The organism is Candidatus Sericytochromatia bacterium (assembly GCA_035285325.1).
In the GTDB taxonomy this organism is placed as follows: Bacteria; Cyanobacteriota; Sericytochromatia; order S15B-MN24; family JAQBPE01; genus JAYKJB01.
Genome location: JAYKJB010000075.1, coordinates 1 through 57671 on the forward strand (window position 1 = coordinate 1; position 57671 = coordinate 57671).

Genomic DNA, 57671 nt, shown 5'->3' on the forward strand with positions numbered 1-57671 from the left:
GCCTCCTGGCAGGGATGCCCGTCCAGCTGGCGCAGCTGGGCCGCCCCGGCCGCCGTCAGGCGCAGGGAGGGGTAGAAGCCAGCCGCACGGCCAATCCAGCCCAAACCCAGCACGTCCGCCACGCAGGAGGCCACCTCTTCCGGCGCCACCGCTGACAGCACGCCCAGATAAGGACTCTGCAACAGGCCTTTCTCCTCCATCCGGCCGATCGTTTCGCCGCGCAGCAGATATTCCAGCATGATCGGGGACATCAAACCGGGGTGTTGCTGCACGGCCCGCAGCACCGTCGTGAAATGCGGATGGCTCATCGGGTCTCCTCCTTCTGATTAGACATTTGAAATACATATTATTTTTATTGACAAAAACCACCGGACTTGCGTGCGCCATCTCAGGTGTCCAGAAATAACGCATTATGTTAAACCAGAGAAGGGGGCTCAATGCATCTCCCTGGGCGATTTTTTCGACTTCCCTGAGCCATCAACGGTTCATAATTCTTCATTCAAATTGCGCGCGACCTCGCTGCCGCCCCCCCGCTGATGTGGCAGGGTAAACATGGAGAGCGGGCACACCGTTGACGGAATTGGGCCAGGTGAAACGAAAACGACGCGCCAAAGTGGAAGTCCTGCGCGATCTCGACGCGTTGCTGGTGCGAGCAGAGTCGCTGCGCGACGCCGCCGCGGGGGATGAACTCAGCCTGGCCCGAGTGGCCATCGCACGCCTGGCCTGGCGACAGGAGGTGCTGGCCCTGCTGCCGGAGATGAGCAAGGGCATGCAGGTGGCTGTCGACTTTCAACGGGCCGCTCAGAGCGTCGGCGCGACGGCGGTGTCGGATCTGGCGGCCGAATGGGGCCACCATCGCGCGGCGATCGGGGCGCCGCTCGAGGTGCTTCGCAGCGCAATAGACGCCTGGCGCCGCTCCGGCACCCGCCCCCTGGAATGACGAGGAGCCCGTGATGAACGTATATCCCTTTGCGGCGGCCCTGCTGCTGTCCGCCGTCTTGCTGTCAGCCTCCGCGGCATCCGCCGACGGCAGCGACCCCCTCGAGCCGGAAGCCGGGGCGGCCCTTGAACAGCCATTGGCCAAGCCATCCCCGGGCCAGCCCATGGCCAAGCCCCAGCGGGCCCTGGCGACCCCCTCCCGCGCGTCCCGCTCGGCCCGCAAGCGGGCAGCGCGTGAGCGGCGGCTGCCGCGCAAACCACACCCACAGCAGACTCCGGTGGCGGCCAAACGCCCCTCGCCGGTTCCCAAAGCGGAGCTGGTATTGCCGGAAGCCGCGCCCCATTACGACGCCAAGGGCAAGTACATCCCCACCGTGTACATCTACCAGGAGACCAACGGGGAATTCCGCATCCTGAATCCGAAGGCGCAGGAACAGGCGCAGGCCTCCGGCGCGGTCAGCCCGCGTGACGCCTTACAGGACGCCTTGAAGGCCCTCGGCGTGGCGACAGACAAGGCCCCGCGGCCCCGCGGCGGTGACAGCGACCGCGGAGGCCGCTCAGCGGGCAATGCCGGCCCCGCGGAGGCCGGCAGCAGCGGCGCAGGGGCGGCCGGCGCCCCGTCGGGCGGGGCCAGCGGCGGCGGCCCCAGCGGGGACTCGTCCGGCGGCGCTCCGGCCGGTGCAGGCAGTGATGGCGGCAATGGCATCTTCTGAGTGCGTCCGGGCCGTGCGGCGCGGCCGGCGTAGCGCCTGGCTGCGCCCCGCATCCCGTCTTCTGATTGGCGTCGGGGCCGTCTTGGCCCTGCTTGCCCCTGCGGCTCAGGCCAGCCCGCTCGAGGGCACTTGCGTGGCCGTTCACGATGGGGACACCGTGACGCTGCAATGGTCCGGTGGGCGCGAAAAGATCCGCCTGCTGGGCATCGACGCCCCGGAACTCAAGCAGGTTCCCTGGGGCCCACGTTCGCGAGACCACGCCGCAAGCCTCATGCTGAACCAGCCCCTGCGCGTTGAAACCGACGTCCAGCCCCGCGATCGCTACGGGCGTCTGCTGGGCTATGTCTATGTGGGAAGCCGCTTCATCAACCGCGAATTGATCGGCAACGGGCACGCGGTGCTGCTGACCTATCCGCCCAACGTACGACACGTGGCGGAATTCACCGCCGCTCAGACCGATGCGCGCGCCAGGGGACTGGGCATCTGGAACCCCCAGGAGCCCCTCGATGTCTCCCCTTACGATTTCCGGCACGCCAAACCGCGCGGCCGCTTGACGCGTGGGGAAGACCTGCGCCTGAACCCTCCCACGGCGAGTCCGGCCGGCTCAGGGCAGCCGGGTGATCAGGTCCGCTTCAACCCGCGCAGCAAGAAGTTTCATCGCGAGGACTGCGGACACGCCTGCGCGCGCTGCGAAGCCATGCCCCGCGCGGAAGCGGAGGCCCGCGGAGGCAGCCCTTGCAAGGAGAGCCGCTGACGGCTGAGCCCGTCTGAACGGCGCGCTCAGGCGGGCGGCTGGGCCTCGAGCTGGGCCACCGCGGCACGCACGTTCTCAAGCAAACAGGCGATCGCCTCCCCCTCACTGTCCGCCCCCGCGTGGACGTGGCGAGCCGCCAGCAACATGGCCAGAAAGGGCGGCAGATCGGCGGGAGCATCGGCCCGCCTGGCCACGACCTGAAAGGTCTCCAGCTCCGGGTGCCAGCCCAGCAGGAAGCCGGCGTCCAGGGTGATCAGGGTCGCCTCGCCGCGCTGGGCCGCCTGCCGCAAAAAAGCCTCGGCTTCCGCCCGAACCTCCTCGGGTGCGGCGTCCGGCGCACGTCCGGCGCTCCAGTGGGTGAATCCGTTCCAGGTGCCCATCGGCCCTCCTCTGGCGTGACCCTCGGCCGCAACGGCGACTCTCCTGAGGCGCCACAGGCTTGCGCTACAATGTTCGCCTGTCACGCTGAGGAACTCAAGATGTCCGCTTCCGACCAAGCCCGTTCAACCCAGGCCAGCTGGGGGGCCATCGCCCTGGCCAACCTCCAGGGCTGGTTCCCCGAAAACCGACGCGAATTCATCAGCATCGCGGTGCTCTATGCCAGCATATACGCGCTTTCCGGCGCCCTTGAGACGACGCCCTACAACGCGCACGTCTATCTGGCGCAGGCCTTCTTGGAAGGCCACTTTCACGTGGACAACCTGCCGGAATTCATGGAGGAAACCCACCTCAACGGCCACAAGTACATTGCCTATGGCATCACCCCCGCGTTGGTGATGATGCCCTTCGTGGCGATCTGGGGCCTGGCGTTCCACCAGAGCCTGTACTTTGCCCTGCTCGGCGGCGTGGCGGTGGCCGTCTGGCATTCGGTGCTGGGCAAGCTGGAACTCCAGCCCGCCTGGCGTCACATGCTGACGACCGTGATGGGGCTGGGATCTCTGTTCTGGTTCTATGCGGGCGACGGCGGCCGCACCTGGTGGATCATGCACGTGGCCACGGTGTTGTTCCTGCTGATCGCGATCCGGGACTGCGTGGGCAAGCAACGGGCCTGGGTGGCTGGTCTGGCCTTCGGTCTGGCGGTGCTGTCACGCCAGAGTGTCTTCCTCGGGCTGCCGTTTTTCGTGGGCATGCTCTGGCGCGACGACCGCTCCCAGGGCGGCCTCGGCGTGGCGGGCAAGGCCTGGCGCTTCGCCCTGCCGCTGGCGGCCCTGCTGGCCTTCAACTGTTTCTACAACTACGCGCGCTTCGGCGCCCCGCTGGACAACGGCTACGCCCGCGTCATCAGCGAGACCGACACGCTGGCACACGGCTTTTTCAGCACCCATTACCTGCAGGAAAACCTGAGACTCTACCTGTTCGGTGTGCCACAGCGCCTGGAGCGCTTTCCCTGGTTCGACACGACCATGGGTGGGTTCAGCATCTTCATCTCGACGCCCGCCCTGCTGCTGGCCTTTTTTGCCGACTGGCGGGCCCGCATCAACCAGCTGGCGCTGCTGGCCGTGCTCGGGATCGGCACCTTTTACATGTTTTACTACTGGAGCGGCTTCACCCAGTTCGGCTGCCGCTATTCGCTCGACTTCCTGCCGTTCGCCCTGTTGCTGGTGGCCTCGGCCGTGCGCGATCGCTGGCTGGAGGCCCTGCGCACCTGCCTGCTGGCCGGCATCACGGTTCAGGTCTGGGGGCTGTTCTGGTGGATGCACAAGGGCTGGTGAGCCCCCGTCCGTTCTGGCGGGCGCCGCGCCGGGCTGAGCGCGACGGTCAGCGGAACCTCACCCTCAGGCGGTGCCACCACGCCCTCCAGCCAGGGACAGGGGCCGGCTCGGCCTGTTGAGCCGCCTGGGCAATTGCCCCGGACCAGGAGGACTCCGCCCGCAGCAGCTCGCCCAGGCTCGCCAGCGGCAGATCCTCCTGCAGGGCCAGGGCCAGTTCCTGGATCAGTTCAGCGGCGGGCTCTCCCACCACCGTGGCCCCCAGCAAGTGCCCCTCAGGCGAGGCGAGCAGGCGCACCAGTCCGGGCGAGCCGCCCAGCGCGCCGGGTGGCGGCATCAAGGGCGCCTGGTGAACCCGATAGGGCGTCTGAGTCGCCACCAGTTCGGCCTCCTTGCGCCCCACGGAGGCCAGCGGGGGATCCGTGAACACCACCAGCGGCAACAGGGAGGAATGAAAGCGGGCCGCGCCCGGCTGGATCGCATGGGCCACGGCGCGCTGCGCCTGCACCAGCAGGGCCTGGGTGGCAGACACGTGGCCGATCTGTTCCCCCAGGGCATACACGCCGGGCAGACTGGTGCGAAAGGTTTCATCGACCGTGATGAAACCGCGGGCATCACGCACCAGGCCACCGGACTCGGGCTGACGCGCCAGCGCGCCGGGCACGCGACCACAGGCGATCAGCAGCGTGTCGTAGGGCAAGGCCGCGCGCTCCCCGTCCAGCCCACTGATGGCGAGCACCCGCTCCCCCTCGGCGTGGCGAACGGCGACCGGCTTGGAGGCGAAGCGAATATCGACCCCGGCGTCGCGCAAGGCTTGCTCCAGCAAGGCCGCGGCATCAGGCTCCTCCTGGGGAAGGAGACCGGAAAAGGGCTCCACCAGGACCACGCGCGTCCCCAGACGGGCAAACGTCTGGGCCAGTTCACTGGCCACCGGACTGCCCCCCACCACCACCAGCCGCCTGGGCAGACGTTCCAGGCGCTGGGGCAAGTTGTCCGGCGTGAGATAGCCATCCGGCTGCAGCCCTTCGATGGCCGGCACCAGCGGGGCGGTGGCCCCGGCCAGCAGCAGGGCGGGGGCGCGCAGCAGGCGCTCTCCCAGCCGTAACGTGGTCGGTTCCTGCCAGACCAGCGAAGCGCCGAGCAGACGCTCGCCAGGGGCCTCCAGCTCGGCCACGGGGGGCGGCCAGACCCCCAGCCGGGCCAGCAGCGCCTGAAGCGAGGCCCAGGCGATCACGGAAGGCAGGGCCAGGCCCTCCAGCCCCTCCAGCCGGCGAGCCCGCTGGAGCAAGGTGGCCACCTGCGCCATGGCCCGACCGAAGCGTTCCCCCTGGGCACGATCCGGCAAGGCCGCCTCGGCCTCGTGATCGACCCAGGCCACCCGCACGCCACGCCGCGAGGCCTCCCGCACCGCCTCGCGAGCGCCAGGGCCGCTGCCCAGCACGATCAGTCCAAATTCGTCGGCGTCCAACCCGATGACCCTATCACTCCCTGCGCCTGTCCGGCCGCAGACTTTCCCTATTTTACGCACAGTTCACCACGGCGCCGTGACGACCACGGCCCGCGCTCGGACGCCTTTACCTGATGACGCCGGCGGGCTAGCATGGAACCCGACGCGCCCCTGCTGAGGTGATGGTTTGGATCGACGCCTGAATCTGGTCCCCTGGCGCCCCCCCGCCACGCCCCGGATCGTGCTCGCCAGCGGGCTCGCCACCTACGTGGTGGCCGCCTGTGCCGCCGCGCCGGCCCTGCCTGGCCCGCCGGAGGGGCCACCCACCGCCAGCGGGCCCCCGATCGGCCTCCCCGGGGTCCTGCCGACACCGCCCACGCCCCCACCGGGGGGTCGACTGGTGGGTGATTTCTCCGCCGCTGGTTGGCGCAGCTGGGAGAACGTGACGTACTTTCCCTGGAGCCCCAAGAACGACTACCGGCGACTCGACACGCCGGACGGCCCCCTGATTCACGTGGTCAGTCAGGATGCCGCCTCGATGCTGGTCCGTCGCGTCGAGATCGACCTGACCAAAGAACCGATCGCCACCTGGCGCTGGCGCATCGCGGCCCCGATCGCCGGGGGCGACGAACGCAAGCGCGAGACCGACGACTGCGCGGCCCGGGTGTACTTCGTCTGGGGCCTGAAGGACCGCAAGGACATCTTTTCTGCCAAAGGGCTGGCCTACGTCTGGGGCCAGACCCGCCGAGTCGGTGACATCGGGGGCTCCCCCTTCACCGACCAGATCGCGGTCATGGCGTTGCGCAGCGGATCCGCCGGCGCGGGCGCCTGGCAGACCGAGCGACGCGACCTGGAGGCGGATTACCGCGCCTACTTCAAAGCACCGCCTCCCGGCCCGATCACGGCGATCGCCCTGCTGACCGACACCGACCACACGGCCAGCCAGGCCTCGGCCTGGTACGCCCCGATCCGGGTGCTGGCCCGCCCCTGAGCGCGGCGCTCCGCTGGGCACGGATGGGCCGCGTGACCAAGGGCCAGACGCCCCCCAGCAGGCGCCGCCCTCAGCCCTGCCACTCTCCGGAGCGCAGGTCGAGCCGTTCCTCGTCATCGGCAAAGCCCAGCGTCGCCTGCAGGGGGAATTGCGCCCCGCCCGCTTCCTGCCAGCAACCGGCGAACCAGTCGATCAGATGCTTGCCCGCCAGCTCGTGGGCGTCCTCGAGGGCTTCTTTGAGGGCCAGGAAGCGCGGTTGCGCCAGCACCTCCGCCGGGACCACCTCGGCCAGCTCCGGCAACAGCGGCTCGCTGCCCGAAAAGGGAGCGTCCTCGTCGGGCCGTTCGGCAGAGACCAGCCAGCCGTCGGCGCCCAGGGTATACAGACGCAACCCCAGTTCCCCGGCCACGCCATAGGGATGACAGAGCTCGACATCGAGACGCTCGACCGCCTCGTGGTAGCGGCGCCCGAGCACCTGGTCGCGCAGACAAGCCAGCATGGCCGGCCGCACGGCCGCCAGATGTTGCTCCACGACCCGCTGCCATTCGGCCTTCAGGTTGAGGGGCCCCGTCAGCGCGCGCACGGGCGCCACCACGTTGGACACCACCTCAGCCCCGGCCTCCCAGGCCTCCGGCGGGCTGGCGTAGCGCTCCACCCGCGCGTGCAGCCAGGGAATCACCAGCTCGTGTTCCGGCTTGATCAGACAGGCCCGCAAGACCAGCAGTTCCTCCTGATCCCAGACCAGCTGCGGCGCGTGGGGCGCCACCAGCGCGCGCGGCAAGCGGGCCGTGGCCAGGTAGACCGGCTCGTGGGCGTCGCGCATGAGCAGCTGGAAGATCTGCTCGGTTTCCGTGCTGATCGCGCTGGCGGTCCAGCCGGCGCCGGTCGGAAAAAAGGCCACGATGTCGAGGTCGGGCGGCATCACCAGCTGCAGGTGGGGACTCGCCTCGATCAGGCCGGCCCAGGCCAGCGCGGCGCGCCGGCAGGCCTTCAGCACGGGGCCGAGGCCGTGGTTGGGCGCGAGCGGAAAGCAACGCAGGGTGGTCCAGAGCGCGGCGGCGGCCGCTCCGGCCCGGGAGCATTCCAGGCTGATCTCGCCCAGGTGCCGCGCGGCCGCGGTGAAATAGGCGTAGGGGGCCTCGTGGGCGTAAAAGCGCGCCACCTGAGGGTCGCGAAAGATCACGCAGCCGCAGCCATAAGGCTGCAAGCCGTGCTTGTGCGGATCGATCACCACGCTGTCGGCCTGGGCGATCGCCGCCCACGGCGCGGGGTCGAGGATCGGCGGCTCGGTCTCGGACAGCAACTTGAAAAACCCGCCGTAAGCCGCATCCACGTGAACGCGAACGCCATTTTCACGCGCCCAGGCCACCACCGCGTCGATCGGGTCGATCGCGCCCAGGGCGGTGGTGCCCGCCGTGACCACCACCGTGCCCAGGGGCTCGCGGGCATGGGCCTGGGCCAGCGCCGCCAGATCCAGCCGCCCCCAGCGGTCAACCGGAATCTCGACCATGCGGAGGCCCAACAGGGCCCCCAGGCGCGCGTGGGTGTAATGGGCCTGCGCCCCGTAGGCCACGGCGCGTTCCGGATGCATCCGGCGAGCGACCCAGAGGGCCTCCAGATTGGCCATCGTGCCGCCGCCCGTCAGGTGGCCCAGGTGGCTTTCAAAGCCCAGCATGGTCGCGAGGGCCGCCACCACTTCTTCTTCCAGCGCCGCGGTGGCCGGCCCGCCGTCCAGGGCGTGGTTGTTGGGGTTGATCTGCATGGCCATGGCATAGGCCAGCATGGCCACCGGGTGCGGCGGCTTGAGCATCTGTCCGGCATAGGCCGGATGATGAAAGGGATAATTGTCGGTCAGACGATCGGCCAGGGCGGCCAGCGCCTCGTCGATCGCCTCGTCCGACAGGGCCAGGCTCGCCGCCGTCGGAAACGGCGCCCAGCGCTCCTGCCAGCGGGCCACCGCCGCCAGGCCACGTTCGAGATGGGGCAAATGGTCACGCATATCGGGCTCCTTGGCCGCTCTCGGCCACCCTCCGTTTCTACCCGGCCAACCGTGGGGCTCACCGGTCCGGGCCTCGGCTCACGGACCTCGCCTGAAACGAAACGGGCGAGTGTGACCCCGCCGTTCAGAAATAGGTGCCCATATCGAAGTACAGCGTGGGGGTCGGGGACACCCCACCCAGCCCGGGCAACACCCCCTGAGCGACCCCGAAACGCGCCACCCCACTGGAATCGTTGAAGGCATTCAGCCCGGGCCAGGCCATGCGCCAGACGGTCGCGATCGGGTTGGTGTTGAGCGGGTTGTTGCTGATCTTGAAATTCAGGCGAAATTCGGCCCCAAGGCCGAGCCGCAGGGCCTCGGAGGTGGGCCAGCGCGACGCCCCCTGGCTGGGCGCCGCACCGGGCAAGGTAGCCCAGTCGGCATTCCAGGCCAGACCGGCATCGCTGAAGACCGCCGCGCCCAGACGTTCGGCAAACAGCGGCAAGGTTCCTGCGCCGTGCTGCAGTTCAAGCAGCGGAAAGCGATATTCGGCCGAGGCCAGGGCCGCGACATTGCCGTTGACGGAGGCCAGCGGATAGCCACGCAGCCCGATCAGCACATCGTCGGGATCCGCCGCCACGCGGATGTCCGGTGAACCGTTCGGATTGACGGGACGGGTTCCGCCCAGAAAGAAGTCGCCCTGCGGCTTGCCCAGATTGAGGCCCCCCAGCCCCCGAAAGGCAAGCACGTGGTGGGTCAGCGGCAGCGGGACAAAACGACGATAGTCGAGGAAGCCCTTGTAGTAGTCGACCTCCGAACCGAGCCAGGGATGAGCCACCTCGAGACCCGCCGAACCCAGCGAGCCATACTCGGGCGAGACCGAGTAGCCGAAGCGCCCGTTGTCGTTGAAGCGGTAGACGTAGCTGAGGCTGTGGGCACGGCCGGCCGGAGGCAGGACGCGGGCTTGCTTCAGCGGCGCCGCCAGCGCCTCGGGAGTGAGGTCCTGAATCAGCCGCACGTTCAGGTTGAGGGCATGCACGTCCCCGGTCTGGTAACTGGCATTGGTGAGGGGGGACGGCAGGTTGTTCCAGCCCAGGCCCAGGCTGAGGTTGGCAAAGCGCTGGAACGGCGTCAGGACCGAGCCATCCCGCAGCGGGACCGAGTAGCGCATCGGATACCAGTTGGCGAAGGCATTCACGTTGGTGTCGTACTGGGTGTTCTGGTAAAGAAAGGTGCCCAGGGTGCGGTCGAACAGCGAGAACCCCTGGAAGGTGTTGGTATCCGGGTCCAGATAGCCATCACCCTGCAGGCTCCAACCCGCATGCGCGAAGAACAGGTTGGTGATCAGCACGTCGTAGCCCAACGTGAAGGCCCCGATCGAGGCCGGCGTGGCCTGGTAAAGCGGCAGCCAGAACTTGGGCAGCAGGGACGGCCAGGGGCTGTACGGCGAGCTCGGATAGGTCTCCCGCTGGCGGTGGACGTAGGGAACCACGCTCGGATCGGCCGTCGGGTGCGGCACCGGGCGCCAGCTGTCCGGCGTGAAGGGCAGGGTGTGAATGTCGAAGCCCAGGCCGCGACAGTAGGCCATGGCGATTTCCTGTCCATCAGGACGGATGGCGGGCTCGCAGACGCCGGTCAGGACGTTGGTGACCTGCCACAGGTTGCGCGCTTGCCAGTCGTAGGCAAACAGGTTGAAGACCCCGCCCTCACGGTCCGACGCGAACACGATGTAGCGGCCATCGGGCGTCCAGACCGGTCCAATGTCGACGGCGTCATCCTTCCAGAGCGGCGCGGCTTGCCCCGTGGCGGTGTCGAGCAGGAACAGGTCGCGGGAGCTGCCGCGCCAGGCGGAAAAGACCGCGTGGCGATCGTCCGGGCTCCAGCGCGGTGCGGTGATCTGGGTGTGGTCCTGCAACTGGGTGAGCCGCCGCAGCAGCTTGCCCTCTCGGTCGAGCAAGACCAGATCGTTCTGTCCCTTGCCGTTCTGCACAGCCAGAATGCGGGTTCCGTCGCGGCTCAGCCCCGGCTGTCCGAGGCGGGCGAACTGCGTCAGGTTCTTGCGCTCGCCCGTCACGAAGTCATGGAGGAAGACGTCCTCGAAACTGCTGTAGTTGTTGCGGCCGTGGCTGTCGGAGAAGAGCATGGCCCGACCGTCCGGCGTCAGGTCGTAACATCCGACGTGGCTCTTGCGCGCCAGCGGCACGAGTTGCGGCTGCCCATCCCGAATGCCCACCCGCTCCTTGAGCATGGCCGGGCCGTGGCGCAGGCCTTCCACGAAAATCAGGTGCCCGTTCGGCAGATAGGCCGGATGGCGGTGGTGCATGCCGGAGGTCGTGACGGCCGTGGTGAGCGTGACCGGACGCCGGCGGATCGCGGCGATCTGGGCCCTGGCGCGGCGCTTGATCCAGTGGATCGTCTCATCCCAGATCTGCTGCGCGTCTCGCCCCCCGAGCACCCTGGCCACGGCCGCGTCGATGCCGAGCCAGGGCGCCTCCCCGTAGGCGCGCGCGATCGCCGCGGGCTTGTCCGCGCCATAGCGCTGCACGATGTACTTGTAGAAGAAGGTGCCATAGACGTAAGGGGCATCCCCTCCCGGAAAGTCGGTCATGTGGTAGGTAGCGGCCTGGTCGATGGTCAGCAGGCGCCCTTCCAGCACGTCCCCCCGCAGGTACATGTCGAAGTAGCCGTCGTTGCCGCGTCCGCCGCGGCCCTGGTTGGTGAACATCGACTCGGTCGTGACGGCCAGCCCTTCGATCAGGAAGGTGGGCTGGAACAGGTTGGGAAACAGAAAGCGCCCGAAGATCCGGTTGAGCGCGGCCGTGGGGCCGCTGACCGTCTCGAAATGGAGCGCGTGGGTGTACTCGTGGGTGATCACGAGCTTGAGCCAGTCGTCGTAGCGGCCCCACATGAAATCCGCATCGGGGGCGGTCAGGTACACGTACATGGCACTGGTCACGTAGGGCAGGGCCAGGCCATTGACCGTGTCCTCGTGATCGAACAGGGTCAGTTCCGTCTTTTGCAGGGGCTGGGTGCCGAAGTAGGCCGAGACACGGTCATGGGCCTCCTCCGCGAACTGGGCGGCCTTCTGGGCGATCGCCTCGTAGCCCTCCGGGTAGTGGACGTGGAAGTGCGGCGTGTCCAGGGTGTGCATGCGGATGTTGGGGTCGAGCGTGGCCGCCTGCCCCGGCGCGGCCAGCCAGGCGGCCCAGCCCAGGACCAGGCCGGCGAACCCGTTCAGCAGGCGCTGGGGCGCCCCGGCTCCGAATCTTTGCGTGCGTCTCGATGACCATCCCACATCCCCATGTTGCCCACCCGGCGGGGCCGCTTACCAGCTCGCCTGGAGGAACCTCGCACTGTCGTTTGGTTTACATTCCTTCACAAAAGACCTACCATGACCTCAGGACCATGCGACAAGACAGAGAAGGCAAAACAAGCCACCTCTTGCGCTGCGGGGCTGTTGCGATCGCCTACCTGGCGCTGGCGGCAGTCGGCAACAGTCTGGCGCTGCCGAGCAACCCGATTGCCGGCATCTGGCTACCGGCCGGCCTGTCCCTGGCGGCGGTGCTGCGTTTCGGCGTGGGCATCTGGCCGGCCATCATGGTCGCGGCCACCCTCGACGCCCTCCACTACATGGGCGGGGGCACGCCCGACGCGATGGGCTGGCCGACTCGCCTGGGGGCAAGCCTGGTGGTGGGCACGGGCGCCACCTTGCAGGCCCTGCTGGGTGCCTGGATGGTCCGCCGACGGGGCTTTCGCCCCCAGCTCGCTCGTGTCGAGGACGTCTTTTCGCTGCTGGTGCTGGGCGGGTTGGTGGCCTGCACCGTGAACGCCTCACTGGGAACGGCCATGCTCACCTGGGCAGGCTCGGAGGCGGCCGCCGACTGGCAACAAAACTGGCTGAACTGGTGGCTTTCGGACACCGTGGGCGTCATGACGATCGCGCCCCTATGCTTCCTTTTCTCGTTGCCTCAACACCGCTTGGAGGACACGAGCCTGGCCGAACGAGCGCTGTGGGGGGTGGGCATGGTCGCCGTGGCCACGATCAATGTCGAGCCGGGCGCCCCCTTGCCGTTTCTGTTCGTGCCCCTGCTGGTGTGGGCGCCGCTGCGCCTGGGCCCGCGCGTGACCGTGACGGCGCTGGCCACGCTGGCCGTCTTCGCCGTCTTTGCCACCCACTTTGGCATGGGCCCCTTCGTCAAGCCCACGCGCATGGAATCGCTGTTGTTGCTGCACCGCTTCCTGGCCTCGATCTGCCTGCCGACCCTGGTGCTGATGGCGGCCCTGTCCTCGCGCCAGCGCATCGAGGATGAGCTGCGCGCCGCCTCGTCGCTGCTTGGCAGCGTGGTCGACAACATTCCCGACCTGGTCTTTCTCAAGGAGGCACCCTCGCTGCGCTACGCCCTGGTCAATCGGGCACTCACCCAGATCGCCCAGCGCCCGCGGGAGCTCTGGCTCGGCCGAAGCGATGCGGACCTGTTCCAGGCGCCGGAGGTGGAAGCTTGGCAGGCCACGGACCGCCAGACGCTGGAAAATCGCCAGCTGGTCGAGCTGCCCCAAGAGACCTGGCAGACCCCGACCGGGGCGCGTCATTTCCGCACCAAGAAGGTGCCCGTGCTGGACGCGAACGGACACGTGACCCACCTGCTCGGCATCTCCTCCGACATCACCGAGTTGAAGGCGGCGGAGGCCCACATCCAGGCCCTGAATGCCCAGCTGGCCGCGCAGGTGGAGCATCTGCGCACCGCCAACATGCGCCTGCGGGAACTCGATACCCTGAAAAGCAATTTCGTCAGTTCGGTCTCACACGAGCTGCGCACTCCACTGACCTCGATCAAGGGCTATGCCGAATTCCTCGAAGACGGTCTGGCGGGGGCCTTGACGCCGGAACAGCAGGCCTTTTTGAGTCAGATCCAGAGCAGCACCACGCGCCTGGAGCGGCTGGTCGACGACCTGCTCGATTTCGCGCGCATGGACGCCGGCACCTTCAGCCTGCGGCTGGACACCGTCGACCTGCGCCACACGCTGGCACGCGCGGCCGAGAGCCTGCAGCCGCTGATCGGCGAGGCCCGCCTGAGCCTGGAAACGCAGGCACCTGATACTCCGCTGCTGGTCCGCATGGACGCCCAGCGCATCGAGCAGGTGCTGATCAACCTGCTCAACAACGCCGTCAAGTTCACCCCGCCCGGCGGGAAGATCCGGATCGAACTCCGGCAAGAGAATACCCAGGCCCGCTGCGAGGTCTCCGACACCGGCCCCGGAGTGGCCGAGGCCGATCTGCCGCGCCTGTTCCGTCGCTTCAGTCAGATCGATGGACGCGGCATCGGCACCGGGCTGGGCCTCAGCATCAGCCAGGCCCTGGTGGTGGCGCACGGGGGCGAGATGGGGGTGCGCAGCGAGCTGGGTCAGGGCTCGACCTTCTGGTTCAACCTGCCCCTGGCCGGCCCGTCCCTCCCGCCAGAACCCAGCCCGCACGGGGGCGACGCCTGAGCGAGCCCGTCCCGGCCTGCCCCCCACGCACGCCGCGGGGGCGCCCCACACGCTCACCCGGGGGAGCAGCACGCCCGCGCTTCCGGCGCCGGCGGTTGCCCCGCCGCTCAGAAATACGAACCGAGCTCGGCGTAGGCCGTCGGCCAGAGCAGCCCACTGCCCGGATTGACCAGGCCCTGGCCGACGCCCAGCCGCAGTTCGGTGGGCGCCTGCTGCACGTGGGTCTGCGCGCGCAACTCGAAGCCGGTGTCCAGCAAGCTGCGGCGCCAATCGAATGGCCCGCCCCAGGCCTGCCCGGCCTCCAGGAAGGCCGCCCCGTGCAGGTTGCGCAAGAATAACGGGAACACGCCGACGCCCCGCTGCACCGCCAGCAACGGGAAACGCCATTCGACCGACAGCGAGGCGGCGTTGGGCCCGCGCTGGGTGGCGAAGCCATAGCCGCGCAGCGGCACGCCCCGGGTGCCCACGCCGCTGGCCGTGCGCAGATCCACGTTCGACAGCAAGGTGGCCGAATCCGCGCCGCCCAGGAAGAAGTCGCCCGCCTCGCGGCTGCCGCCATTGCTGCCGACGGACAGGCGGGTGGCCAGGACGTGATGGGTCCAGGGCAGCGGCGTGTAGCGTCGCCAGTCGAGCCAGATGCGATCGAAGGCGTAGGCCGAGCCCAGGGCAGGCACGGCCTTCTCGTAACCGAGCGTGGCCAGGTTGCCGCCCTCCGGACTCACGGAATAGGCAAACTTGTAGTTGTCGGCGAAGCGATAGGTGAGCGAGAGCGTGTTGGTCTGCCCCGTGCGCGGCCGGATCTCGGCCGGCAAACCCAGCGCGGCCACCTCGCTGATATCGCTCAGATGCTGCGCATTGAAGGCGAAGGTCAGCGTATCACCGGTGGCCCACTGGTTCTGAAGGAAGATGCTGGGCAGGCCCGGGAAGGTGGCCGACACCCCTTGATACTGCCCCCGCTGGACCACCTGATGGGCCTTGCCCTCATGGACCGGGGCGGAGATCAAGGTGCTGTCGGTCGCAAACACCGAGAGGCTCGGGAAGAAGACCTCGTTGCTGTAACTCAGGGAATAGAACGGCCGCCCCGACAGCAGCCCCAGGCCCACCGCGCCGAAGGCGAAGTGCTGCATCAGCACGTCCTGGCCGAAGGTCTGAAAGCCCCAAACGGGGCCCCGCTCGTCGAGAAAGCCGAAGGGCGCCCAGGTCTTGGGGCGAAAGCTGGGCCAGGCGTCATAGGGCACCAGCGGGAACGCCGCCGCCTCGACCTGCGGGGCAGGCTGCCGGGGAGGGGGCTCGGCCGGGCGCGGGCGTGGCAACGCCTGTAAGCGGGCGGGCTCGAACGGCAGGGTGACGATGTCCCAGCCCGGCAGGCTGTAACTGGCCGCCGCGATCGTCTTGCCATCCGGGCTCACGACCGGCTCGATCAGGCCTCCGAGCACGTTGCTGAGGCGCAACAGGCGCCCCGTGCGCATGTCGTGGGCATACAGGTTGAACACCCCGTCGCGGTCCGAGGAAAAGACCAGGTAGCGCCCATCCGGGCTCCAGGCGGGGTCCTGATCGACCGCGCGATCGCGCCACAGTGGCCGCATCCGCCCGCTGGACGGGTCGACCAGGTACAGATCGCGCCCGCCGTCCCGCCAGGCGGAGACCGCGATCAGATCCCGGCGCGGATGCCAGGCCGGCGAAGAAAACTGGGAGCGGTCGTTCAGGCGCACCAGGTCCTGGCGGCGCGTGCCGTCGCTGCGCAGCTTCACCAGGGCGGTCTGGCCGCCGCCGTTCTGCACCGCCACCAGCCAACGCCCATCCGGGCTGACGGTCGGCATGTCGAGCCGCGCCCGGGTCGAGAGACGCTCCAGCTTCTTCTGCTTCACATCGAAGCGGAACAGATCCTCATAGCCGGTGAAACGGTTGTCGTCCCAGTTGCGGGCGTGATACAGCCAGTGACCATCAGGCGAGGGCTCCCAGCTGCCGAACGGGCTCTTGCTCATCAGGCGTCGGGGCTTGGCCGCCGCCTCCCGCCGCATGACCTGGGCGAAGCCGTGCCCGCTCCATTCGGCCCAGGTCAGCGCACCATCGGGCAGGAAGCGTGGATGGCGGTGGTGCATGCCGCCCTCCGTCACCGCCGTGAGGGGCGTGAGCGGGCCGCGCGCGAGGATCGCCTGGCGCTCGGCCAGGGCCTCGGCCGTCAGGGATTGCTGAAGTTCGGCCCAGAGCGCCTGGCTGTCCTTGCCCGTGAGCGTCTTCAGCTCGTCGTCGAGCCCCCAGGTGCCCACGAAGGGGTTGGCGGCGTGGGCATGGGCGAGCCGCGCCGGGGCATCGGCCCCGTAGCGTTCGGCCAGGTGGCGGTAAAAGGCGGCGCCATACACGTAGGGCAACTCGCCCCCCGGGTGGTCGATCGTGAAATAGCCGCAGGCCTGGTCGATGCCCACCAGCTTGCCCGCCAGGGCGGCCTGGCGCAGGTACATGCGGTAGGCGCTGTCGCGCCCTCGCCCGCCGCTCGACCAGCGCGTCTCGGTGTGTACGGCCAGTCCTTCGATCAGGAAGATCGGCTGGATCATGTTGGGGAAGTAGCTGCGGCCGAAGACCCGGTTGACCAGAGCCGCCAGGCCTTCGGTCTTTTCCATGTGCAGCACATGGGTGTACTCGTGCAGCAACAGGTCGCGCAGCCAGCTGTCGTAGCGACTCATGAGCTGGTCGCTGGGCGGGCTGCTCAGGTAGATGAAGATCTGGTTGTTGGGCAGCGGAAAGCCGAAGCCGTTGGTGGTGTCTTCCGAATCGAGCAGCGTCAACTCGGTGCGCTGGGCCGGCTCCGAACGCAGGTAAGGCGCCAGCAGCTGGTGGGCCTCCTCGGCGTAGCCCGCGGCCAGGCGGGCGATCGCCATGTGCTCGGCCGGAAAGTTCACGCGGAAATGCGGCGTGACGATGGTCTGCCACTGGATGGACGGATCGAAGATGGTGGCCGCGCGCGCCTGGGAAGGGACCAGAAGCAGACTCACAGCCAGGGCAGAGAGGCAGGAAGCAAGGCGTGGCACGCCCCCACTTTAGCGCATGGGACGGGTCCTGCCCACCGAGCCATGCGCGCCGCCGCGGTAACCGCGCCGAGAGAAAACGGCCCCTGCTCCGGGGAGCAGGGGCCGCCTGATTCACCTCAGCGCGCGCTTCAGCGCCAGCCGACGTGGCCCGTCACGGCAATCGTGCCGACGGTCAGGCCCGTGGCGGGAGCGACCGTCACGTTGGCCAGGTTGAAGTCCACGTGGGCCGTGGAACTGGGCGACAGACGAGCACCCAGCATGATCGGCGCCGCGATCGCCCCGCCGGTCATGGCATACGACGGCATGATGGTTCCCAGCACGCTCCAGGCGGGCGAGACGGGATACTGCACGCCCACGTCGGCCCCGACCGTGGCATTGTTCATCGGGTTCAACAGTGCCGGGGCGCGGAAGTTGGGCGATACCGAGACCATCGCCGAGCCCATGTCCCAGGTGAGAGGCACGGCCACGCCCAGGCCACCCACCGCCATGGCCGCACCAATGCCGTTCAACGCGGTGTTGACCGCCACGGAAGCCGCCATGCTGCCCATCCGAGACAGCGGGTACTTGTAGGCGCCGGCCAGGTTGATGCCGGTCCCGAGACCGCCCGCGAGCGCGAAGGCGCCGCCCAGGCCGAGGCCGAGCTCACCACCGCCCATGGCCGTGGCGTAATTGATGGAATTGCCGGGGCCCGAGGCTGACACGTAGCTGACGCCCTTCGAGAGCACCGCGGCGGTGTTCTGGCCGAGGTACGAGGTGGGCGCATCTTGAGTGAAAGCCAGGGCAGGCGACGCGCTCAACACGGCGGCCGCGACAGCGAGAGCAGAAATCCGTCCGAACATGGTGCTACCATCCTTTCTGTAGGTCACGCAACGAATCGGTGCACGCACCCCCTCACCTGAAACGGCTCAGGTGAGGGCTTCGGCTATGGGGGGGGAATTCGCCATTGAATCCTCCTCTTTCTGTGAGTGGAGCCTAGCGCCTCGGTGGCAGCGGGCCCCGGGGGGCAGTCGGTTTTCGTTCCTGGACCGTCTCGAAGCGAATGGAAATTTCCTCGCCCTTGAAACGGCCAATTTCGGTGCGCAACATGTACCGGCCCGGCGCCGGAATCTCGACGTTTTCGAAACTCGAACGGAACCCGATCCCCCCGGCTTTGTCGAGGTTGGCTGGCTTGTGCGTCAGCGTGACCAGTTCCTTCTTGCTGCCCTCGGCGATGAGGGTATGGCGGCACACGTAGGCGCCAGCCGGCAAGTCGTAGGCGCTCGAAAGCACCGCGAAGTTGAACTTGATCGGAAACGGGCTGTTGACCAGGCAGCGATGGATGGGATGAATGCAGAGCTGTTTGTTGGACTGCACATCCACATCAATGTCTTCAAAGATGATGGATTGGATGGTGGGCATGCGCTCCCCCTCCGTGGGCCCCGCCCCCGTCGGGGGACCCGTCCCCTATATACCCGTGATTTGGGCTGCTGCTGCTGTGTCCAAAAACACGTTCACATCCGGGTGAACCTGCAGCAAGGAGGCCGGACAGGCCGGATCGACCGAGCCGCCGGCCATGCGGGCCACGGCCTCTTGTTTGTGAGCGCCGGTGGCGATCAGCACGATCCGCGGCGCGGACAGCAAGGTGGCCACGCCCATGGTGATGCCCTGCGGGGCGACGTCCGAAGCCGGCGGCGCGAGATCAGCCACGTGGGTCCGGGCCGAGAGGGCCTGGGCCGGTTCATTGAAGGCGATATGGCCGTTCGCTCCCAGACCCAGCACCGTCATATCGAGCCCGCCCGCCGCGGCGATCGCCGCCTCATAAGCCACCGCTTCCGACCCCAGATCAGGGGCACAGCCGTTCAGCACGTGCGCCCGCGCGGACGGTAGGCGACAGGGGCCAAACAGGTGCGTGGCGAAGAAGTGGGCAAAGGAGCGCGGATCAGCGGCCGGGATGCCGACGTATTCATCCAGCGCGAACACCGTGGCCTCGGCCAGACACTCGGGAGCACGGGCCAGATGGGCATAGGTCTTGATCGGCGTGTTGCCGCTGGGCAACGCGAGGACCGCCCGCGGCCGCAAGCGTAAAAAGTCAGCCAGGTGGCGTGCCAGGGCTTCACTGACGGCATCCTCGTCCGGCAAGACGTGGAAAGAGATCGGCATCGGGTCTACTCCTGAAACTCAGCGAAGCGAGAGGCCCACTTGGGTGAAGGCTTCTCGCACCGGATCATAATCGGCCGAGCTGGCGGGCGCGAACGACTCGATCAGGTACATCTGCGAGAGAATTTTGCGGCCCTCGGGCGTCTTGCTCAGGTCCAGGAAGGCCGAGCGAATCTTGGCCACCGTGGCGGCCGGCAGCTGGCGGCTGACGGCCACCGCCCCGTTGGGAATCGGCTTGGAATAAGCGACCACCCGGATGGCGCCGGGATCGTCCCTGAGAATGTGCTTCCAGGGGACTTCCTCGCCGCGATCATCGTTGGCGAAGGTCGCCGCGGCATCCACCTTGCCGTTGGAGACCGCCAGGATGGCCGCATCATGCCCCCCGGCGAAAATCACGCGACCGAGATCCCTGGCGGGATCAAGGCCCGCCTGCAGCATCATCAGTTTGGGGTAGACACCGCCGGTGGTGGAGCCTGGATCCACGAACGCAAAGGTGCGGCCTTTGAGATCGGCCACCCGCTTGATGTCGCTGTCCCGCCGCGTGATGATGGCGGAATAATAATGCAGGCGGCCGCGGTAGCTGGATTTCAGGATCACGCGCGCGCCCGCGACCTTCTCGGCCATGATCAGCGCAGCCGGCGAGAAGAAGGCCACATCCAGCTTGCCGCCCTTCATGGCCTCGACCACGCCGGGATAGTCCCCGGCCACGAACGGTTTGACGGGCCGCCCGAGCACTTGCCCCAGAAAGCGGGCCACCGGACCTGCCTTGCGCAGCACTTCTTTCTGATTTTCGAAAGGAGCGAAGCCGACCCGCAATTCGCGCGCCAGCGCGGGCGAGGGCGCAGCCAGCAGGCCAGACAGACTCAGGGCGACCAGCCACCATCGTGAACGAAACACACCGGACCTCCAGCCCCCGCGCACCCGCATGCGTCAAGGAGGCGCCGGTCATTATAGCAATCCGCTAACCATCCGCGGCAATCACGATGATCCGATCGGCGGGGCCGTAAACCGTGTCGTGCGCCTTGGGAGGGTTCAGCTCGATGCCCTCGAGGTGCAGGCGCCGCCGGAGCGACTGGGGGGCCGGCGGCAGCGGCGCGAGGTGGTGGCAGGGATCGAGCAGGCGATGCCCGATGGCCGTCTCATGGCGCGCCGCGGCGGCCGCCACGACCGTGTAGAAGTTGACGGGGCGCCCGATCGGGACATAGTCGGCGACCGGCTTCAGGTAGATTTCCATGCCGGCCGTATCGAGCAGGTCCGTGAAGACCGCGTTCAGGTGCTTGTTCTCGGAGACCTGGGCCAGCATCAGGCTGATCAGGGTGTGGCTCACGATGAAGTCATCCGCCCGCGTGACGCGAGCAAGATCGCGATTGCGCACATGCAGCATCTCGGAGACGATGTTGACCTTCGCCCCGGTGCGGTCCACCAGCGTGCGCAGGTAGAGCAGGGTTTCGAGCGTGCGGGCGTCGGCGTGATTCTGACCGAGCAGCTCCGTGTACCCCAGCACGATGATGTGCTGATAGTTCCAGATATCGAGGGCTTCGAGCGTGGTGAAATCGGTGGTGTCGCCCCGCCAGTAACTCAGGCGCTGATGGCGGAGCAGCGGCCGCAGATCGGCGATCTCGGGCGGATCCGGCAGGTCCGCGACCACGGTAATTTCCGAACCTTCCGCCACGTAGTAATCCATCTCGCGAATGATCGCGAGGGCACGGCGATTCCAACCCAACAGCAGGGTGCGCCGGGTGCTCTCCACCCGCGCCGGGGGGGCCTTCACGATGGCGCTCGCATCGACCACGGGTTGGCCTGAGGGCGCCAGACTGGCCTGGTCGCGGGCAATCGCAAAGATCTCGTCCCCGGGGCCCAGCCGACTGTCGGGTGGCGGATTCAGGCTGATGCGGCCATCCTGATGGCGCCAGCCGATCACGGCACAATGGGCATACGCTTGCTGGACTTCCTCGTAGGTCCGGCCGAGCCCGCCAGGAACCGCGGCCATGTAGATCTCGTCGCCGGCGAAGTCGAAGAGTTCCGTGTACACCAGGGAAAGACCGGACTGAAAGCAAGTTTGCACCGTCAGGCGCGTGACCACCTCACTGGAAAGAATCACCTCCAGTTCCTGGCCCCCCACCAGTTTGGCCACGTCGCGCTTCTTGGGGTCCTGCAACTCGGCCACGATGTGATAGGGACGCTCCGGCCGGTCCGGGGCGTGGACCAGGGCCAGAATGGTTTTGAGCACCTGGGTGTCGGCATCGGCCGCCTCCGAAGACAGGATGATGATGGCGCGCGCGGCCTCCGGCGCGACGATGGCCAGGTCGTCGGGGTCGATCGGAGACCCCGTTCGACAGATCACGCGCATGTCCCCGAGTTTGGGAACCTTGGCCTTGATGTCGCATTCCATGGCGACCTTGTCCCGTTCGGCCAGAATCACGATGCGGGGACGCTGGCGCCCCCGGTTGGCGATCGCCAGCTCGGAAATGATCGTGAACACCGCCGGCGACCAGCCCAGAATCAGGGTGTGGTCTTGCTCGACCACCAGGCTACGCCCCCGCCGTAACTCCTCGACCAGGGCCGACAGACCGGTGGTGAGCAGGCCGACCAGGGCCGACACCAGTAACAGGCCCGCGACCGTCACCAGCAGGGTCACGGCGCGATAGGGCCAGAGCGGTGGGTCGTTGCCCATGGTGCCCCCGTCGAAGAGGTGGGCCAGTGCCATCCAGAGGGCATCCAGCCAGGCCACGCCGCCCGGCCGCCCGTCCGGGCGCATCCCGAGACTCACCATGACCGCAACGGCCAACCCCACGATGGCGGCCATCAACAGCCCCAGCACCCCGACCTGGGCCCCCAAGCCCAGGCCGAGCAGGCGGTCGAGGGCATAGCGAAGGCGGGCCCGCACAGGGATGGAACGTGAACGAGGGGGCACGGGGTTCAATCTCGCAGCAGGTGAGCGACGGCCCATTATAGCGGATGCCTGGCCAACGTCAGCCCGCCAGGGGCCCGGCGGGAGAGCCGCGCCGGGTGCGCCGGAGCCGGGTCGCGCGGCAAGCCAGTTCTGATAAAATAGGGACCCTGGAGGGTCCCCGGTGTTGCGCTGGTTCTTGCTCGTTTCGCTCCTGGTCTGCGGCCTGTCGGCCGTGGGCTGGACCGCCTATCAGCGCGGCCTGTCGCCCGTCTCGACCTCCACGCGCAAGCAACTGTTCGAGGTCGCCCCCGGGGCCGGCGTCGCGGGTCTGGCCGAGGAACTGGCTGACCGCCGCCTGATCCGCAGCGCGCTGGCCTTTCGCCTGTACCTGCGCGAACAGGGGCGCGACCGCGACATCAAGGCGGGGCTGTACGCCCTGGCCCCTGCCATGGGGACGCGTGGCGTGGTCGAGGTGCTGGTCGAGGGCCAGGATGTGGGGGTCCGGCTGACCTTCCCGGAAGGCTGGACCATCCGCAAGATGGCCGCCAAACTGGAGCAACGCCTGCCGGGTACGGGCCGTCGCTTTGCCGACCTCGCCGCGGCGGCTGAGGCCCAGCGCGCCGAGTTCCCCTGGCTGCCGGCCTTGCCGCCGGGCGCGTCCCTGGAAGGCTTCCTGTTTCCCGACACCTACGTGATCACGCCCGGCCCCGACGCGGCCGAGTCGCTGCTGCGTCTCATGCTGAGTCGCTTCGCGCAAGTCGCCTTGCCGGCCCTGCAGGCCGAGGGGGCACCGCTGGACGTCTACCAGCGTCTGGTGATGGCCTCGATCGTCGAGAAGGAGGCCGTGCACCCTGACGAGCGGCCGACCATCAGCGGCGTCTTCTACAACCGGCTCACCAGTCGCATGCCTTTCGGCTCGGACCCCACCGTGGAATACGCGCTGGGCTGGCACCAGGGCGATCGCGGCCTGAGCTTCAAGGACGTGGCGATCGACTCGCCCTATAACACCTACAAGTACCCCGGGCTTCCGCCGGGGCCCATTGCCAACCCGGGCCTGGCCAGCATCCGGGCAGCTGTCCAGCCGCTGCGCACCGACATGCTGTATTTCGTGGCGCGCGGGGACGGCACGCACGTCTTCACCAGAACCTATCGCGACCATCTGAACGCCCAGGCCCAGATCGTGGCCGGTCGCCGCAGCCGCTGAGTTCAGGCCGGGCGCAGCCGCACCTCCAGCCAGCGCGCGAACAGGCTGGTCGGATAGCTCAAGCAGAAGTAGATGGCCGCTGTCACCAGGCCGAAGGCCATGTAGTTGTAGGTCTCGGAGGCGATCATGCCGTAGGCCTTGGTCAGTTCGACCATGGTGATCACGCTGACGACGGAGCTGTCCTTGAACAGCGCGATGAAGTCATTGGTGACGGGAGGAATCACGATCCGGATGGCCTGCGGCACGACCACCTCGCGTAACATCTGGTAGCGGCTCATGCCCAGCGCCATGGCCGCCTCCACCTGGCCCCGCGGCACCGCGAGCAGCCCGGCGCGATAGTTCTCCGCCTCGTAGGCCGCATAATTCAGGCCGAGCCCCACCACGGCGGCCACGAAGGCATCGAGCTGGATGCCCAGATTCGGCAGCCCGTAGTAAATCAGGAACAGCTGGATCAGCAAGGGCGTGCCGCGGAAGATCTCCACGTAAGCGGCGGCCAGCCAGGACAGCGCGCGGTGGCCATAGACCCGCAGCAAGGCCAGGCTGATCCCGAGCAGCATCGCCATGGCCATCCCCAGCACCGAGACGGTGATGGTCATGGCCGTCCCCCGCGCGAGCAGGGGACCGGCATCGCGGAGTTGCTGCCAGAAGGTGCGGTTGCTCGGCACCGGAACCGCGGCGCTGTCTGCCACGATCTGGTCGAAGGGCGCCGACAGCTTGGTCTGGGCCTCGTTCCAGAGTTCGTAGCGGCTCAGGATGCGCTTGAGCTCACCGTTCGCGATCAGGCGCCCGATCGCCGCATCGACGGCCTGCTTGAGGCGCTGGTCCTCGCGGCGAAAGGCCATCGCGTACAGCCCCTCGCCAAAGGGTTGCCCCGCGAAGGCCAGGCCCTCCCGCTTGCCATACACCACGGCGATCGGGAGGTCCTGCAAGACGGCGTCGAGCCGGCCCAGCAACAGGTCGTCGAAGGGCTGCACGCTGCTGGGATAAATTTTGATGTCCACGCCGCCCATGTGTTTGAGCAGCCGCTCCGCCACGGTCGAGCCCAGGGTACCGACCCGCTTGCCCTTGAGGTCCCGCAGCCCCTGGATGCCACGGGTGCCCTTGCGCACCACGATTTGCTGCGTGTAGACGTAGTAGGGGCGGGAAAAAATCACCTTCTGCAGGCGGTCGGGCGTGACTTCCAGCCCGTTGAAGGCCATGTCGAAGTTCTTGCGCCCGAGTGCGGGGATCAAGCCGTCCCAGGCGTTGTGAACGACCTTGCCCTTGACGCCCAGTTCGCGGGCGATCGCCCGCCCGATCTCGGTCTCGAAGCCCCCCACGCCATCAGGCGCTTTCGGATCCGATACGCAGTAAGGCGCGCCCCCCTCCAGATCGGTGCCCCAGCTCAATTCCCCACGCCGGCGAATGTCATCGAGCGTGTCCGCCGCGGCCGGGCCGGCCAAACAGCCCAGCAGCATCAGGACCAGCAGGAACGGACGAAGCCAAGCGAACACGACAGACACCTCACGACCAGCCAGACAGGTCTCCAGTGTACGGTTCCTGGAAGAAGGGTCAACTCGGCGACGCGCCTCGCAGACCTGCGTCACGGGCGGACGTTGTCGAGCCCGCGACGGGTCGCGCACCCGGTCAGAGCGCGTGGCTCAGCGCGGCGTCGCCGCGAGCCCGAGCCCCCAAGCGCGCAGGTCGCTCAGCCCCGCGTCGTGGGTCATATCATATTGAATCGGCGTGATGGACACGAAGTTGTCCCGCACCGCCATCACGTCCGAATCCCCCGCCTCCCCTTCTTCGCCCGCTTCACCGGTCAGCCAGTAGAAGGTGCGACCCCGCGGGTCGGTCCGATGCTCGAAGCTGTCCTGATACTTGCGCACCCCCAGGCGCGTGATGCGCACGCCCTGGTAGGGTTGGGGCTGCAGTGCCGGGAAATTCACGTTGAGCAGAAATTTGGGGGGCAGGCTGCGGTTCGTCAGCTGGTCGACCAGCGACCGCGCAAACGCGGCCCCTTGCTCGTAACCCTGATCGCTGAAGCTGGCCAGCGAGAACGCCAGCGCCGGCACGCCATTGATGACCCCTTCCAGGGCGGCCGAGACGGTCCCGGAGTACAGCACGTCCGTGCCCAGATTCGGGCCTCGGTTGATGCCCGAGCAGACGAGGTCGGGACGCTCCGGCAGCAAGGCCCCCAGGGCCAGCTTCACGCAATCGGACGGGGTTCCGCTGACGGCCCAGGTCTGGCGGGCACGCCCCAGTTCCGGCCCGGGTTCAGCCCGCAAGGGACGGTGCAAGGTCAGCGAATGCCCCGTGGCGCTGCGCTCGCGATCCGGTGCCACGACGTAGACCTCGTGGGCCTCAGCCAGCGCAGCAGCCAGGGCCCCGATGCCCGGGGCCCGAATGCCGTCGTCGTTGCAGACCAGGATGCGCATGGGGCCTCCGCCGGATGGGTTATGCCTGAGCCGTATCTCCTGCATTCCCCATCATGGCGGTGATGTGACGAACATAGTTGCGGGTTTCCGCAAAGGGCGGCACGCCCCCGTGCCGTTGCACGTTGCCCGGACCCGCGTTGTAAGCCGCCAGGGCCTTGGTGGTATCCCCATCGAACATCTTCAGCATCTGAGACAGGTACTTCACCCCGCCCTCGACGTTCTGCTTGGGGTCCATCGCATTGGCGACGCCCAGCCCGCGCGCCGTGTCGGGCATCAGTTGCATGAGTCCCTGGGCGCCGGCGCCACTGCGGGCGCTCGGATTGCCGCCGGACTCCTGCTGGATCACCGCCAGGATCATCTTGAGCGGCACCCCGTATTGCTCGGAGAGTTGCTGGAGGTATTCCCGGGAGACGCCAGCCGCTTCCAGCTTCTGCAGCAGGCCTTCGAAGTTGCCAGCATCGGTCGAATTGACTGTAGCCAGGCCGGAGTGGCCCCCCGCAGCCGCAGCACCACGACCGCCGCCCGCGTGCCCCCCCCCACCGGCGGCAGGTGCCGCAGCCGGGATGCCACCACCCGCGCCCGCAGCGCGCGCTTGGGCCAACTCCTCGCGTTCCTCCTCGCTCTGCATCAACGGCAGCTGAAAGGCGCTGGGGCGCCCATTGCCGGCCAGATTGAGCTGTTCGCGCGGCAGAGCCGGCGCAGCCGTGGCGCCTGGCCCGGCCGCCTGCCCCGGGTCCGCCGGCCCGTGAGCGGGCACGCCACGCGTGTCCACCGGTTGCCCGGCTTGGTCGAAAACGCGTCGGGCCGAAGTCCAACCGTCCAGCGAGCTGACCTTGACGTTGTCACCGGTTTTAGGGGCGTGCAGCACCTTGCCGTCGCCGATATAGATTCCCACATGGTGGGCCGGCTGACCCCTAAAGACCAGGTCGCCCGGCTGCAGGTCCTTCATCGCGACCGGCTTGCCCATGCGTTGCTGGCTGGCCGCCGTGCCGTCGAGATTGAGTCCCGCCATGCGGGCGGCCTGGGAGACGAGGCCGGAACAGTCGACCGGGCCAGGCTTGCTGAAGGTGCCGGGACCATGACCGCCGCCCCAGCGATAGGGCTGGCCCACAAAGCTCATGGCCTTGGCCAGGAACTGGTCGGCCTTGGTCTGGGGTCCCTGGCCAATGGTGGGCTTCGCGTGCGTCCTGGTGGGTTGATTGGAGACTGACGTCACGGGGGCTCTCCTGGGGGGGCAAAGGCCGTCGGCCAGCGCCGCGGGGACGCTCACGGTCCTGGCGGCCGGGGGGTCTGGTAGAGCTATCTTGGCACACATTGGCCCCGTTGCCTCCCTTGATGGAATGCAAACAGGGCTTTAATAAAGACCAAACAAATCCCGCTCACGCGCCCCACTGAGGCGATCCCGGCAACGGCGCGTGCCCGAGCAGCGCCGTGATCTCGCTCAGGGCTCGCCCGGCGGCACGGCCTCCTCGGGCGGCGGGGTTTCCTCGGACGCCTTCAACTCCAGCTTCAGGCGCGTGATGCGATGGCCTTCCATCGTTTCGACCATGAAGTGCGCGCGCTCCACTGCGATCAGATCGCCGACGGCGGGCTCTCGACCCAGCATGCCAAAGACGAGGCCGGCCATGGTGTCGTAATCGAGGGTCGGCAATTCCGTTCCGAACCGCTCGTTGAAATCCGCGATGCGCATTTTTCCATCCAGGCTGTACCCCCCGCCCCCCAGATGGATCACCTCGTGCTCGGGTTCGTCGAACTCGTCCTCGATTTCCCCCACCAGTTCCTCCAGCAGGTCCTCCAGCGAGATCAGGCCAGCCGTCCCTCCGAACTCGTCCATCACGATGGCCATCTGGGTCCGGCTCTTTTTCATCTCCGTCATCAGGTCGTCGACCGGCTTGCTCTCCGGTACGAACGGCACTGTCCGCAGTAACTCCCGCAGATGAAAGCTGGCGGTATCCTTGACCTCCCCCATGAAGGGAAACAGGTCCTTGGTGTGCAACACGCCCAGAATGTTGTCGATCGTCTCTTCGTACACGGGGATGCGCGTGTGCTGCTCCGCGCAGACCAGTTTCACGACGTCGGCCCAGCTCGCCGTGACGGGCAGCGTGATCATGTCGGGACGGGGCACCATCAACTCCCGCACGCGCCGGTCAGAGAACGCGAAGACCTTGTGGAGCATCTCCTGCTCCTGCGCCTCGAGAATGCCAACCTCGTGCGAGGCACTCACGATGCGCTTGAGCTCGTCTTCGGTGTAGACCAGGTGGTGGTGAGGCGCCGCCTGGATGCCCATCCGGTCGAGCATCCACTGGCCACTGCGGTTCAAGACGTGGATGAAAGGCGTGAACAGGGTGGCCAGCACTTCCAGCGGCAAGGTCGTTGCCAGCACGGTCGGCTCCGTTCGTTGCAGCGCCATCGCCTTGGGAATGAACTCCCCCAGCACGATGTGCATGTAGGTGATGATCACGAAGGTGGTCACGAGCGCCACCGAATGAAGCAGCGCGAGGCTCAAGGCCCCTACCAGGCCCAGCTTGTGCATGAGCGCCATCAGCAGCGACGCCACGGTCGGCTCGGCCACCCAACCCAGGGCGAGCGAGGCCAGCGTGATGCCAATCTGGGAGGCGGACAGGTAGCGGTTGGGGTCGGCCTTGGCGCGCTGGATGTAGGGCGCGATGCGATGGCCCTGCTCCACCAGCTGGTCGACGCGCGTCTGGCGCACGCTGACGAGCGAGAACTCGGCCGCCACGAAAAAGCCGTTGGCCGCGACCAACAGCAACACGACAGTCAGATTGAACGCAACGGTGCCGAGGTCGATGGCCTGGCTAGGATCTAGGGGAACGGGTTGCATAGGGGCGGCCAGGGACACAGGGGGGGCCGCGCGAACCTCCTCGACAACACAAGAACCCTCGCATGGTATCACATTCAGGCTGCCGCCCGCGAAACCACCCGCTCGGTGAGCCGTTTTAGCCCTGAGTTTGGGGTTAAGCGGCCTTCTTCCAGGGGTACAGGAAGCTCTGTCCCGGACGCTCAGCCCCAGGAAGGATCGCCGCGTGGAACACTTCAGCCGCTTTTTGAACGAGGTTCCATTGCTGGCGGACCTGTTGCAGCAAGCCATCCGCGCGCAGGGCAAGGCCGGGTCGAACACGGAAGAGCAGCGCGGCATCCTCGAAAGCGTGCACGGCCAGGTGATGAACACCCTGAAGGCGAACCGCACCATTTATGCGGTCAGGCTGAATCCGGAGGCCGAACACGAATGTCCGGCCTGCCGCACCAGCTACCGCGGGGACTACGTGGAATTCAACAACGCCGCCACGGGCAAGTCCGTGGTCTGTGCCTCGATGCTGGTGCATGCCCTCGTGGCCCACGGCCAGCTCGTGATCACCACCACCGTGCGCAACGTGTCCGGCACCCGCGTGGCCGAGGCGATCGAGTCCCTCGACCTGCCTGGCCTGCTCGCCGTGTTGAAGGACGGTCAGGTGCCCAGCGAAGTCTTGGAAGGCGCCCACGCAGCGGAACTGGCCCGCGAGCAGGCCAGGGGCGCCCTCCCCACCCCGGCCCTGGCGGCCCACTAGAAGCGAGGTCACACGATGGGCAACGCCAGTGAACTGCAAGAGCAAATCAACCGCTCCCCGCTGACCGCCGTCATGCGCGAGGCAATCGCCATGGGGGCCGCCGACATCCACATCAAGGCCAACCTGCCGCCCATGTTCGTCGTCAACGGCGCCGTGGTGCCCATGCCGGGCTGTCCGCCGCTGCCCCCGGAAGGGGTGGAAAAACTCTTGTACAGCGTCCTGCCGGAGGCCAAACAGCGGCTGTTCGAAGAACGCCTGGAGATCGACACCTCGTTCGAGGTGCCGGGGCTCGGACGCTTCCGCGTCAACCTGTTTCACAACGATCATCAGATGGCCGCGGTCATCCGCGTGATTCTCCCCAACATTCGCAGCGTCGAGGCGCTGGGACTCCCGCCAGCGGTCAAGAACGTCATCTTCGAGCGTCAGGGCCTGTTTCTGGTCACCGGGCCCACCGGCAGCGGCAAGACCACCACGCTGGCAGCCCTGATCGACCTCTACAACACCACCAAAGCAGGGCATCTCGTGACGATCGAGGACCCGATCGAGGTCAAGCACAGCCACAAGCGCTGCGTGGTCTCGCAACGCGAGGTCGGCGAAGACACCCACTCGTTCACCGCGGCAATCAAGTCGGCCCTGCGCCAGGCGCCCAATGTGATCCTGATCGGGGAACTGCGCGACCGCGAAACGATCGAACTGGCCCTCAAGGCGGCCGAGACCGGTCACATGGTCTTCTCCACCCTCCACACCAACGATGCGGTGCAGACCGTCTACCGCGTGATCAACGTGTTTCCGCCCCACGAGCAGGGGCCGATTCGCATCCAGCTCGCCAACGCGCTCAAGGGGGTGCTGTCGCAACGCCTGGTGCCGCGTTGCGATCGCCCGGGCCGCGTGCCGGCCGTCGACTTCTTGATCTGCACCTCGACCGCCAAGGACGCGATCCTGAAAAACGAGATCGACAAGCTCTACGAGGTCGAGAAACAGGGACTGCTGGAAGGCATGCAGAGCATGAACCAGAGCCTGCTGAACTACTACCAGGCCGGCGTGATCGACTACGACACGGCCATGAGTTACTCCGAGAACCCGGCCGAACTGGTGCAAATGCTGCGCAACCACATTCGCAGCCTGTTCCAGCCGGCGAGCAAGTAACGCAGCGCCCGCAGCACGTCCGGACCGGCCCCAGCCAGCGGTCGCCCCGTGAGGCCGGCTCGGAAGCCACGGAGCCTCCCGGTGGCCAGCCCTCCCAGGTCTGATCGTTCAATCAGCCCCCGTCAGGGCGTGATGATCAGCTTGCGCCGGCGAATGCTGACCGATAACAGCAATCCGATCGCCGCGGCGTTGGTCAACAAACTGGTGCCCCCCGCGCTGATGAAGGGCAGCGGAATGCCCGTGACCGGCATGATGCCGATGGTCATGCCGATGTTGACGAAGAAGTGGAACAGGAACATCGAGACGATGCCGATCGCCATCAGGCTGCCATAGGTGTCTTTGGCCCGCATGGCGATCATCACGCCGCGCCAGACCAGCAGCAAGAAGATCGAAACCAGCACCACGCCGCCGAGGAAGCCGAATTCCTCGCCCACCACGGAGAAGATGAAGTCGGTGTGCTGTTCCGGGATGAAGTGCAGCTGGGTTTGCGTGCCCTCCATGTAACCCTTGCCGGCCAGCCCGCCCGACCCGATCGCCACCTTCGACTGAATGATGTGATAGCCGCTGCCCAGCGGGTCGGCCTCGGGATTCATGAAGACCACCAAGCGTTGCCGCTGGTAGGGTTTGAGCAAGCCCCAGAGCAGCGGTATGGCAAAGGCGGCGAGGGTGTTGACGACCACCAGCGCCCCTTTCCAGGCCACGTGAACGCGCGGCTGACGCCATAACCAGATGACCAGACCCACCAGATAGGCGACCCAGAGCGGCCAACCGATCAGGCTGAGCGAGACGCTCAGCAGCGGCGACAGCAGGACGAACATCATCGCCCCGGGTAGCCCCGACCAGAACAGCATGCCGAGCGTGATGGCACAGAACACCAGCGAGGTGCCGAGGTCAGGCTGCTTGAAAATCAGCGCAAAGGGAATCAGCACGTGCAGGGCCACCGCCCACAACACCCGGGGATCCTTGGCCGAGCGCATCGAAAGCAATTTGGCCAGCGTGATGATCAGCGCCAGCTTGGCAAATTCCGAGGGCTGGATGGTCATGAACCCGAGGTTGATCCAGCGCTGCGCCCCCAGCGCACTGTGGCCGGCGAACAGGACGGCTGCCAGCAAGCCGATGTTTCCCCAGTAAATCCAGCGCGACAGATTGAAGAGCCAGCCATAGTCGTACAGCAGCATCGTCAGCATGGCGATGGTCGCAGGCACCAGGTAAATGAACTGGCGTTGTACCTCGGCCGGCCCTTCCGGGGTGCCGTGGGTCGCACTGAAAATGGCCGATAGTCCCGTCAGGACCAGCAGCAGCACCGCCGCCAGCAGCCCCCAGTCGAAGCTGCGCCACTGTCGGTTGTCGCTCAGCGCATTGGCCAAACCGCCGCCCCTTTGCTTGAAGACGCCGCCACGTCAGTCGTTTGGCTCGGCGCGCTCCGTCAGCACGGGACTGAGCAAATCCTCGCCGGAATACCAGGCGTCCCGCACAGGCAGGCGCGACGCATCCTCCGTCCGCTCATCGTCGTCCTCGGCCTCGAGCCGACCGGACAGCACGCTGATGTCGCTGCCTTTCAGGTTGTTGAGCACGCGCACCGGGACGCTCGCCACGGCCTTGGCGGACACCGGTTCGGTGGCGATCGCCCCGGCCGCGACCGGCTGAGGCAGCGGCGACGCCTCGCCATCAAGCGGCTCGAGGTCCGCGTCCTCCGGCGTGCTGAGTGTCTCCGTGGGGGCGGTCTCCTCGGAGGAGGCATCCGGATCGGACGCCCCGGCGGCAGGCCAGGCCTCCTCGCTGTCCACGTTCGGCTCCGGCTCGGGGGCCGGCAGGGGCGCCCCCGTCTGCACCGCGTGCATCGTGGCCAGCGCGTCGGCCGCCTCGGCCTCGGTCTTCACGCGACGGATGGGAATGTTCATCACCAGGCCGATGGCCCCTGGCTCCCGCTCCAGCTGCATCTCCATGGCGTCATTGTCGATCTCGACGTACTTGGTCAACACCAGCATCAACTCGGCCCGGATCGCCTCCATCATGGTGGCGGGAATGTCGGTGCGGTCGTGCATCAAGACCAGGCGCAGGCGATCCTTGGCCGTGTGCTTGCTGGTCTGCGCCTCCTGGCGTCCCATCAACCGTCCGATGAAGGTACCCAACCCCATGGTGTCTCTCCCTGAACCGCCTTACCCCAACCCCAGACGAGCTTGCGCTAAGTGAATAGCTTCTTCAACTTGTCCATCAGGCCGTTTCCGGCTTCGAGATTCAAGAAGGGCACCTCTTCTCCACGCAGGCGACGGGAGATGTTCAGATAGGCCTGAGCCGCGCGCGAGTTGTTCTTGAGCACGGCCGGTTCGCCCCGATTGGTCGAGGTGATGATCGACTCGTCATCGGGCACCACGCCGAGCAACTTGACGCTGGAGCCCAAGATGTCGAGCACGTCATCCACGCTCATCATGTCGCCGGTCTTGACCATCTGAGGGCGCAAGCGATTCACGATGAGACGATTGTTGGTAATCGAAGCGGCTTCGAGCATGCCGATCACGCGGTCGGCGTCCCGAACCGATGACACCTCCGGGTTGGTCACCACGATCGATTCCTGCGCCCCGGCGATGGCGTTCTTGAAGCCCTGTTCGATGCCGGCCGGGCAGTCGATCAGGATGTAGGTGTACTCGGTCTTGAGTTCATCGACGATCACCAGCATCTGCTCCGGCGTCACCGCGCTCTTGTCGCGGGTCTGGGCCGCCGGGAGAAAGGCCAGATTGGGCGTGCGCTTGTCCTTGATCATGGCCTGCTTGAGCTTGGCGCGGCCCTCGACCACATCCACGACGTTATAGACGATCCGGTTCTCGAGACCCAACACCAGATCAAGGTTGCGCAGGCCGATGTCCGCGTCAACCAGGGCGACCTTTTCGCCCATCCAGGCAAGCGCCATGCCGATGTTGGCGGTGGTGGTCGTTTTGCCGACTCCGCCCTTGCCGGACGTGACGACAATGACGCGGCCGGGCGCCTGGGTCTGGGTTTCCTCGGACATGGTGGGTTGTGCCTCCATCTGGGACAGGGTTCTTTCGAGGGGTGGATTCAGATCGTGTCGCGCAGGGGCAAGATGTGAATCTCACCATCCTGGATCCGAGCCACTTCGGGATATTTCGACAACGGCGGCGCAGCCGAGTCCGGGCTGCGCGCGATGTGACCGGCGATCCGGATCTGGGTGGGCCGGAGGTTGATGGCCACCACCTGAGTGCCCGCATCGCCGGTCGCCCCGGCATGCGCCACCCCGCGCAGGGTTCCGAAAACGATGATGTCGCCCGTGGCGATGACTTCCGCGCCCGGGTTGACGTCCCCGCAGATCACGATCGTACCGAAATGGCGGATGGATTGGCCACTGCGAATGGTCTGCCGCATGTAATGCGCGTTGTTGGGAATGAAGGCGCCAAGGTCAGGCGCGCTCCCGTCGTCTCCGGCCCGCGCCGAGGATGACTCCGGTGCCAGCAGCGCCAGGGTCGCTTCCTCAGCCAGCTTTTCGAGTTCAGGCGTATCACCGACCAGCGCGACCACGTCGACCGAGAAACGCTGGGCCAGGTGCGCCCGGAGTTCCCCCAGCGCTTCCGCCGAAGGTGCTTGCTTGCCCAGATCGAGACTGACACGCGTCCCCGTCAGGAAACTTTGCGCCGCCTGCAGGTGCGTCTCGAAGGTGTCGCAGACGGCGCCCCAATCGTCTCCGTCCGGCAGTGTCAGGGTCACCCCCCGCGGACTGCCCTTGATGAGAAGTTCAGACATGACCACCGCAATCGAACTGACGGGACAATGAAACAGGCACGGACAACCTCGTTGAACCACGCGACAGCGCGAGCCAGGGCGGCCCGCGACCCCATCATTCTAAAGCGTTTGCCCCAAACGCGCCACGGATCGCCTCCGATACGAGCCTCACGCAAGGCCTGATGGCGGCCTCCAAGAAGCCAGGCAAGGGTGGGCCAGCGCCCCCCGGCGACAGGTTCAATCCGAGAGGTCAGCTCGCCGGATCTTGCCATCCTTCAGCCCGAAGTAGCGATCCAGCACCTTGCGCGCGACGGGCGCGGCGATCTCCCCCCCGTGGCCGGCGGCCTCGGCAAAGGCCACCACGGCGATGCTGGGATGGGTATCTGGACCGTAACAGACGAACCACGCATGGGTTTTGGGCTTGCCGCTCTCAGCGGAGCCGGTCTTGCCGGAAATGCCCTTGCCCGGCACGTCCGCCGCCACTCCCGTGCCAGAAGCCACGACGGCGCGGATGCCTTGCCGGACCACCTTCAAGCTGCTCGGACGCCACTTGCTTTGCAGGCGAAACTGCGGCGCGGAGCCGTCGTCGACCAGGCGCGGAACCGCCACCTTGCCGCCCGTCGCGATGCTACTGACCATCACCGCCGCCTGCAGGGGCGTGACGCTCACCGCCCCCTGTCCGATCGACATGTTGGCGGAGTCGCCAGGCCACCACTTGTCCTTGAACTCGCGCTGTTTCCATTCGGGATCAGGGATCAGACCGCGGCTCTCGCCGCCCAGCGCCACCCCGGTGTAGTCGCCCAGGCCAGCTTCGCGGGCGTAGCGCGCCATGACCGCCCCACCCATCTCGACCCCGAGCTGGTAGTAGACCGTGTCAATCGACCATTGCAACGATTGCGTCAGGTTGACCGAGCCGAAGCCCTCAGCCTTCCAGTCGTGAAAGATACGGTTGCCCACGCGCAGAGAGCCCGTCGAGTTGAAGGTGCGCCCCGGGCTGCAACGACCGGACTCCAGCGCGGCCAGCGCCATCGGAATCTTGAAGATCGAGCCCGGCGGATAGGCCGAAAGCGCCCGGTTGACGAAGGGGAAATTCATCCGCTGCAACGCCTGCCATTCCTTGGCCTTGACGCGCCGACTGAAGACGTTGGGCTCGAACACGGGGCGACTGGCCAGCGCCAGCAGTTCGCCGTTCTGCGGATTCATCGCGACCACCGCGCCCGTCAGCTTGGCCTCATCCAAGGCTTGTTCGGCGACCAGCTGCAGGTCGGCATCGAGGAACAGTTTCAGGTCCTTGCCAGGAATGGCCGGAATGACGCCCATCATCTGGACCAAACGCCCACGCGAATCGACCTCGACCCGCTGAAAGCCGTTTTGCCCCCGCAACCAGGCGTCCTGCGTGCGCTCGATGCCACTCTTGCCGATGATGTCCCCCGTGCGCATGCCCCGCTCCGGAAAGCGGCCCAGTTCGTACTCCGTGACCTCCCCCACGTAGCCCAGCACGTGAGCGCCCAGGCGACCCTTGGGATAGAAGCGAACCGTATCCGGCTCGATCGACACGCCGGGCAGATCCCCCTGATGTTCAGCGATGCGCGCGATGATGCGCTGGTCGATGTCAGGGATCAGCTTGATGGGATGAGAACTCTGGTAGCCGAAGCGCTCGACGCGACGGCGGATCTCGGCACCATCGACGCCCAGCAGGGCCTGCAGGCGGTCGATCACCTCGCCCACCTGGGCCCGCTTCATCTTGATCGGGTACAGGGCCAGGCTGTAACTCAGCCGGTTGCTGGCCAGGATGCGCCCGTGACGATCACGAATCACGCCGCGCGGCGCCAGCTGCGGGATGATGCGCAGGCGATTGCCTTCGGCCAGCTTGAGAAAACGGCCACCTTCATAGATCTGCAACTGGGCCAGGCGGCCCAGCAACACCGATCCCATCACCAAGGCCACGCCCATGAAGCAGACCGCCTTGAATCCTCGTTCTTCGCGATCATCCATGGGCGTGAGCGCCGACAGGAGCGATGGGGATGGGCAACACGGGCGTCAACCTTCGCGGGCTTCCTGGCTGGGAAAGCGAGACAGCACCAGATAAAACAGCATCACCAGGGCCGCATTGGCAAGCCCCACAGGCATCGACAAGGACGCAAAGTGGTCCCACACGGCCATGCGCCCCTGAGCGAACAGGTACAGCGCGATCAGCAGCCCCTCGCCCAGGGTCGCCAGCACCCCCACCATCACCAGGCTGAGCAAGTCCAGACGATAGATGTGGGGCTGCACCATGCCCACGACAAAACCGGCCAGCCCCTTGGTGACGGCATACAGCAGCCCGGCCCCCACCAGCAGGTCCTGGCAGCCCCCCGCCAGCACGCCCAACCAGGCTCCGATGCGAGGGCCCCGTAACATGCTGGTCAGCACGACCAGCGCCAGCACCGGATCGAGCCGCCACTGAAAGTAGGGCAACACCGCCAGTTCACTGGACTGCCAGATCAGCGCGAAGGGCAACATCAACCAGAGGGCACGCTCCAAGGTCACGGGGGCCACCTAGGGCGCCGCCGAGCTGGTCGGACTGGGCTTGGGCGTGGGCGACGGCGTCGGCCGTGGGGGTTCCGGCATCGCCGACAGCCCGGGCGGCATGACGAGCACCTCTTCGAGCTTGCCCAGGTCGACGGCGGTGATGACCCGCAATTCAGGAAACAGCATCGCCTGCACCGTGGTACCCGGGGCATTCTTTTCCGCCTGCAACTGCACGATGCGACCGACCGGCAGGCCTTTGGGGAAGGCCCCCCCATAGCCACTGGTGATCAACACGTCCCCGATGCGCCACTTTTCCGGGCGTTCCAGGTAACGCAGGGCCGGCCAAGCGTCGCCCTGTCCCTGCATGATGCCGGCGTAGCGGTTGCGCGTGTTGATGACGGAGACCGCGCTGGAGGGGTCCGTCACGAGCGCGACCATGGCGGTCGACGAAGACACCGTCACGATCCGGCCGACCAGGCCCTGGCGCGTCAGCACCACCGAGTTGAGCTGCACTCCCTGCAGTTGACCCAGGTCGAGCACCAGGCGCTGATGCCAGTTGTCCGGATTGCGTCCGACCACCCGAGCCACCACAGGGGCCACGCCGGTCGGCAACCTGAGTTTCAACAGATCGTGCAGCCGGGCATTTTCCAGACCCTGTTCCGTGCGGGCTTGCAGCAAGGCTTCCAGTTCCACCACACGGGCTTCCAGGCGGGCCTTGTCGGCTTCGAGCGAACGCAGGTCCTTGACCCGATCGATGGTCTGGTGAGTCGCCCCCGTGACGCGCTCGATCAGGGCGAGAAACGGGGCCATGACCTCGTGCAGCACCATGGTGCGCCCGGAGAACCAACCCACGGCAAGGGCCGCCCCCAGCAGGGCGGCCACAAACAGCACTTCACGAAGGGGAAACTTTCGTCGCCTTACGCTCGGCATGGGGCGAACGTCATTGCTCCACGCCGGTGCCAAGAACCCGCTTGAGCGTCTCGAAGTCTTCCAGCACCTTGCCCGTGCCGAGCACCACGCAGGACAGGGGGTCATCGGCGATGTGAACAGGCACCTCGGTCTCGTGGCTGATCATTTCATCCAGGCCCTGCAACAGCGCCCCGCCACCGGCCAGCACGATGCCTCGGTCGATGATGTCGGCCGCCAGTTCCGGGGGGCACTTCTCCAGCGTGTCGCGCACCGCTTCCACGATGGTGTTGACCGGTTCCAGCAGGGCCTCACGGATCTCGTTGGAGGTGATCGTGACGGTGCGCGGCAAGCCCGACACCTGATTGAGGCCGCGCACTTCCATCTTGAGTTCCTCGCGCAGGGGATAGGCTGACCCGAGGCGAATCTTGATCTCTTCGGCCGTGCGCTCTCCGATGCTGAGGTTGTGAACCTTCTTCATGTATTGCGACACGGCCTCGGACAGCTCATCTCCCGCAATGCGGACCGACTTGGCCACCACGATCCCGCCCAGCGAGATGACCGCCACTTCGGTGGTTCCTCCGCCGATGTCCACGATCATCGAACCCATCGGCTCGGAAACGGGCAAGCCCGCCCCGATCGCCGCGGCCATCGGCTCTTCGATCAGGAACACCTCGCGCGCGCCGGCCTGCAAGGCCGCGTCCATGACGGCCCGCCGTTCGACGCCGGTCACGCCGGAAGGAATGCCGATCACCATGCGCGGCCGGAAGCCGCCCTGACGTTCATGCACCTTGGCGATGAAGTGCTTCAGCATGGTTTCGGCCACTTCGAAGTCCGCGATCACACCATCCATCAGGGGCCGGATCGCCACGATGTTGCCCGGCGTGCGCCCCAGCATCTGCTTGGCTTCCTCGCCCACGGCCAGGGCCAGGTTGCGCTGGCCTTGCTGGATCGCCACCACGGAGGGTTCACGCAGCACGATGCCCTTGCCCCGCACAAACACCAGGGTGTTGGCGGTGCCCAGATCGATGCCCATATCACGGGAGAAACGGCCCAAAAGGCTGCTGAACACGATCGAACTCGCTTTCTGGAGACTTCCAGTGTCGGTCAAGGGGAAAGCCTGGCGCGAGACCCGCGCCCTGGCCATGGTGACGGGAATGCCACGGTCAGGCTGTGATATCGGTTGCCCCGAACGGCCTTTTTTCAAGAGGCACCCGGCGCGAGCGTATTATGATACCAACGCCCCGTTCCGTCCAACTTCAAGCCAGGCCACGCTTGTCAGCTCCAGGGCCCGCGGCCGGCCGGACAGAGCCAGAGACACCGCGGCCCTCACCCAGGTGCCCCGACGGGGGTTCGCGTGCGCCGCCAGGCATCGCTGGTTTCCCGCAAGCTGACGAAGCCTCCGGCGCCGATCACCAGATGGTCCAGCACCTCGATGCCCAGCCAATCGGAGGCCCCTAACAGGCGGCGGGTCAAGGCATGGTCCTCCGGGCTGGGGGTCGGGTCGCCGGAAGGGTGGTTGTGGGCCAGCACGATCGCCGCCGCCCCGCGTCGAATGGCCGCGCGAAACACCTCCCGCGGATGCACGAGCACCGCCTCCAGTGAACCGATCGCCACCACGTCGAAGCCAAGCGGCGCATGCTTGCGATTCAGCGAGAGCACGCCGAAATGTTCGCGGTCCAGGCCTTCCAGGCGAGGCGCCAGGTGCCGCCAGCTGGCCTCGGGGGAGTCGATGCGCGACGGGGGCTGCAGGCTGCTGGCGCGCAGGCGGCGGCCCATTTCCTGGACGGCGGCCAGTCTGGCCTGCTTGACCGGTCCGATGCCCCGCACGGACAAGCGCTCGCCGGCAGCGGCGCGCAACAGCCCCGTCAGACCGGACGGGTCGCCGGCATCCTGATAGCGCGACAACAGCATCTCCGCGAGTTGCAGGGCACTGTGGCGGGCATCGCCCGTCCCGAGCAACAGGGCCAGCAACTCCGCCTCGCTGAGCGAGGCCGCCCCGCGAGTGGCCAGGCGCTCACGGGGAGCGAGCCCGGAGGCCCAGCGCCCGTTTCGGGCGATCGCCCGGGCCGACCCGCCGGCCTGCGCGCGGCTCACAACAGCCGCCAGCCGAGCTCCCGCCAGGCCGCGTCGAGGCGGGCCAGCGGCAAGCCGACGATGTTCTGATAATCCCCGCGAATCTCCCTCACGAAGACCCCGCCCAGTCCCTGAATGGCATAGGCGCCCGCCTTGTCGAGCGGTTCCCCGGTCGCAATGTAGGCGCTGATCTCTTCCGGCGCGAGCGGTCGCATGAACACCTCGCTCTGCACGTGGGCGACGACCGACTGCCCGCTGGGCACGGCAAACAGGGCGATGCCCGTGTAGACGGCATGCCAGCGCCCCGCCAGCGCCGTCAGCATGCGGCCGGCATCCGCCGCGTCGCAGGGTTTGCCCAGAATCTGCCCGTCCAGGACCACCACGGTGTCGGCCCCGAGGACCAGGTCCGCGCCGGGATGACGAACCATCACCTCTCGGGCCTTGTCGGAGGCCAGCCTCGTCACCAGGTCTTCGGGCGTGATGCCGGGTGGCACATGCTCCGGGTTCCGGCTCGGATCGACCAGCGGCGTGAGGCCGAGCTGGCCCAGCAGCGTGGCGCGACGCGGGGAGGCGGAGGCCAGCACGAGGCGAGCGTCCCGCAGATTGCGCAGGGTCAAGGGCATCCGCCTTTCAAGAGCATCGGGGATAGGGAGGCGATCGCCGAAATGGCTCGTCGGCGATGTCGGCAGCGTACCACTGCCAGGGGCCCGAATCCAGTCAAAACAGACCACTTCGGGGAATTGCCGCCCTGACGGCTCCTTGACGTCAGGCATCTGTTTAACAAGACCTTAACGTCATTTATGACGAACCTTAGGCGAAGACATGATCAAGCAGCGGGGAAAACCGATGACACACGCACAGAAAAACCCGACTCAGACGGCCCGCCTGGGCTATGACAGCTACCAGCCGGTCCGGCACCAGCCCGCGCCGCTGACGCCGGTCTGGCTGCCGGCAGCACGGCCCCTGTCCCGCGAGGAACGCCTGCAGCTGGCCATGAGTCCGCTGGTGGATGAGGCCACGTGGTTCAAGCTGGTCCAGTCGCAGGACATCGAGATCCAGGTGGCCGTGGCGCTCAACCCGAAAGCCACCCGCCACGTGCTGGAATTGCTGGCCCGCACCGCCCACGAAGAGGCTCAGATCGCGGTGGCCGCCCACCCGCAGATGACCCCATCGCTGCTCAGCGTGCTGGCCAACACCGGGCGGCAGCGGGTCCAGGAGGCGGTGGCCTGTCACCCACTGACCCCTCCGGCCCTGCTCGAAAGCCTCGTGGCATCCGCTCACGTATCCGTGCGTGCCGCGGCCTTGCGCCATCCGAAGCTCGCCCCCGAGACGATCGCAGAGGCCCTGACCGGCTCTGCGGCGGCCCGTGAAGCCGTCGCCCGCAACCCTGCCCTGACCCGCCACCAGCTGGCGCAGCTGGCCCAGGCGGCCACCCCTGGCGTGGCCGCCGCCCTGCTGCGTCATCCCAAGCTGGATGCGCCCTTGTTCACCCAGTTACTGGGTCTGGGCGATCAGGCGCTCTGGCAAGCGGCCCTGCGCCATCGCCTGATGACCTCCGATGGCCTGCTGGCCATTCTGGAGCGTCGCCCTGGCCCGACCATCAAGGCCGCCATCCTGCAATCGCCTCGGGTCGACCGCAAGGTGCTGACCCATCTGGCGCTGGACCCCGATGCGAAGATCCGGGCCGGCGTGGCGCGGCACCCCGACACACCGGTCTCGGTCTTGCTGACGCTGCTGGAGGACGTCCGAGAGGATGTGCGCCTGGCCTTGCTGTCGCAACCCCGCTGGCACGCGCCGCTGCTGGATGCGATCGTCACCGGCCCTGACCATGACCTCAAGCTCGCGCTGGCCTGCCATCCCCACCTGCCCGAGGAGGTCCTCAACGCCCTGCTCGACACCCGCCATGTCACCCTCCACGCCGCCATCCTGCGCCGCCCCAGACTGGGACCGCGGGTGCTGACGAAGCTGGCTCACTCGCCTTTCGCGAGCGTGCGGCTGGAACTGGTTCAGCACCCAGCCTTGAACCCGGCGCTGGCCGAGGAGCTGGCCTGTGACCGTAGCTGGCCCGTGCGGGACATGGCCCTGCGCTCGGGCAAGCTGCGCGAGAGCACCCGCCAGCGCCTGACCCACGATCCCGTCAAATGGGTTCGCCTGACGGCGGCCGGACAAGCGCCGACGTGGCCCTGGGAGTTCACGCAGCGCGACCGCGATTTCGCCGCGGCGCTGAAGGCCCGCTGAGAACGTGCCGGGGGCCGTCGGATAGCCCCCACGTCCCTCCGGTTCCCCGACGCTCGTGCAGGGGCAACCTGGCGAACGCGTTTGTCAGGGCGCGCAAGGGGGTAGGAAGGGGGCAACGAGGGTCCCTGGGGTCAGGGGCCTGGAGATTCGATGCGCCAGGGTATCATCGTGTTCGCCGACTCCGCCCCCGCCGGATCGCCAGCGCAAGCGCGTCTGCTGGCGACGATGGAGGCGCTCCGGGGCGTGGCTGAGGCGGTCCCGTTTCTGGCCTACGCAGACGCTCAGCACACCCAGACGCTGCGTGACCTCGTGGGCGGTCCACCGCCCCGCTTCTTTCCTCAGGCCAACCGACCGCAATTGGGCGAACGGCTGGCGCAGGCCTTCGCCTTCCTGTTCATCCAGGACTACGAACGCGTGGTGCTGCTGACGGAGCAGTTCGAACCGCGGCGCGCCGAGGAGATCCAGCAGGCCTTGCAGGCCCTGAGCGAAGCCGCCTGCTGCATCGAAGAGCGCAACGGGGCTTACATGGTCGCCGTGCGACGCGCAGACTTCCCCCTGGTGGCCCCGATCTTCGATGAGGTACGCTGGGACAGGCCCGGAGCCAAATCCGAGGCCGATGCGTTGCTGGCCGCCGCCAGCGATACCTGAGCGAGCAACCGCGACACGGACGCGGGGAAAGAGAGACCAGCGCCATGGCCATGCACCACGCGGCCCCACAGGCCGGAAATCCGGGCGGTGGGCAGCAAGTCTTCAAACCCCGGGCCTCCGTCTACAAGTTCCAGTCCTATTACCCCCTGATCGCGGCCGGCCTGGTCGTCGCGGTGGCGGCCGGGGCGGCGATCGCCTACGGGCTGCGTGCCTGGCTGCCCCTGTGGTGGATGATCCCTCTTTTCATGGCCTTCCCGGCCGTTTCGGTGGGGGTCGGCGCGATCTACGCCCAGCGCCTCACCCGATCGCGCATCGTGCTGGACGGGGAGCGGTTGCGAATCTTCTCGGGCCAGAACCTGGAAGCCAACATTCCCTGGAGCCACATCACGCGGCTGACCGTTCGCCGCGAACGCAACCAGGAAATCTTCGAAATCTGGTTGCGGGACCAACCCGTTCAGCTGCCGGTGGCCTTCTTTGAGCAGGGCGAGGGATTGCTCCAGGCCGTCAGCGCCCGCACCCGCCGTCCCTGGGAACGCCCCCGAGCACGGGCCTGAGCGCGCCTGATTGGATTGCCACGACCCTCTTCCCGTGCTACGCTGGGCCTCGTTCACGTTGGCTGCGGACCCTTGATGTGTTTCGGGCTACATTTTTTGAACAAGGGAACCCACATCTCAGAGGGTGGCCGTAAACCGTCCTTGCAGGCGGAAACTTCAAACCCTCCGGCGGGAACCCACCTGGTGAACCAGGGTTCGAAAGCCGTCAGGTCCGTAGCGCCAACGTGGACGAAGCTGCTCGACCGGCCCTGGTCGGGCAGCTTCGTTGTTTGATGCGCGCCCCGTTGCCTGGACGATCGCCATGCCCGCCTGGTCCCTCTTCCTGCCCGACGCCGACGCCACCGAACGTCTGGGCCACTGGCTGGGTCAGACGGCCCGCCCGGGCGATGTGCTGCTGCTACACGGCAACCTCGGGGCCGGCAAGACGACGCTGGTGCGAGGACTGGCGCGCGGATTGGCCCTGGACGCCGAGGTGACCTCGCCGACCTTTGCGCTGGTGCAGACCTATGGGGGGCACCCCGCGCTGCACCACCTGGACCTTTACCGGCTGGAAACGGCCGAGGTGCTCGCCGCTGGACTCGATGAATACTGGGAAGCCGGCGATGCGGTGTGTGCGATCGAATGGCCGGAGCGCCTCCGCGGCGACGGCCTGGACCTCCGGCCCGCCGCCAGCCTGGCGCTCAGCCTGACCGCCGAGGAGCCGGAGGGAAGACAGGCCGCGTTCCAGGCCGAAACAGGCGGCCGGCCGTCTGAATGGCTTGCGGCCCTCGAGACGGTCGCGCGTGAGGCGGGAGTCGTGGCGTGATCCTCGGCATCCACACCGCCACGCCGCAGCTCTCATTGGCCCTGGTCGAGGACGGCACCGTGCTGGCCGAGGCCAGTCAGGCGGTCGGCAACGCCCATTCCGAAGCCCTCTTCGTGCAACTGGAAAGCCTGTTTGCCTGGGTCGGGCGGCCGCGCACGGCGCTGCGGGCGGTCGGTGTGGCCATGGGACCAGGGGGCTTCACGGGGGTCCGCACCGGCATGGCGGCCGCCAAGACGATCGCCCAGTTCTGCCAGCTGCCCGTCTACGGCATCCCAACCCTCGAGGCCCTGGCGGCACAGTTCCCCAGCACCGGCCCGGTGGTCGCGGCCCTCGACGCCCGCCGCGATCTGGTGTTTGCCGGGGTCTGGCGCACCGATGGCGCCCAACCCGAACCGATCGTCCCGGCGGGACTGCACGCCGTGGACGAGTGGCTCACGCGGGTGCAGGAACTGACCGGCGAGGGGCCTGTCTGGTGGATCGGGGAAGGCGCCTGGTGTCACCGGGAACGCATCCGCACCAGCCACGCGAACTGGCATGTGCCGGAGGCGATCGCCCATGTGGCCGGGGCCGTTTCCGTCGCCAGCCTGGCCGAACGGCGCCTGGCGGCCGGACATCCCTCGGATGGCCCGACGCTCGCGCCCCAGTACCTGAGAGAGCCGCAAGCCGTGATCAACTGGGAAGCTCGGCAGGCGGAAGCGCCTGCGGGAGGAGGCCGGGAATGATCGCCATTCGCCCCATGCAAGGGGCCGACCTGCCCCGTGTGGTGGAAGTCGAGCGCGCCTGTTTCGGCGAGCGCTGGAGCCAGCGCGCCTTCGAAAACGAACTGGCCAACGTGGCGAGCCGTTATTTCGTCTGCGAGTGGGACGGTCGGATCGTCGGCTACGCCGGCTACTGGTTGATCCTTGAGGAGGCCCACATCACCGCCATCGGGACCGATCCCGCCTACCAGCGTCGGGGCCTGGGCGAGCGCCTGCTGCTGCACCTGATCGACCATGCCGCCAGGGCCGAAGCCCGCTGGCTGACGCTGGAAGTGCGGGCCAGCAACGTGGCCGCCATCCGGCTGTACGAGAAATATGGCTTCAGCTCGCTCGGGCGCCGCAAGGCCTATTACCAGGACAACCAGGAAGACGCCCTGGTGATGTGGACGGAAAACATCGAACAACCGGAATATCAGGCCCTTCTCGCTCGCCTGCGGGACGCCTTGCAGACCCGCCCCTGAAGCCGCGCCTGTCCCGCTGGACCCCGTGGAGAGGCCGCCAGAAGCCGGGCCATCCCACCGGCCAAGGCGGATCCTGAACGGGCATCACGGCGATCGAGCCAGCACCGGTTTGTCCCGCCTGGTGTCTGTTTCGTCACAAGCGTGTCCGGGTACGAACGTGAAAGTCGGGAATCGGACGACCTGGCCTTGCCAATGTTTTCAGGTGGGCCACGCGGCGTGCCACGGAGGGAAATGCATGCGGACCATGCGGTGGTGTTTGGGTCTTTCGCTCGGGCTCTCGGGCTGCGCGCCCCTGCCCTTGCAGCAGCTTAGCGGGGCCCAGTTTGCCCTGGGAGAGCTGGATGGCGCCAACGTGCCGTTTCAGGACGAAGGCGGCCAGACCTATACGCTACAGTCACTGGGCGCCACCAAGTTGATCGTGCGCTTTCACCCATCCGTGCGCGGCAAACGCGTGCCCAAGGGCGGGACGCGGGTGATGAACCTGCCGAACGGGTCGGAATTGTTTCGCTTCGCCTCCCCCGCCGTAGCAGGGCGTGCCTTGGCGGTTCTCAAAAGCGATCCGGAGGTGCTGCTGGCCGAACCCGACGCGCCGCTGCGCTCGTTTTCGGCCTATTCCGGCGCTCTCAACGACCCTCTATTGGGGGGACAGCTCTACTTGAAGGCCGAACAGGCCAACGCCTCGGCAGCCTGGAGCGTCGAAGCGGGTGATGCGGCCTCCTGCTCGGTCGCGGTGCTCGACTCCGGCATTCGCTCCACCCACGAAGACCTGGCCGGCGCGCTCGATCTGGCGCCCCTCGGCGGTGCCCTGAACTACATCGCCACCCCCACGACCGACGTCACGGACAACCACGGCCATGGCACCCAGGTGGCCGGCATCATCGCGGCCCGGGCGGGCAACAGCATGGGCATCGTAGGGGTGGCGCCGCTGACCAAGGTGGTGCCCTTCAAGGTCAGCGACTCGGTCACCATCGAGACGTCAGCCGTGGCGCGGGCCCTGATGGCCGCAGCCGATCTGCCCCAGGTCGGCGTGATCAACCTGAGCCTGGGGGGTCCGACCGACGTGGCCTCACTGCGCGAAGCCGTCGACTATGCGGTGCGAAAGGGCAAGGTGGTGATCGCCGCGGCGGGGAACTCCTCGTCCTCTGCGAAAACGTATCCGGCAGCCTACAAGGGTGTACTGGCGGTGGGCGCCAGTCAGATGGCCGCCGATGGCACGCTGGGCAAGGCGTCATTCTCCAACTTTGGCGACTGGGTCAAGATCGCCGCACCGGGAAGCGTGATCTACACCACCGGCAAGGACGCGGACGACGATTATGACCAGCCATCCGGTACCAGCATGGCCGCCCCGATCGTGTCGGGCGCCGCCGCCCTGGTGCGCGTCAGACGCCCGGCCTGGAGTGCGGAACAGGTCCGCCGTCAGCTGGTCCGGACGGGCCGCTTCGGCATCCCGAGCTTCAACTCCAGCGAACTGACCCACCTGGATGTGGTGCGTGCCCTGGACGTGCCCAACACGGCCGGGACGCCGATCGACATGGCACCCGCCTTCAGCGGCGTGGTGGCCAAGGCGGGCCCCAATCCGCTCAACGAGATCATCATTGGCTGGGATTCCACCGAAGCGGTCGATCCCATGGTCAAAGCCTCGGGCGCGATGAACGTGGCGGCCACCACCACCATTTCCACACTCCGCGCCTTGATCGACAACAGCGGCGTATCGGGCAGCGTCTCCGCCACCGGCGCCATCTCCTCGAAACCGCAGGTGCTGATGACCGGACTCAAAGCCGGCACCACCTATCGATTCCTCCTGAGAGGGACGGACGAAGCGGGTCAGGAGACCCTCGACCAGGGGGTTTACACCTTCAGCACCAAGCCGGTGACCATGTCCACGCCGAATTACACGCCCGCGGTGTATTCGCCGACCCTGACGTGGAGAACCAACGTACCGATGAAGCGGGTGCTTTACTACAGCGAAAGCGCCGACATGGCCGCATCCCAGTCAATTGTGGTGGACCAGGTACTCGACATGTCGCATTCGGTGGTGTTCCCGCGCTTGCGACCCGCGACTCGCTACTATTACCGCATCGTCTGCACGGACCGCTTTGGCAACGTGGCCCAGACCAACCCGATCGCGAGCGCTCCCTCGTTCCTGACGAGCCCGATCATCGTCTCGCAGCCGACCGTGTCGAGCAATGCCACCGGGCATCACGTGTCGTGGAGCACCAACGTGCCGACCCGCTCCCAGCTGTGGTACGGGGCCCAGGCCGGCGTCTCCGCCACGGGAACGTGCGACCCGGTCGCCACCTGCAGCATCGCAACGGGCAGTCAGGAACTGAGCACCGTACACTCGATCCGGGTGGACCGCCCCGCGGGATTGGTGGCCGACTTCCTGAAACCGGTGGCCACAGACGACATGGCCACACCAACGGTGGCGCATGGCAAGGTCGTGCAAGCCAAAACCAGCGCCATCCGGGCTTTCAACATTGCTTTCAGCGACATCCAGGCCACTTCGGCCGTGTTGAACTTCACCACCGAGCGCCTGGCCACCGTGGAAATTGCCACCTCCACCCTGGCCACCCCCTCCTCGCTGACCTACAGCAACCTGGCCGGCGGCACGGCGGGCACCCATTTCAGGGAAAACCTGCTCGGCTTCGCTCCTGCCACTCGTTATTATGTCTGGCTGCGCCTGAGGGCCTACCGGGAAGCCACCGCGTCAGGCGATGGCGGTCTGGTTGTCCAGCCCGTTGGCAATGTGCTGACCAAACCGGTGCCCTGATATCAATGGATGCGGGCGGCCCGGGCAAGTCCTGCGGGATTTGACCCGGGCCTTTTTTAACCCCGCCTCAAGGAGCTCCGCATGCCATATCGGACGTCATGGGGGCCTCGGGGTGTGGTACAACCATCGCATCGCCGCCTGTCGTTCCCGAGGATGCCCGCTTCCATGCTGACCGCCGTGCGCTCGCACTTCGCCACCCTGCTGTCGATCGGAACCTGTGCCTGGGCTTTGGGAGCCGGTGGCGCGTCGGTGGCTCAAACGCTGGAGGACCCTCAGGCGCATCTGCTGGTGCAGGTCATGAGCACCACCGATGTGCATGGCCGGATCTACCCCACCAATTATTACGGCGACAAGGGCGACGAGCCCGTCGGGGTGGCCCGCGTGAGCACCCTGGTCAATGGCATCCGCGCGAAAAACCCCCACACCCTGCTGGTCGACTCCGGCGATTGCCTGCAGGGCACGCCGCTCACTTACTACCACGCCCGCCTCGCGCCCCGGGCCCTGAACCCCATGGTGGCCGCCTACAATGCCATGCGTTTCGATGCCTTCGCGGTCGGCAACCATGAATACAACTACGACCTTCCCTACCTGCTGAAGGCCCGCGACGAGGCCCGCTATCCCTTCGTGTCGGGCAACATCTATCACCACGGCACCCGCAAGCCGGTCTTCCGGCCCTACACGATCAAGACGGTGGGCGGCGTGCGGGTGGGCATTCTGGGCTTCACCACACCCGGGGTGGCCGTCTGGGACCGCCGCTTCGTGCAGGGCAAGCATGACTTCGGGGACATCACCGAAGCCTGCGGGCGCTGGCTGCCCGAGTTGCAGGCCGAGGGGGTGGATGCCGTGGTGGTGATCATCCACTCGGGGCTGGGCGAGCCCTACGAGCCGACTTTTGGCGGCTATTCGGCCGATGACGGACTGCCGGAGGAAAACGTCTGCGCCAAGCTGGCCGACACCTATCCGGCCATTGACGCGATCCTGCTCGGGCATTCGCACAAGGAACTGCCCAAGCTGATCCGCAACGGCGTGTTGCTGGCCCAGGCCAAGAAGTGGGGCGAGCGGCTGGTGGTGGTCGACCTCAACTTTCAGCGCCAGGGCGAGCGCTGGAAATTGACCCACAAGGACTCGCGCAGCCTGACCACTGAAGGCGTCAGCCCCGATCCGCAGGTGCTGGCCGTGGCCCGCAAGGCCCATGAGGACACCGTGGCCTACGTCAACTCGGTGGTGGGGGCCTCGACGGCCGTCTGGAGTTCGGCGCGTTCCCGCATCGAGGACACGCCGATCATGGACCTGGTGAACGAGGTGCAACGCGCCAAGAGCGGTGCTCAGTTGTCGGCCGCCAGTGTCTTCAACGCCTCGGCCCACCTGCCCAAGGGCCCGCTGCGCGTGTCCGACATCGCAGCCCTGTACGTCTATGAGAACACGCTCACGACCGTGCAACTGACGGGGACGCAATTGAAGGAGTACCTGGAAACCAGTGCGGCTTTCTTCGCGCCCTACAAGCCGGGGGCGCCGATTTTCGATGATCGACCGGCCTACAACCACGACATGGTGCAAGGGGTGGACTACACGATCGACGTGACCCGACCGGCCGGCGACCGCATCACGCGCCTCGAGTACCTGGGGCAGGCCGTCAAGCCCGACCAGCTCTTCACCATGGCCCTCAACAGCTACCGGCAAAATGGCGGCGGGGCTTACAAGATGCTCAAGCAAGCCCCGCTGAAAGGGGTCGTGAATGTCGAGATCCGCGACCTCATGCTGGACTGGGTGAGGGAGCAGAAGACGATCGATCCGGGCAAGGTCTTCAAGTCCAACTGGCGCTTGGCGCCGGAAGGTGTCATCGCGACGGACGGCAAGCACTACCGCTGAACGAAAAACTTAACTCAAGCTTTGCCTCGTTTTACGCCATAATGGCATCAGTCCCTCGCGGGGGCCGATCGCACGCGTCAGAAAGGAGGCCGCTTGTCCCACGCACGCCATGCATGCGGACTGCTGCTCTGGGCGCTTGGTCTGAGCGCCTGCCAGGCGACCGCGCCCTGGAACGCCCCCACAGGCCCGTCTCAACGCCTGCAAGCGACGCCGCGAGGCCAGGCAGACCCGCTCAGCGCGATCGTCCGCTGGAAGCCTGGCACCTCACCGAACGCCGTCCACACGACGCTGGGCGGCCTGCGGCTGACGCTGCGGCGACATCTGCCCGCCCTGAACGCCAGCAGCGTGTCCTGGAGCAGCGGCGCGGGCCCGAGCGCCGGCCTGATGGCCAGTGGGCTGGTGGCGGCCATCGAACCCAATCACATCTGGCGCCTGTCACCCCGACGGGCCGCCCCGCGGGCGCTGGGCTTCAGCCTCAAGCAGGCCGAGGACCCCGGTTACGCGCAACGCCACTGGGGCCAGACCCGCATCGGGGCCGACCGGCTTTGGTCGCAGTATCGCGGTGCGCCGCGCACGCTGGTGGCCGTGATCGACACCGGCATCGACCTGCAGCACCCGGATCTGCGGGGGGCCCTGGTGCCCGGCTTCACCACCTTTGCGGAGAGCAGCCCGCAGGACTATGAAGGCCATGGCACCCACGTGGCCGGCATCATCGCCGGTCAGGGCAGCGGCCAACCCGGCGTGCGAGGCGTCGCGCCGGATTGTCGCATCATGCCGATCAAGGTCATGGGCCCGCGCGGTCGCGAAGGCCGGGTCGAGAACGTCGTCGCCGGCATCATCTGGGCCGTGGATCACGGGGCCCAGGTATTGAACATGAGCCTGGGTGATGAGGGCACCAGCCCGCTGCTGCGCGATGCGATCCGCTACGCCCGCGAGCGCGACGTGGTGGTGGTGGCGGCCTCGGGCAACTTCGAGGAAGGTCGTCACGCCAGCACGAACACGATGAACTACCCGGCGGCCCTGCCCGGTGTGATCGCGGTCGGGGCGGTGGATGACCGCGAAAACCTGGCTGATTTCTCGTTCTGGGGCCACTGGCTGTCCGTGACGGCGCCCGGCGTGGACATTCATTCCAGCGTCCCGGCGGATGGCGATGAACGCGGAGCGTACATGAGCGAACAGGGCACCAGCATGGCGGCCCCGTTCGTGGCCGGGGTTGCAGCGCTGGTGCGCAGCCGCCATCCGGACTGGAACGCGGCCCAGGTTCAAACCCGCCTGGAAAAAACCGCCCATGATCTGGGGGCACCGGGATACGATCCCCGCTTCGGGCACGGCCGCCTCGATGCCTACCGGGCCGTGCTGGGTCCCTGAGCCCAACCGGCCGTGCCGCGACGCCTGGGGGAATCTCTCAAACGCCTGACCCGGCCAAGCGGCTGGCTGGTTCCGGTGCTCCTGCTCAGCGGCCACGCGTTCACCGCACCCGGAAGGTCCGAGCCCCCCGTCGTCGAGGGCCCCTATCTGCTCGGACCGCCCGGCCTCGAACTGCCTCCCCCCCCTGCGCCCTGGTCCCAGGCGGCCTGGGACGATCGCCTGGCCGTCTCGCGCTGGCAAGCGCAGCCGCCGGCCGGCAGCGCCGAAGCGCAGGCGCTCTGGCTGAGCCAGGACCCTGTTCTGGCCTGGGGCCATCCGCTGCTGCTACGGCTGGCCAGCCTGGAACGCCCCGACCCGCCACGGGCCGCGCGCACCTTGGCGCTGTTCCATGCGACGTGCCACGACGTGAGCGTGGCCGTCTGGCAGGCACGCGCACAGCACCGTCGCCCAGGACCGGCCCGTCGTCTGGGAGCGGCACAAGGCCCGGGAGCGGGGTCCGCGTCCGAGGCGATCGCCTCGTATCCGGATCACGGGGCCGCCGTGGCCGCTGCCGCCAGTCGGTTGCTGGGCGCCCTCTTTCCGGAGGCCGCCCAGGGCCTGCAACGCCAGGCCGACGCCGTGGCCTGGCTGGGCGTGGCCGCGGGCCAGGCCTACCCTTCCGATATACGGGCCGGCTGGCAGATCGGTCAGGCCGTGGCAGTTCGCGCCCTCCAGCGCCTGCAGCGCGATCCCCTCCGCCTGCCCGCGAGCGCCCGGACGCCCGCCCGCTGGGCCCTCAGTCCGGAAGCGGCCCACTGGCAGTGCTGGAGCCGCCCCGCGCCACCGCCCCTGCGGGCGCCGGAGGAATCGGCCGCCCGCCGCGCCGAGTGGCGGCGCGCCGTCGACCAGTTGGGCATCCGCGAGCGGGCGATCGCCATGAAGTGGCTCCGCCAGGACATGGCCCAGCACTGGTATGTCCGGGCCGCCGCCCTGGCCCGCAAGGAAAAGCTCGCAGGGCCCGAACTGGCCCGCGTAATGGCCGGCACCAGCCTGGCGCTGTCGGATGCCGCGGTGACCTGCTGGGCCTTGCAGGCGCGCTTCAAGCGTCCCCAGCTGGCCACGCAGCTGCCGGGATTCCGCCCCCTGCTGCCGGCCCCGGACCACCCCGGCTTCCCGGCCGACACGGCCGCCATGGCCCAGGCCGCGGCCACCTACCTGGGAAGCGTCTTTCCGCTCGCCCGAGCAGGCCTGGCGCGCGAGGCAGGGGAAGCCGCCGAGGCGGCCATCTTCGCCGGCTGGGGCGATCGCCTGGACCGCGACGCTGGCGTGCGCGTGGGCGAGGCGGTGGGGCAGGCCGTGATCCGGCTGACGAGTCGGCTGGACCATCCCCAGCACGAAGCGCCCACGCGCGCCCCATGACCGCCGGCCCGCCTCACCCCGAAGCCGGGGAGCGTCAGGCCATCAGTCGTCGTGGCGGTGGAACCGGTGCGTCGAGGGACGGGAAGGAAAGGCACCGGCCTGCTGACAAGCGCCACACAGGCCGGAAAACTCCAAGCGATGCGCCTCGATCGCGAACTGCGACTGGCTCGCGATCACCTGCTCGATCAGTTCCATCCCGGGGCAGTGGACCTCCTCGATCGCCCCGCAGCGACGGCACAGCAGATTGTGATGACAGTGCTGCATCTGCGGCCGGTGGCAATCGTGTTCGGGCGCGAGCTGACAGCGCCGGTACTTGCCGGTGGAGAGCACCCGGTGCACCAGATCATTCTCTTCGAGGGTTTGCAGGATGCGGTACATGCTGACCACATCGCCCTTCTCGCCCTGACCTCGCAGCGATTCAGCCAGCTCATAGGGCGACAGCGGCGTCTCCGCTGCCGCCAGGGCTTCGAGCACCAGCTTGCGCGGTCGGGTTTGGCGGTAGCCGCGCGCCTTCAAGAGCGCCATGGCCATCTCGGGATAGGACACGCCGGTCTCCTTGGGGGGAACACGCAATTAGCGGGGGCAGCGCCATGATAGCAGCCAGCGGGCGATAAGCCTGGCTCGCCGGGGAACAATGGCCAGGTGCCATCGCCGTCTGCACCCCCGACCCTGCCCGCCGGTTTCGTGCGCCGCGCCCTCGGACATCCCGGGACGCCGCCGGCTTGCGTCGTGGTGACGGCAGGACCCGGCTTCGGCAAGAGTTTTGCGCTGCACGAATTGCGCCTGCGCCTCGACGCCTCAGGCCCCCTCCTGTGGCTCACGCTGCAACCAGGCGACGCCTCGACCGGCCGCTTCTTCCGACGCCTGCTGGCAGCCCTGGAGCACACGATTCCCGGCCTGTCTGCGGCGGTCTTCGTGCCTCCCGAGGAAGGCCCTGAAGCGGCTCAGGCAGCCTGGCGCGCGCTGTTCGAGGCGCTGGACTCCTACGGCGCCCCATCCTTCAGCTGGATCTTCGATGACGTCCACCTGGCCTTGGGAGCGGGGGGGCATTGGTTGAAAGCCCTGGGACCTTGGCTGGGGCATCTGAGGCCCGAACAACGCCTCGTGCTCGCCTCCCGGCAGCGACTGCCCCTGCCCCTGCGTCGTCTGGTGGCCGGCGGCCTGGCCTGGGACATCGGACAAGCGGAGCTGGCTTTCTCGTTGCCGGAGGCAGAGGCCCTGCTGGAAGCACGCTCACTGCCAGTTCCGTTGGACCTGGCCGCGCGGGTGACGGCGTGTGCCGGCTGGCCGCTGGGGCTGGCCTGGGGGGCGACGCGCGCCCCCGGGCCGCTCGCCCGCAGCTGGCAGGGGGCCGTCCGCGAGGTGGTGGAGGAGGTCCTCGATCAGCAAGACGAGGCCGGACGGCAGCTGTTGCTGGGTCTCGCCCTGCTGGGGGAATTCGACGCGGCGCTGGTTCAGGAGGTCCTGACGGCGCCGCAGGCGGAACAGGCCCTGGCGGTCTTGCAGGACCAGCACCTGGTGGAACCCGGTGACGTGGGGCTGCGGCTGGCGCCCCATCTGCTCCAGGGGCTGCGGGACGCCAGCCGCCAGGCCTGGGAAGCGTCTCGCCGCCAGGCCATCCACCGGATGGCCGCGGGGCGTCTGGCGGTGGCCCAACGCCCGGAGCAAGCGCTGGAACAAGCCTGGCTGGGCGGTGACTGGGACCAGGTGGCCGAGCTGGCCGCAGTGGTGTTTCCGCGCTGGCGCTTCGACCAGCGCCAGGCGGCGATCGCCGAGGTGATCGAAGCGGTGCCGGAGGATGTCCAGGCCAGGAGCCCTTTCTGGTCGCTGTGGGAGGGTCACCTGGCCAGCTGGAGCGGCCTGCACGCCGAAGCCACCATCCTGTATCAGGAGGCCGCCCGCCTGTACACCCAGCAGGAAGACGCGGCGGGACACTTCAAGGCGCTCTATCGCTGCCTGTACGTGGCCCTGATCCAGCAGGACCACAGCCAGATCGCCACGCTGCGCGCGGCGGCCGCGCCCCTTCTATCTTCGGCCAGCTCGGAAGATCGGGCGGACTGGGCCCTGGCGGAGGCCTACTGCGCGGAACAGGCTGGCGACATGGCGGCCATGCGCGAGCACAACCTGGCCGTGCTGGAGGTGGCGATCGCCGGCTCGCGCGAGGTGGCGGCCAGCCAGGCGATCGCCCTGATCAACCTGCACACCCACGCCCTGCACGCGGGCGCCCTCCAGGAGGCGACCAGATGGATCCAGCAGGCCCGCGCGGTGGCGGACACCTGGTCGCTGACCTCTTACGGCACCTATGCGGTCATCCTGGAGGCCCACCTGGCGCTCTGGCAGGGTCAGCTCGAAGCAGCGGGCGTGGCCTTCCGGGCGCTGCCGGCCGACTGGCCCGCCCGACTGGACTGGCACGACCGCGCCTGCGCCCACGTGATGCAGGCCGCCTGGCACCAGGCAGAGGGGGCCTACGACGCGGCCGAGGCGGCGGTGGCCGAGGCCCGCGCCCTGTTCGCGGCCGCGGGCTTCGCCCAGGGGCTCAAGCTGGTGGCCGAGCGCGAGGCCTGGCTGGCGATCGCCCGTCGCCAACCCGAGCGGGCGCTGGCCATCATCGAACCGGCCCTCGACGACGCGCCGAGCCTGTACGAGGCCGCCCTGCACCTGCCGCGCTGCCGCGCCTGGATCATGCAGGGCGAGGCCGCCCGGGCCCTGCCCGTGCTCGCCAGCGTGGAGATGGCCTTCACGCGTCTGGGAGCCGGCCTGCATGCCGCGCGGGCAGGCCTGCACCGCGCCCTGGCCGAGCAGCAAGCGGGCAAACGCCTCGCCGCGGAGGCGCGCCTGGAAACGGTTCGGGCGCGCATCACGGAGGCCGGTTGGGACTTCTTGCTGCACGAGGACCAGGCCCTCTGGCAAGCGCTGGGGGAGCAAGCGCAGCCGGCCGAGGCAACCCAGGAAGGGCTGGAAATCCGCCTGTTGGGTTCCTTCGAGGTGCGCCGAGGCGGGGTGCGGGTCGACCAGTGGGCGCGTCGCCGCCCCCAGATCCTGCTGGCGGCCCTGGTGCTGTATCCGCACGGGCTGAACCTGGCCGAACTGGCCGACGTGCTCGGTGAAGCCGGGGCCGAGAGCAAGTGGCGTGTCACGGTGTCGTACCTGCGTCAGGCGTTGGAGCCTGGGCTGGCCAAAGGGCGCGCCTCCCACTACGTGCGCATGGTGCATGACCGCTACCAGCTGGACCCGGACGGCCTGAGCCGGGTGGACGTGCGGCAGTTCGAAACGGCGATCGCCCGGGCCCGCCACGCCCGCGCCCAGGACCCGGCCACGGCGGCCCAGCACTACGCGACGGCCCTGCAGCACCACAGCGGCGAGTTGCTGGCCGACCCCTTCTTCGCGCGCTACTTCGAGGCGGCCCGGGAAGCCCTGCGCTTGCAAGCGGTGGAGGCGCACCTGTGGTTGCTGGACTGGTGTCTGGATCGGGGCGAGCAAGCGGGAGCCGAGACCCACCTGCGCGAGGTGATGGCGCTGGCCGCCGCCGAGGAGAGCGTCGCGCTCGCCGCCCAGCAGTACTGGCGGCGCGTGGGGGATCCCACCCGCGCCGCCCAGGTCTACTGGGACCACCGACGCGCCCGCCAGATGCGCTTCGGCCTGCCTCCCTGCGAGGCGGTCGAGGCTGCCCATCGCCAACCGCAAGCAACCGCGGCGAAACGCTGAATCAATTCGGCCTGCCGCCATTCCGCGCGGCAGTCGGGCACTAGCAGGCTCGCCAGCCCCGGACACCGTCGCTTGAAGCCGAAGGCCCAGAGGGGCCGGCGGTGGCGCGGCGCCCCTGGGCAAGAGCGGGTTCCCGGCGGTCAGGTCCGCGCGGTCAGAGCTTCTCGGCGCGGATCGCGGCCTTGATCGCCTCGATGCGCTTGCGGGTGGGGGGGTAACCGTTGTCGAGGTAGATCTTGTCGGCCATCGGCTTGGGGTCGAGCTTGTTGAGGAATTCGGCACCCGCCTGCGGATCGAAGCCGGCCCGCGCGGCAAAGCGGACTCCATCGCGGTCGGCGCGCGTTTCCTGGATGCGACGCAGGATGATCTGCTCCTGTTTGACCGCCTCTTCGACCCGGTCGCGCACGCTCTTCGGCACGCCCTCGCGACGGGCCCGCTCCTGCCAGTTCTGGAAGCGCTTCAGCGACAGGCGCGCCGCCGCGGCATCCCCGTGCACCTCGTGAGCCAGCTCGTGCCCCATGATGAAGGCCAGCTCGTCGTCGGTCTTGGCCAGCTTGAGGATCGAGTCGTGGACGCCGAACTGGCCACCGCCGGCCGAGAAGGCGTTGGGGGTCTGGCGCTGGAAGACGGTGTTCTCCAGCTTGTAGGGGCGCTCAGGCGCGACCTTGGCCAGACGGTCCATGATCGCCTGCACCCGGGCATGATCGATGCCGGTCTGCTTGGAGACCCAGACCACGTCGCTGTAGCGGAAACGGCGCGTCTTCTGGAAGTTGGTGAGCAGTTCCGGCGCGTTTTCGAGCGTCGCCCAGACCTTGGTCATCACCTTGTAAGCTTCGATCAGCTGCTTGCCCTCGGTTGCGGCCGTGACCGCCGGGGTGGGCGAGGTCAGCACCTGGGCCGCATCCTTGCGCAGCAACCGACCGATCGCCTTGCGGGTTTCCGCCTCGGGCGGCGTCTGGATGGTCTTCTCGATGCCGGCCAGCTGGCGCATCCAGTCGCTCTTGCCACGCGACCTGGAGAGCGTGTCGGCCAGCGCCCGCTCGGCCGGCGTGAGTTGCTTGGCCGTCTTGGTGATGGCCTGCTGGCGCACGAGCGAGGCCCGCTCCAGCATCGAGAGCGTCTTGACCTGCCCCTTCACGGCATTCGGCAGAGCATCCTGACCGAACGCCTCGCGGATCAGGCCCACCTCGGCCCGGGCCCCGGCCGTGACGCGCATCAGGTCTTTCTCGGCGCGGGCTTGCTGGTTGTGGAAGGCCAGGCGGGCAATCTTGGCCACACGATGCTTCACTGCGTTCATGGTTGGACTCCTCTCACACACCACCGCCAGCCCCGCTGGCTCACGAGAGGGTTGTGCCTGGAACCGGTTTCACTCGGGTTACGCCAGACCGTCCAAATGGTTAATATATGGTTAATTTAGCGGAGAGTTCAGTAGTCGATCACCAGGCGCCCCCGGTCCTCGCGCA

At 67.6% G+C, this 57671-nt stretch carries 47 protein-coding genes, 1 other RNA gene and 2 pseudogenes (1 of these 50 running past the window's edge); 21 read left to right on the top strand and 29 right to left on the bottom strand.

All coding sequences use genetic code 11. The features are described 5' to 3' along the window. A partial coding sequence (locus VKP62_09950; protein MEB3197513.1) for a hypothetical protein occupies positions 1 to 308 on the bottom strand: 308 nt, incomplete at its 3' end. Between the two features lie 281 nt (positions 309 to 589). Between VKP62_09950 and VKP62_09955 the strand changes: the two genes are divergently transcribed. The 3 genes from VKP62_09955 to VKP62_09965 are packed head-to-tail and all read left to right on the top strand — an operon-like array spanning position 590 to position 2406. Beyond that, positions 590 to 940, top strand: a complete 351-nt coding sequence (locus VKP62_09955; GenBank protein ID MEB3197514.1) for a hypothetical protein — start codon at positions 590 to 592, stop codon at positions 938 to 940. A 13-nt stretch (positions 941 to 953) separates the two neighbouring features. Further along, positions 954 to 1652 (top strand): hypothetical protein, encoded by a 699-nt coding sequence (locus VKP62_09960; protein MEB3197515.1) that lies wholly within the window; start codon positions 954 to 956, stop codon positions 1650 to 1652. Continuing rightward, a complete protein-coding gene (locus tag VKP62_09965) occupies positions 1639 to 2406 on the top strand; it encodes a thermonuclease family protein (GenBank protein ID MEB3197516.1) in 768 nt (255 codons plus the stop codon). Before VKP62_09960 ends, VKP62_09965 begins: the two co-directional genes overlap by 14 nt. A 26-nt stretch (positions 2407 to 2432) precedes the next feature. Here VKP62_09965 and VKP62_09970 read toward each other — a convergent pair whose 3' ends face one another. Further along, positions 2433 to 2786: a hypothetical protein gene (locus VKP62_09970; GenBank protein ID MEB3197517.1), complete on the bottom strand. Its 354-nt coding sequence runs from the start codon at positions 2784 to 2786 to the stop codon at positions 2433 to 2435. A gap of 99 nt (positions 2787 to 2885) precedes the next feature. Here VKP62_09970 and VKP62_09975 point away from each other — a divergent pair, with 99 nt between their 5' ends. Beyond that, positions 2886 to 4118, top strand: coding sequence for a hypothetical protein (locus VKP62_09975; protein ID MEB3197518.1), 1233 nt, complete (start codon positions 2886 to 2888; stop codon positions 4116 to 4118). A gap of 46 nt (positions 4119 to 4164) precedes the next feature. Here the strand turns inward: VKP62_09975 and VKP62_09980 are convergent, their stop codons facing one another. Then, the gene (locus VKP62_09980) at positions 4165 to 5583 is read right to left on the bottom strand and encodes an FAD-dependent oxidoreductase (protein ID MEB3197519.1); all 1419 of its coding nucleotides are present in this window, start codon (positions 5581 to 5583) and stop codon (positions 4165 to 4167) included. A gap of 166 nt (positions 5584 to 5749) precedes the next feature. Between VKP62_09980 and VKP62_09985 the strand changes: the two genes are divergently transcribed. Next, positions 5750 to 6553, top strand: coding sequence for a DUF3047 domain-containing protein (locus VKP62_09985; protein ID MEB3197520.1), 804 nt, complete (start codon positions 5750 to 5752; stop codon positions 6551 to 6553). A 70-nt stretch (positions 6554 to 6623) separates the two neighbouring features. Here VKP62_09985 and VKP62_09990 read toward each other — a convergent pair whose 3' ends face one another. Continuing rightward, entirely contained in the window at positions 6624 to 8552 is a 1929-nt protein-coding gene (locus tag VKP62_09990; GenBank protein MEB3197521.1) for an aminotransferase class V-fold PLP-dependent enzyme, read from the bottom strand. Between the two features lie 124 nt (positions 8553 to 8676). Further along, positions 8677 to 11826, bottom strand: coding sequence for a BamA/TamA family outer membrane protein (locus VKP62_09995; GenBank protein MEB3197522.1), 3150 nt, complete (start codon positions 11824 to 11826; stop codon positions 8677 to 8679). A 110-nt stretch (positions 11827 to 11936) separates the two neighbouring features. Here VKP62_09995 and VKP62_10000 point away from each other — a divergent pair, with 110 nt between their 5' ends. Then, positions 11937 to 14018, top strand: a complete 2082-nt coding sequence (locus tag VKP62_10000) for an MASE1 domain-containing protein (protein MEB3197523.1) — start codon at positions 11937 to 11939, stop codon at positions 14016 to 14018. Between the two features lie 107 nt (positions 14019 to 14125). On the opposite strand, the gene VKP62_10005 is transcribed toward VKP62_10000, so the two are convergent. The 6 genes from VKP62_10005 to VKP62_10030 form a co-directional block, all read right to left on the bottom strand. Beyond that, complete coding sequence (locus VKP62_10005) at positions 14126 to 17047, bottom strand: BamA/TamA family outer membrane protein (protein ID MEB3197524.1); 2922 nt, start codon at positions 17045 to 17047, stop codon at positions 14126 to 14128. Positions 17048 to 17175: 128 nt separating this feature from the next. Further along, complete coding sequence (locus VKP62_10010; GenBank protein MEB3197525.1) at positions 17176 to 17886, bottom strand: hypothetical protein; 711 nt, start codon at positions 17884 to 17886, stop codon at positions 17176 to 17178. Between the two features lie 133 nt (positions 17887 to 18019). After that, complete coding sequence (locus VKP62_10015; GenBank protein MEB3197526.1) at positions 18020 to 18445, bottom strand: hypothetical protein; 426 nt, start codon at positions 18443 to 18445, stop codon at positions 18020 to 18022. 45 nt (positions 18446 to 18490) lie between these two features. Continuing rightward, the gene (locus tag VKP62_10020; GenBank protein ID MEB3197527.1) at positions 18491 to 19186 is read right to left on the bottom strand and encodes a glucosamine-6-phosphate deaminase; all 696 of its coding nucleotides are present in this window, start codon (positions 19184 to 19186) and stop codon (positions 18491 to 18493) included. An 18-nt stretch (positions 19187 to 19204) separates the two neighbouring features. Next, the gene (locus tag VKP62_10025) at positions 19205 to 20080 is read right to left on the bottom strand and encodes a phosphate/phosphite/phosphonate ABC transporter substrate-binding protein (GenBank protein ID MEB3197528.1); all 876 of its coding nucleotides are present in this window, start codon (positions 20078 to 20080) and stop codon (positions 19205 to 19207) included. A 64-nt stretch (positions 20081 to 20144) separates the two neighbouring features. Beyond that, positions 20145 to 22097 (bottom strand): potassium transporter TrkA, encoded by a 1953-nt coding sequence (locus VKP62_10030; GenBank protein MEB3197529.1) that lies wholly within the window; start codon positions 22095 to 22097, stop codon positions 20145 to 20147. A 160-nt stretch (positions 22098 to 22257) separates the two neighbouring features. Here VKP62_10030 and mltG point away from each other — a divergent pair, with 160 nt between their 5' ends. Continuing rightward, on the top strand, positions 22258 to 23280 hold the full coding sequence (gene mltG / locus VKP62_10035; protein ID MEB3197530.1) for an endolytic transglycosylase MltG: 1023 nt from the start codon (positions 22258 to 22260) through the stop codon (positions 23278 to 23280). 2 nt (positions 23281 to 23282) lie between these two features. Here mltG and VKP62_10040 read toward each other — a convergent pair whose 3' ends face one another. The 5 genes and pseudogenes from VKP62_10040 to VKP62_10060 form a co-directional block, all read right to left on the bottom strand. Continuing rightward, entirely contained in the window at positions 23283 to 24773 is a 1491-nt protein-coding gene (locus VKP62_10040) for an ABC transporter substrate-binding protein/permease (GenBank protein MEB3197531.1), read from the bottom strand. A gap of 147 nt (positions 24774 to 24920) precedes the next feature. Continuing rightward, entirely contained in the window at positions 24921 to 25697 is a 777-nt protein-coding gene (gene surE, locus VKP62_10045; protein MEB3197532.1) for a 5'/3'-nucleotidase SurE, read from the bottom strand. A gap of 19 nt (positions 25698 to 25716) precedes the next feature. Beyond that, positions 25717 to 26094, bottom strand: a pseudogene (locus VKP62_10050) (lytic transglycosylase domain-containing protein). A gap of 411 nt (positions 26095 to 26505) precedes the next feature. Beyond that, positions 26506 to 27012 (bottom strand): annotated as a pseudogene (locus tag VKP62_10055) (C40 family peptidase). A gap of 126 nt (positions 27013 to 27138) precedes the next feature. Then, positions 27139 to 28539, bottom strand: a complete 1401-nt coding sequence (locus VKP62_10060; protein ID MEB3197533.1) for a hemolysin family protein — start codon at positions 28537 to 28539, stop codon at positions 27139 to 27141. A 202-nt stretch (positions 28540 to 28741) separates the two neighbouring features. Here VKP62_10060 and VKP62_10065 point away from each other — a divergent pair, with 202 nt between their 5' ends. After that, on the top strand, positions 28742 to 29263 hold the full coding sequence (locus tag VKP62_10065; protein ID MEB3197534.1) for a hypothetical protein: 522 nt from the start codon (positions 28742 to 28744) through the stop codon (positions 29261 to 29263). A 15-nt stretch (positions 29264 to 29278) separates the two neighbouring features. After that, entirely contained in the window at positions 29279 to 30409 is a 1131-nt protein-coding gene (locus VKP62_10070; GenBank protein ID MEB3197535.1) for a type IV pilus twitching motility protein PilT, read from the top strand. 122 nt (positions 30410 to 30531) lie between these two features. Here VKP62_10070 and rodA read toward each other — a convergent pair whose 3' ends face one another. From rodA to VKP62_10120, 10 genes are all read right to left on the bottom strand, one after another. Continuing rightward, entirely contained in the window at positions 30532 to 31776 is a 1245-nt protein-coding gene (gene rodA / locus VKP62_10075; GenBank protein ID MEB3197536.1) for a rod shape-determining protein RodA, read from the bottom strand. Positions 31777 to 31809: 33 nt separating this feature from the next. Further along, the gene (minE, locus tag VKP62_10080; GenBank protein ID MEB3197537.1) at positions 31810 to 32547 is read right to left on the bottom strand and encodes a cell division topological specificity factor MinE; all 738 of its coding nucleotides are present in this window, start codon (positions 32545 to 32547) and stop codon (positions 31810 to 31812) included. 47 nt (positions 32548 to 32594) lie between these two features. Next, on the bottom strand, positions 32595 to 33416 hold the full coding sequence (gene minD, locus VKP62_10085) for a septum site-determining protein MinD (GenBank protein ID MEB3197538.1): 822 nt from the start codon (positions 33414 to 33416) through the stop codon (positions 32595 to 32597). Between the two features lie 47 nt (positions 33417 to 33463). Continuing rightward, positions 33464 to 34162 (bottom strand): septum site-determining protein MinC, encoded by a 699-nt coding sequence (minC, locus tag VKP62_10090; GenBank protein MEB3197539.1) that lies wholly within the window; start codon positions 34160 to 34162, stop codon positions 33464 to 33466. Between the two features lie 216 nt (positions 34163 to 34378). Then, entirely contained in the window at positions 34379 to 36136 is a 1758-nt protein-coding gene (mrdA, locus tag VKP62_10095) for a penicillin-binding protein 2 (protein MEB3197540.1), read from the bottom strand. A gap of 45 nt (positions 36137 to 36181) precedes the next feature. Next, positions 36182 to 36670, bottom strand: a complete 489-nt coding sequence (locus VKP62_10100) for a hypothetical protein (protein ID MEB3197541.1) — start codon at positions 36668 to 36670, stop codon at positions 36182 to 36184. Positions 36671 to 36679: 9 nt separating this feature from the next. Further along, positions 36680 to 37582: a rod shape-determining protein MreC gene (gene mreC / locus VKP62_10105; protein MEB3197542.1), complete on the bottom strand. Its 903-nt coding sequence runs from the start codon at positions 37580 to 37582 to the stop codon at positions 36680 to 36682. A 10-nt stretch (positions 37583 to 37592) separates the two neighbouring features. After that, positions 37593 to 38630, bottom strand: a complete 1038-nt coding sequence (locus tag VKP62_10110) for a rod shape-determining protein (GenBank protein ID MEB3197543.1) — start codon at positions 38628 to 38630, stop codon at positions 37593 to 37595. A gap of 257 nt (positions 38631 to 38887) precedes the next feature. Next, positions 38888 to 39655 (bottom strand): DNA repair protein RadC, encoded by a 768-nt coding sequence (gene radC, locus VKP62_10115; GenBank protein ID MEB3197544.1) that lies wholly within the window; start codon positions 39653 to 39655, stop codon positions 38888 to 38890. Beyond that, positions 39652 to 40257 (bottom strand): Maf family protein, encoded by a 606-nt coding sequence (locus VKP62_10120; GenBank protein MEB3197545.1) that lies wholly within the window; start codon positions 40255 to 40257, stop codon positions 39652 to 39654. Before VKP62_10120 ends, radC begins: the two co-directional genes overlap by 4 nt. Before the next feature lie 223 nt (positions 40258 to 40480). Between VKP62_10120 and VKP62_10125 the strand changes: the two genes are divergently transcribed. From VKP62_10125 to VKP62_10175, 11 genes are all read left to right on the top strand, one after another. Next, complete coding sequence (locus tag VKP62_10125; GenBank protein ID MEB3197546.1) at positions 40481 to 41872, top strand: hypothetical protein; 1392 nt, start codon at positions 40481 to 40483, stop codon at positions 41870 to 41872. Positions 41873 to 42022: 150 nt separating this feature from the next. Continuing rightward, on the top strand, positions 42023 to 42520 hold the full coding sequence (locus tag VKP62_10130) for a DUF2064 domain-containing protein (protein MEB3197547.1): 498 nt from the start codon (positions 42023 to 42025) through the stop codon (positions 42518 to 42520). A gap of 44 nt (positions 42521 to 42564) precedes the next feature. Further along, positions 42565 to 43074 carry a hypothetical protein gene (locus VKP62_10135; GenBank protein ID MEB3197548.1) on the top strand — a complete coding sequence of 170 codons (510 nt, stop codon included), beginning with the start codon at positions 42565 to 42567 and terminating at the stop codon, positions 43072 to 43074. 46 nt (positions 43075 to 43120) lie between these two features. Beyond that, positions 43121 to 43310, top strand: a non-coding RNA gene (ssrS, locus tag VKP62_10140) — 6S RNA. 65 nt (positions 43311 to 43375) lie between these two features. Continuing rightward, positions 43376 to 43879 carry a tRNA (adenosine(37)-N6)-threonylcarbamoyltransferase complex ATPase subunit type 1 TsaE gene (tsaE, locus tag VKP62_10145; GenBank protein ID MEB3197549.1) on the top strand — a complete coding sequence of 168 codons (504 nt, stop codon included), beginning with the start codon at positions 43376 to 43378 and terminating at the stop codon, positions 43877 to 43879. Next, positions 43876 to 44601, top strand: a complete 726-nt coding sequence (gene tsaB / locus VKP62_10150; protein ID MEB3197550.1) for a tRNA (adenosine(37)-N6)-threonylcarbamoyltransferase complex dimerization subunit type 1 TsaB — start codon at positions 43876 to 43878, stop codon at positions 44599 to 44601. The genes tsaE and tsaB overlap by 4 nt, the downstream gene beginning before the upstream one ends. Beyond that, positions 44598 to 45098: a ribosomal protein S18-alanine N-acetyltransferase gene (gene rimI / locus VKP62_10155; protein ID MEB3197551.1), complete on the top strand. Its 501-nt coding sequence runs from the start codon at positions 44598 to 44600 to the stop codon at positions 45096 to 45098. The genes tsaB and rimI overlap by 4 nt, the downstream gene beginning before the upstream one ends. 235 nt (positions 45099 to 45333) lie before the next feature. Next, entirely contained in the window at positions 45334 to 47868 is a 2535-nt protein-coding gene (locus VKP62_10160; protein MEB3197552.1) for a S8 family serine peptidase, read from the top strand. A 165-nt stretch (positions 47869 to 48033) separates the two neighbouring features. Next, a complete protein-coding gene (locus VKP62_10165; GenBank protein ID MEB3197553.1) occupies positions 48034 to 49737 on the top strand; it encodes a 5'-nucleotidase C-terminal domain-containing protein in 1704 nt (567 codons plus the stop codon). A gap of 93 nt (positions 49738 to 49830) precedes the next feature. Then, a complete protein-coding gene (locus VKP62_10170; protein ID MEB3197554.1) occupies positions 49831 to 51105 on the top strand; it encodes a S8 family serine peptidase in 1275 nt (424 codons plus the stop codon). 12 nt (positions 51106 to 51117) lie between these two features. Then, positions 51118 to 52503, top strand: coding sequence for a hypothetical protein (locus VKP62_10175; protein MEB3197555.1), 1386 nt, complete (start codon positions 51118 to 51120; stop codon positions 52501 to 52503). A gap of 42 nt (positions 52504 to 52545) precedes the next feature. Here VKP62_10175 and VKP62_10180 read toward each other — a convergent pair whose 3' ends face one another. Further along, positions 52546 to 53049 carry a Fur family transcriptional regulator gene (locus tag VKP62_10180; protein MEB3197556.1) on the bottom strand — a complete coding sequence of 168 codons (504 nt, stop codon included), beginning with the start codon at positions 53047 to 53049 and terminating at the stop codon, positions 52546 to 52548. A gap of 96 nt (positions 53050 to 53145) precedes the next feature. On the opposite strand from VKP62_10180, the gene VKP62_10185 reads away from it, so the two are divergent. Next, a complete protein-coding gene (locus tag VKP62_10185; protein MEB3197557.1) occupies positions 53146 to 56208 on the top strand; it encodes a hypothetical protein in 3063 nt (1020 codons plus the stop codon). A 154-nt stretch (positions 56209 to 56362) separates the two neighbouring features. On the opposite strand, the gene VKP62_10190 is transcribed toward VKP62_10185, so the two are convergent. Both VKP62_10190 and VKP62_10195 read right to left on the bottom strand, forming a co-directional pair. Next, the gene (locus VKP62_10190; GenBank protein ID MEB3197558.1) at positions 56363 to 57505 is read right to left on the bottom strand and encodes a M48 family metallopeptidase; all 1143 of its coding nucleotides are present in this window, start codon (positions 57503 to 57505) and stop codon (positions 56363 to 56365) included. A gap of 128 nt (positions 57506 to 57633) precedes the next feature. Next, positions 57634 to 57671, bottom strand: the end of a protein-coding gene (locus tag VKP62_10195) for a hypothetical protein (GenBank protein MEB3197559.1). The gene runs 1237 nt beyond the window's last position; the window shows 38 of its 1275 coding nt (coding positions 1238–1275); its start codon lies beyond the right edge, outside the window; its stop codon occupies positions 57634 to 57636.

Coding starts and splice junctions, on each gene's coding strand:
- VKP62_09960 (MEB3197515.1), top strand. CDS start 954: ATGAACGTATATCCCTTTGCGGCGGCCCTGCTGCTGTCCGCCGTCTTG.
- VKP62_09965 (MEB3197516.1), top strand. CDS start 1,639: ATGGCATCTTCTGAGTGCGTCCGGGCCGTGCGGCGCGGCCGGCGTAGC.
- VKP62_09970 (MEB3197517.1), bottom strand. CDS start 2,786: ATGGGCACCTGGAACGGATTCACCCACTGGAGCGCCGGACGTGCGCCG.
- VKP62_09975 (MEB3197518.1), top strand. CDS start 2,886: ATGTCCGCTTCCGACCAAGCCCGTTCAACCCAGGCCAGCTGGGGGGCC.
- VKP62_09990 (MEB3197521.1), bottom strand. CDS start 8,552: ATGCGTGACCATTTGCCCCATCTCGAACGTGGCCTGGCGGCGGTGGCC.
- VKP62_10000 (MEB3197523.1), top strand. CDS start 11,937: ATGCGACAAGACAGAGAAGGCAAAACAAGCCACCTCTTGCGCTGCGGG.
- VKP62_10010 (MEB3197525.1), bottom strand. CDS start 17,886: ATGTTCGGACGGATTTCTGCTCTCGCTGTCGCGGCCGCCGTGTTGAGC.
- VKP62_10015 (MEB3197526.1), bottom strand. CDS start 18,445: ATGCCCACCATCCAATCCATCATCTTTGAAGACATTGATGTGGATGTG.
- VKP62_10020 (MEB3197527.1), bottom strand. CDS start 19,186: ATGCCGATCTCTTTCCACGTCTTGCCGGACGAGGATGCCGTCAGTGAA.
- surE (MEB3197532.1), bottom strand. CDS start 25,697: ATGCGCATCCTGGTCTGCAACGACGACGGCATTCGGGCCCCGGGCATC.
- VKP62_10060 (MEB3197533.1), bottom strand. CDS start 28,539: ATGCAACCCGTTCCCCTAGATCCTAGCCAGGCCATCGACCTCGGCACC.
- VKP62_10070 (MEB3197535.1), top strand. CDS start 29,279: ATGGGCAACGCCAGTGAACTGCAAGAGCAAATCAACCGCTCCCCGCTG.
- minE (MEB3197537.1), bottom strand. CDS start 32,547: ATGGGGTTGGGTACCTTCATCGGACGGTTGATGGGACGCCAGGAGGCG.
- minD (MEB3197538.1), bottom strand. CDS start 33,416: ATGTCCGAGGAAACCCAGACCCAGGCGCCCGGCCGCGTCATTGTCGTC.
- minC (MEB3197539.1), bottom strand. CDS start 34,162: ATGTCTGAACTTCTCATCAAGGGCAGTCCGCGGGGGGTGACCCTGACA.
- mrdA (MEB3197540.1), bottom strand. CDS start 36,136: ATGGATGATCGCGAAGAACGAGGATTCAAGGCGGTCTGCTTCATGGGC.
- mreC (MEB3197542.1), bottom strand. CDS start 37,582: ATGCCGAGCGTAAGGCGACGAAAGTTTCCCCTTCGTGAAGTGCTGTTT.
- VKP62_10120 (MEB3197545.1), bottom strand. CDS start 40,257: ATGCCCTTGACCCTGCGCAATCTGCGGGACGCTCGCCTCGTGCTGGCC.
- VKP62_10125 (MEB3197546.1), top strand. CDS start 40,481: ATGACACACGCACAGAAAAACCCGACTCAGACGGCCCGCCTGGGCTAT.
- VKP62_10130 (MEB3197547.1), top strand. CDS start 42,023: ATGCGCCAGGGTATCATCGTGTTCGCCGACTCCGCCCCCGCCGGATCG.
- VKP62_10135 (MEB3197548.1), top strand. CDS start 42,565: ATGGCCATGCACCACGCGGCCCCACAGGCCGGAAATCCGGGCGGTGGG.
- tsaE (MEB3197549.1), top strand. CDS start 43,376: ATGCCCGCCTGGTCCCTCTTCCTGCCCGACGCCGACGCCACCGAACGT.
- rimI (MEB3197551.1), top strand. CDS start 44,598: ATGATCGCCATTCGCCCCATGCAAGGGGCCGACCTGCCCCGTGTGGTG.
- VKP62_10160 (MEB3197552.1), top strand. CDS start 45,334: ATGCGGACCATGCGGTGGTGTTTGGGTCTTTCGCTCGGGCTCTCGGGC.
- VKP62_10165 (MEB3197553.1), top strand. CDS start 48,034: ATGCTGACCGCCGTGCGCTCGCACTTCGCCACCCTGCTGTCGATCGGA.
- VKP62_10190 (MEB3197558.1), bottom strand. CDS start 57,505: ATGAACGCAGTGAAGCATCGTGTGGCCAAGATTGCCCGCCTGGCCTTC.